Here is a 56,520-nt window from a genome sequence, read left to right as displayed (position 1 = left end):
TTTTTTATTGAAATAACCATCAGCCCTTTTAAATCATCTATGCGACGGAGATTACTATGGTAAATAGTTCACCCAATTGGTTCGATTTTGTAGCATTAGTGTCTATTATATTATGTTTTTATTTTACTTTAACTTTCTTTCAATCTTTAAAAACTGATGATGAGAGAGTGATCAAACAATCAAAATATGCGGCAGTTATTTGTTTAGCAGTTGCTTTAATCATAATTTTCGATTTAGTGAATTAAAAATAAGGCTATATTTGTAAAGATTGTTGTTTTTGAAAAATTAACTTTTTGATATGATAAATATATGGAAAATAAAGGGGGCTGGTATTAAGATGTTTGAGGCTTTAGGCAACTTTTTCGGCGCAATTGCAACCGCTTTATTAGGGAAAAATAAAAAGAAAAAGTAATTGGGGACCTTTTGAGGTTCCTTTTTTATGCATTTTTAACATTTCAATTTAATGTGGAGGGATATTGATTGAAAAAGGGTGTAATCAGACCTATCGTTATTTGTATATTTAAGAAAAATAGTTCCATCCTTGTAGCTGTGGGGTATGACTCCGTAAAAAAGGAATATTATTATCGGCCAATTGGGGGAGGAATTGAATTTGGGGAATCAAGTTCAACAGCTTTAATTAGAGAGATCCAAGAAGAAATAAAGGCAGACATAACTGACATAAAATTGTTAGGAACAGTTGAAAACATATTTACGTACAACGGTGATACTGGGCATGAATTGGTTATCGTATACGATGCTACATTTGTTAATAAATCCTTCTATCAGGCTGATTTCTTTGAAGGCGTAGAGGATGATGGATCAAAATTTATGATATTTTGGAAGCCTTTAAGCGATTTTCAAAATGGAAAGTTACGACTTGTTCCAGAAAGTTTATTAGGACTTATTCAAGAGCGATAACTTAGAGGAGAAACTCCTATTGTCTAATGAAGGCTCTTTTTTACAAGTTTCTGTTATGATTAATGTTATTGTTTCATTCAACAAGAATATATATAATATCGACCCAAAACGAATATGAGGTGGCTATAAAAATGGATAAAAGAGTCCAATTTGACTTTGAAATTGAGTTTACTAATGGCGGTGGATTGCAGGGACAGGATTTTCGTCTTGATATCGATGGAGATAACATTTCTGATGAAGAGTTAGCGAAGTATATTGTAGATGATATGAGGTTACTCATGGTTGGGGAAGTCCGGATATTCAACAAAAAATTAATCAATGAAAAACATAAACGAAAATCTGTTGATAAGTAATAACCTAAAGCCAAATATAACGAAAATCAATTATTAATTAAGCTGCCAAATAAGGGGGCTTTTTCTTATTTAACTTTCGAGGGATTTTGTTAAACAGCAGGTAGGAGTTTATATAACAAATATTGAAATTAGTATGTAATGTAATAGGTCATTATTAATAGTTCGCTGGGGGTAAGCATTGAAAAAAATAATTGGATTTATATTAACTTTTTATCTGTTAGCGAGTGTGTTGTATTTATCAGGTAGGTATTTTTATATCTCAAAAATCTATACTGAACCCTTTGACATAGTAGGAGAACTGGTAAATGAAGCTAAAAATGATAAAAGTAAGAGTGTACACTTAATTGGTGAAGAGGAATGGGAAGGGATTTCGGAAAATTCCACCTTCAGTAAAATTAGACAACCTATTAGCTGGGAATCATTTAAAGAATATGTGCAAAATTGTGAAGCACCAGCATACTCACTTTCAGTAGACGAGGGTAAAGCCAGTTATGATGTGATGAGGAAGTATTACAAAGATAAACATCGAACAATCGATGTTGTTTGCTTTGAGTACAATAAAGAGAACGGTCAGCAAATGGGCTTAAAAGATATTAATCTATTAGTAGAAAACATCCAAGGTTCTTGGAAAGTTGTAGGGAAACCAACCAATAAATAATGTCGAATATCAATATACTTTGTGAAAAGTCTACTTAAACAGTTGCGATCGTTAAACAAAACGATCGGTAATATGGCCATCTAAATATCAAATTTATTTTTCGATTATCATGTCATTGTCAAAGAGGGGGATGTACGATGGAGAATGCAATTCTAAGCTATGATGATTTATTAGAAATGTTGGATGATTTTTTGCGGGAGCCAAAGGGGTTTTGGGAGGGTTTTTATGAGGATAGAACGAAGGATATTCCATTTTTTAAAATAACAGGACCGGATGAAAATTTAGTAGAGTATTTTAATAAAGGACTTGCTCCTAAAAGAGTTTTGGAGTTAGGATGTGGTCCTGGAAGAAATGCTATTTATATGGCTAAGAAGGGCTGCGAAATAGATGCTTTAGATATTGCTGAGAATGCAATTGCGTGGGCAAAGGAAAGAGCGAATTCAGAAGGGGTAGATATTAATTTTCATTGTATTTCTCTATTTGACTTTGCATTCGAGCAACATTCTTATGATTTTATTTATGATTGTGGACTTTTTCATCATTTAGCACCTCATCGAAGGTTAACATACATTGAAATATTAAAAAGGGCTTTAAAGCCAGATGGACAATTTGCTATTGTTTGTTTTAACACAGATGGAGCATTAGCGACATCCGATTGGGATGTTTATAAAGAAAAAAGCCTTAAAAGAGGAATAGGCTACACTGAGGATAGATTAAAAGAGGTATTTGAAAAGGATTTTAAAATCAAGGAATTTAGGAAAATGAAAAAGATTATCCAACCAGATGACGTATTTGGAGAAGATTTTCTATGGACAAGTTTAATGCAGACTAATAATTCAATTTAGCTGGGAAAGGAATCAATCGATGAATATAAGACTTGCTGACGCAAAAGACATTACACAATTAATCAGAATGAGATGGGATTTTACAATTGAGTTTGATGAAAGTAAAAAAAATGCATCATTCGCTGATTTTGAAAAGGAATGCCAACTATTTTTAGAGAAAGCACTTATTAACGATCAATGGTTTATTTGGGTTGCAGAGGAAGATGGAAAAATAACCTCTCATATATACATAGAATTAATACAAAAAGTTCCACGCCCAGGTAGAACAACATATCCATTTGCCTATATGACTAACGTATATACCGTTCCAGAATATAGGAATACGGGAATTGGAAGTAAGGTCCTAAGCACAATCAATGAATGGGTTAAAGAAAACAATTTTGAATTTGTCATCGTTTGGCCAAGTGAGGATTCTATTAATTATTACAAGAAAAATGGATACGTTATTTGTACGGAGCCGATGGAATATTTCCCTACTTAAAAGGACCTGCTTCAAAAATACCAAGATAAATAGGGTATAGTTTTTGTACTTTTATAGAGAGACTTCATAAAACGAATTCGAAGCGCGATGCCTAATCGTTTTGGTAGTATGTTATGGTGAGATTAGGGTATTGAATTCATGCAAAAAAGAAGGTAACTAAATGGAGTTTTTAACTGAAAAACTATTATATATAGCTTTGTTTATTTTTATCATTCATTCGATTGAAACACTAGCTTATGCTGTGAGGTTATCAGGTGCAAGAGTTAAAATGATAGCTTCGGCTTTATCACTCTTTAACATCATGGTCATTGTTTCAAGACTAGCGAATATGATGCAACAACCTTTCACTGGTAGTCTAATAGACACTGCTCCTAAGGAAAACGCCCTGGAGTTTGTAGAAACTCAATTTCGAATTCTCATTGGTGCATCAACAGTTGGAACAGTATTTGGGATTATTCTACTCCCTACATTTATAGCGTTATTTTCAAGAGCGATCATCCATTTATCAGAGGAAAAAGGCTCTGTCCCTTCCTTAATAAAAAGGATCTTTTCTTTACATTACATAAAGCGCGGAATAACACATTTTAGTCTACCTAAGTTTTCTTACCTAAGGGATACAAGAGTTAAGGATATTCCAATAAATCTATTTTGTGTAAATATGATAATTACAGCAATTTATACAATTGGTGTTTTATCTGCATTATATGCAGCTTTATTAGCACCAGAAAGAGCTTCTACGGCTATTATGGCATCAGGATTAATAAACGGGATCGCAACCATCCTTTTGGTTATTTTTATTGATCCAAAAATATCTGTAATAGCAGATGATGTTGTTAATCAAAGAGGGAGTTACAATAAGCTAAAAAGCATGTCATTAATGATGGTAACTTCAAGATTATTAGGTACAATACTTGCCCAATTTTTGTTCATCTGGGGAGCAAAATATATAGCTTGGTTTACAAAATTCATTGTGTAAATTTTAAACAAGGGGTGCGATTCTTCTAGAAGGAAAGATACCCCTTTTTGTTGAAGTTACCTAATATAGACGGAGGGAATAATGTGAATATCTCTAAGAATATGAATTTAATTGAAATAAAACAGAAGAGTTCTATATAAATATATAATTAATGAGAGGAGATGATTTTTTGGTTAGTCTATTGGAAAACCTATTCCAAGTAACGGCAATAATACTACTCCTATGTTCATTCTATTATTATAGACATTTTAAGAAAATCAAAAGAGAAAGAAAGTTAACCATATTTGAACTTTCGATTTATATCATAACTCAAGTTGCCATTTATCTTTGTGCAGGTAGTTATTTACTTTTGTTTTTGGATAGGAATTTTGGATAGAAATTATTAAACAAACGGATAGCGGCTCTTCAAGAGGAGAATCGTTTTTTTCTATTGAAATAGTAACGAAGCAGGAAAATTGAGCAAGAAAGCTGTTTTGCTACTCGACTTTGTTCAACAAACGAATCGGGATACTTAAAGAAGAAATCATTTATAATATGGATCGTATTACAAATAAAGTTCTAAGGAGGGTGCGTTGATCCAGAAGGATTAATGCACTTTTTTATTGAAGTTATTTAATGGTCAATTTGATTATCCGTGGTGGTTGAAATTTCCCAAGGAGGTATTGTAGTGAACCAACAAAAATTTTTTATAGCTCAGTATAATCCTACATTTGCTGAACAGACAGTGGAAATGTGGCGAGATAGTAAGGAACGAGCTATTGGTCAGAAAGAGATTCATAGCTTTGAAAATCATGTTTATTTTTTAAATAATATTCTACCTGAGCAATTTCAAATAGAATTGGCGCTAATTGATGACAAAGTAGTTGGCATGATTGCTTATAATGAAAGGGAGATAAGTCAACTTTATATCCATAAAGATTATCAAGGAATCGGTATAGGACAAACATTACTTGACAAGGTAAAAAAACAATCGAGTGGGAGATTAACATTATTTACATTTGAAGTAAATGAAAACGCACAACGATTTTATGAAAAGAATGGATTTGAAATCATTGGAAGAGGACACGAAAATGAAGAAAATATACCTGATATTCAATATGAATGGATTTCCAAATAAATAATGTAAATGGGGACTATAGGTATACACGAGGTATGAGGATAGCCTTCCAAACTGCAGTTTATTAAAAGAACAAGTCCATCTAATAGTAACTTTACAGGCACAAAGTTTGAATACTGGACTTAAACGTATTAGTGAAATAGATAGTGCAACAAAAAAGTTTCTCATTCGTTCGTTTCCGATGTCACAAATCAGCGTCTTACCTTGTTATATGTATGAAACGTAAACAAGGAGCTGAGGAATGATGAAATACTTGACTTGCATAATAATCGGAGGAGGCCATGCAGGGATTGGGGCGCTCAAAGCAATAAAAGAAATGACTAAACATATGGCGAATGGACAGCGGATTCGGTTTGTTCTGTTAGATAAACAGCCCGGTCATTAGATTTGTTTGGGAATTATTAGCTCTATTCATTTTCGGATTATGGGGGGTTCAATATGGAAAAATACTTGGGGCTATTGGAATACCCTTAGTGGTGGTGGTTATTTGAGCTATGTTGGGTTCACCAGGTGCACCTTATAAACTTCTGGGATTTTATGGTGTTATTTTGGAGTTATTTTTATTTTTAGCAGCAAGCTACACACTGTATAAACTAGGACATACACAACTAGCCTTAACATATTGCGTTGTAGCCCTAGGAACATCTACACTTATTCATTATATGAATATATAGCATAACAATAAAAGATAGTCAAAAAAGTAATTTAATTAACTAAAGAATAAGCGATAAGAATGCTTATCTCTTCTTTAACTATAGGGTTGCTTTACTTTAACAGGTGTAAAGCCTTTTTCTTATTCAAGTAATAAAGCAGGATAGTCTTTAGAATAGGAGGAGAAAGGAAGAAGTTTAATGAATAATGGAAGAAAAGGATCCCATAGAGACCCTATTCTTGAGGGTTTGATATCAATAATAGCTCAATTAAACATCAAAATAGTGTTGGATTATCTGTTATTTCCTTGGTTGTTATCTTTCCTTCTTAATCCTAAAAGACCAGCCAAACCAAGTAACCCAATCCAGCCCCAATCCATATCGTCGTCGTCATTATCGACGTTAGCAACGTCATTACCATTTTGTGCAAAATCAGTGACTTTGCTACCAGCGTGGTTGTTTAATTCTGAGGCATGAACAGTTGACATGCCTAGCAGCATTGCAGTAACCAATAGGGTGCAATATGAAAATAGAATTTTTTTAGACATAGTTTCCCTCCTTTCATAATTATTAACTTTAATGTTTGTAGTTGCATGGATAATTATTCAAGAGGAATTTATAAAGTTAAAAGGTAACAGGGTAATTGATAAAATTTTATTGAGATGAAACAACCCTTCTAGGCCAAGCATGCGGCAATGGTTGAAGGTAAACTAGTTTGTAGGGAATGCAGGAAGAAGGATAAGGGACAAATGACTTAATTTGAAAAAATTGGTTGTCTGCTTATATTTGTTACTATAATTTCGGGTTGTTCTAATAAAAATGTTAACAGCCCACCCTCTAATAATGAGGAACTTATAGAAAAACAAAAAACGGAAATTGCTTGTTGCGGAGATAAGGTAAATTCCTCTGATTTCAAAGAAGTAGAGCGTTTAGAAAAAGAAACCCAAATTCTAAAAGATGAAGCCAAGGAGAAAGAAAAAAGTTAGAAGAAATGCGTGATATTGAAAAACTATACAAGTACCAAGTAACTGAAGCACCATCTATTAACATGGATACCTCTATATTCTTTTATGATTTACAGAATGAGGACTTGAATGAACTTTCCAATAATGATCTTCGATTTGAAAAAAAAAGGTGGGATATATGCTATAACGCCAGGGTATGAGAGGAAAATTACTTACAACAATGACAATCAAACTTTAGAAAGATGGTTTTTCGAATCGGTATCGTTCGAACAAAATGGTAATGGAGCTGAAGTAACAGTTCGTCCACTTTATGTTGATGAGAAAGGTGAATCTGTTAAGGAAGATGATACTTTAAACTGTACTAAGTAAAGATAAAGGAAAATTGATACCTGCAGGATATATCCTTGTAAATATAAATTATATACTAATTTTATTGTCTCCATCTCTAATACACCATCCACTTCTTGAGGTACTAAATAGTAACGAGCAGGTATCAAAAATAAACGTTGGAGATTTAAACATGGACAATTTAGTTATATCCACTGAAGAGCAATACTTCAGTGAACGTTGCTCTTATTCATTCTCGCATCCGTTCCTTTAAGTACAACTATTCACATATCATCATTTATTTCTTAAATTAAAACTTTCGCTTTTGTCATCCCATTCCATTTCAATAACTAACTCATCTTCTGCCTGGGTAGAAAGGCTATTTTCACTTAATAGATTATTTTTAAATATGCCCTCCTCGTTAAATTCAGCATTCCTCTGATTGTAATCTATTACACCATTTCGGGATTTAATATTGTAATGAAAAGTTTCAAATTCTTCTAGGTTATCCCCTTTATAATTAAGCTCAATTTGATAAGTTTCTTTACCTTCATCTTGATTAACGGTAAGTTCTGCTGACCAGTCATTTCCTTCACCTATAAATGTTAATCCATTATCTTTTGCTTGGCACGCAAACAATGATAGGGTAACAAAAAAAAATATCGGTAATAAAAATTTCTTCATAAAATAATACCCCTTATACAAATTTATTACAGCACTTGTTTTTACATTAACCTGCACAAATAAACATAATATTTTTTATTATAAGAAAAATAGATATGAGTTACCATCGATTCTTCTTACAATAAACTTTTCTATCTTACATTTTTGTCACATTAAAGATAAAATGTAGCTTCTCAACCAATATTGTAACGGAGCAAGCTAAATGAGGAAGGAAAATTAATGATGTAGAAAGAAATAATTAATTAATGAATAACTCCAATGAGGTGAAACCATAATGTACATTTAGTTTAATATCTCATCTAGCAGATTAGTGAAATTAACGAGGGGATGACATCATTTTATATTTATTTGGTTTAGTTATTTTTATTATTACTGGTGTGTTGTTTTTGATTTTATGTGTGCAGGTACTGATTACCTTTATTAAAAAGAGATCTTTCCCTAAAAAAATGTTGGTCGCGACTATGTCTGGAGTTATTCTAGTTTCTACAATTTATTTATATCAAATTATTTTTTTGCATTTAATGCTATCGATAGAGAATATACTCAACCAGGACCTGGACCAGTACCATCACCCACAGAAAAGTATACCGCTAATGCTTATTATGAACCATATGGTGGTGCCGCTGGAGGAGTTAATGTCTGGGTTGAAATTACATACAATGATGAGGAAAATAAAGTCAAAACTGTTTATTATAGTGATGCAAAGAGTAATTTTTCTATAGAATGGACGGATGAAGATACACTCTACATCCTAAATGATGAACCTGAGTATCCAAATTCAAATAGAAGTATTGAATTAGCAATTGATAAAGAGATTTATCATGAAAGTGGATTAGCTTGTAAAAGTTGGTTAATGATAGACAAGTATGAGAAATGCTATCAATCAAAATAAAATTATGATTACTACTAATTTTTAAGATACAATATAAAAAATAATCATCGAGATTAATCGTTATTGACAAAGATTTCAATAAACTATATTATGAAAATCCTGCCAATCGAACGGTTGGCGTAAACGGGACTTGAAAAGTTCATTCTTCTTTGAAAGGGATGGATAAAATGAATAAAGAACAATTAGTGGAAAGTGCACGTTTGATGAAGGATAAAGCCTATATACCCTATTCGAAATTTCCAGTAGGAGCAGCAATACTACTAAAAGATGGTACAGTTATTAATGGCGTAAACGTGGAAAATGTTTCATTAGGTGCGACAAATTGTGCTGAGAGAACAGCCGTATTCACTGCAATTGCACAAGGATACAGAAAAGGGGACTTTCAAGCTATAGCTGTAGCGGGTGATACGGTAGATTATCTTCCACCTTGTAGTATCTGCAGACAGGTATTAGCAGAATTTTGTTTACCTGAAATGCCAGTTTATTTAACAAATGAGAAGAAAGAAATACTAGAATTGAAATTAAAGGAATTATTACCCTATGCTTTCACAGATTTAGATATGTAAAGATAACACTAATATAGTTATTAAAAAAGAGGGTAAGTTTTGATGAATAATTTCTCAAAACTTTCCCCTTTGGTTTTCACGAACGTTGTTTAACTTTCTCAGTTTCTTTCATTTTAAGAAATATTGTTGTTATAACCCATGCAATGATCGATATTCCAATAAAGCAAAAAAATCGGTGTACGTGGGTAATACCTGGATAGAGTTTAAACAAATTCATCCTTATAAACAATGGTTCTACTAGGAACGAAAAAATGATTGATGCTAATAATGCCAATATAAAGTAATTTTTATTCTTATTTAAACTCCATTGATAAATAAACATGAAAGTTACTGGAACAAGGCTTGTATCATAAGCTATGCTTGGTGCAGCAGGAATCATTGGAATGGGATAATTCCAAAATGCCCTATTCACCCCGAATAAATTGATCATACTTCCTATAAAATTAATACTATAGCCAAAAAATCCAATCAATAAAATATTACTTCTATCTATTTTAAAATACAAAATTATTAGAGGGACTAGAAATATTGCAACAATTAACCAAAATTCAAAGCTATAAAATACAAAGTACTCCTTCCATGCATCTATAAAAGTTTGTGTGGATTCCTCTCTTAATTTTACTGCTTTCTCAAACTGCTCAAGATGCGATGTATTCATTTATCTCACCCGCTTCTACTATATTTCAACTTTCTCCCACTATGTTTTGTTATTGTTAACTAGTTATTCGAACTTACTATAAAATAGGCATTAAGTACTAAGGTGGGTGTATCAATAAATAGTGCGTTAGTTAAGCGAGGAATGTTGTGGTAATATCAAATTATTAGACACAAAAACTTGTTGAAATCCTGATGATGATAAAAAGGAGTAAATTATGTGTAGAAACATTAGAACGTTATACAATTTCGATCCACCAGCTACCGATGAAGAGATTCATGCAGCATCATTACAGTACGTCAAAAAGATAACAGGTTTTAATAAGCCCTCAAAGATTAACGAAGAGGCATTTAATCAAGCAATCAATGAAATCGCTTTGGTTACTAGAAATTTATTGAACGCATTGGAAACTAGTGCGGAGCCACGTAATCGAGAGGTAGAAGCTGAGCGTGCGCGCATTCAATCAGCTAAAAGATTTGGACCAAAATAATTATAAGATTTTCCCCCATAAGAAAACCCTCCTGCTTTTAAGGAGGGAATACTTTTAAAACATATTCGGAAACTGTCTCACAATGGCTTCAGAAATCATATCTGCCATCTCCCGTGCTTCCTTTTCAATCTTGTCATACACGTCAATATCCTTCTGATACTGCTTATTTATCATGAAGACTGCTTCCTGTTTGGTTAAAGCTAAGTGTTCATAGAACATTTTTCGGAAAGCCTCTTCAGGGAAAGAAGGATTCACACCACTTAAAAACTTCACAATCTCATCCGCGTTTTTATACCACTTCTTTTCAGCAGTCATGGCTGCTTTTTGATCACCTGCTACGGATGCTTTGACAAGTTCTGCAGCAAGCAACAGATGTTGCTTAATTAAGTTGCTAAAAGTGGTCGCGGACGCGTCACCATAAAATCGACGAATTATATTCCCCATTTCGGGTGCGTTTCTAAGAAGCCTTTTAAGGACAAAGTCTGTGTTAGGTAGTTTAAAAACGAGGCTAATAATCGCCATCCTTGTCCACTCCACATGCTCCTCCCAAAGGCTGCGCATATCGTTTCGAAAATCCAACTCAGCGTGACTAATACAACGATCCTTTTTTAATTGGGAATTTGGGATTTTAATAAATTCTCCAACCCGCAGGTAATAGGGGTAAACCTCTGGATTTGCAGCGAAAATTTCTTCAACTGTTGTTTTATATGCTTGCGCCAATCGCCAAAGATTATCCCCAGGTTGAATGGAATGTGTGTAAAAACGATTCAATTTTTGACACTCCTTTTGAATAAAACAGTTATGTTTACTAGGATATTCAAATTGATCCGAGTGGGTGAATGTCCTAAAAAATTAGAAAAATAAAAAAGGTTATTGGATAAATTTGGAGAATTGAGTATACAAAGACTTTTTAGGGAGGAAAAAAAGGCATGAACAGATTAAACATCATTACACTTGGCACAAAGGACATTGTTAAGGCCCACGAGTTTTTCAAAAGGCTAGGATTTGATACTTCCATTAGAGGTTCCGAATCGAATCCCGCCATTATTTTTTTCAGAAATGAGGGTACTAGAATTGCACTTTATCCGCTCGAGGAATTGGCAATAGATATTAATGAGGAAAATCCCCCTAAGATTGGAACAGGTTTTCCTGGGATTACCCTCGCGTATAATGCAAAATCCATGGACGAAGTGGATGAAATTATAAAAAAGGCAGAGCAAGCGGGAGCAAAAATACAAAAAGCACCGAAAAAGACGGATTGGGGTGGCTATGGAGGTTATTTCACGGACCTTGACGGTTACTATTGGGAAGTGGCCTACGGCGAATCATGGGAATTCGATGAATCAAATATGCTAGTGATTGAGGATCAGTAGGTGGAAAATATCTTCTCAACAATGATCGAAATAAATGAAGAGAACATAGATAAAGCAGGTTGTTATTGCCTACGAAGTAAGCCAAATTCAACAGGTTACAAGAACAAAAACAACTGGTTAAAGGGAAGGCTCAACGAAGGTTTGAAGTATATAAAAATAATGGAAAACGACAAGCCAGCGGGTTTCATTGAATATACACCGATTGAGCATTCTTCAAGGGTAGTCTATGGTGAGAATTATCTAGTCATCCACTGCCTCTGGGTGCAGGTAACCGGAAAGGGCTTTGCTACAAAGTTAATTCAAAAATGTATTGAGTATGCGAGGGAACAGAACAAATCTGGTGTCATTGTGGTTACAAACCCAGGCACCTCATGGACACCTAGTAAGGACATTTTTATAAAAAATAAGTTCATTAAGGTTGATCAAGCCCCATATGGGTTCGAATTACTAATTCATAAGTTGGGGAATTCACCAGAACCCTATTTTCCGAATGATTGGGATGAACGATTACAAAGGTTTCACGAATTAACCATTCTCCGGACTCAACAGTGCCCATTTGTGGAGATTGCAACTGATAATGTAATCGAGGCAGCTGACAAATTGGGGATTAAAGCTGAGATAATTGACATCGAAACCAGAGATGAATTGCTGAAACTGTCACCAACCCCTTATGGAATCTATGGAGTAATCTACAAAAATAAATTAATTGCATTCCATAGATTGACCGTTCACTCCGCACTAAAAAGATTACGTATTTTACAAGAAAAGGAATGAAGAGATGAGACAGATCATTGCGATGGGTGGCGGGGGCTTTTCGATGGAACCCGATAATCTTTTATTGGATCAATACATTTTGTCTCAAGCTAACAAAGATTCGCCAAAAGTGTGTTTTGTTCCAACTGCCAGTGGGGACCAAACGAACTATATCGAGCGATTTTATAAGGCGTTTACAACACTTTCCTGTCATCCAACTCACTTATCCTTATTTGAACCCAATTTTAAGGATTTAGAAACATATATTTTGGAGCAGGATGTTATTTATGTAGGTGGTGGAAACACCAGAAATATGCTTCTTTTATGGAAAGAATGGGGATTAGATGCCGTCCTGAAAAAAGCGTATAAAAAAGGGATTATCCTTGCGGGTCTAAGTGCTGGATCGATATGTTGGTTCGAAGAGGGATTAACGGATCCGTTAAATGCACCATTATATAAACTGGAATGTTTAGGCTTGTTAAAGGGGAGTAATTGCCCTCATTATGATGGCGAGAATAAAAGAAGACCTTCCTATCACCAATTAATCCTGGAAGGAAAAATAACAGAAGGATACGCTGTTGATGATGGTGCGGCCCTTCACTTTGTAAATGAATCACTATCTAAATCGGTTAGCTCCAGACCAAATGCGAAATCATATTTTGTTAAAAAGGTGCATAATAAAATTGCGGAAGAGGAAATGAAGACCGATTACTTAGCCATACACCATGAGGAAAAAGAGGGAAGGCTTAATGGCTAATTGGGAAACTTGCTCATCTGAAATCAAGGATTTTGTTTTTCATCTTTTAATAGAATTTAAAGAAATTTTTAAAAAAGATTTCATCGGTTGTTATCTTCATGGTTCGTTAGCAATGGGTGGATTTAACCCGAACAGAAGTGATATTGATATTCTAATTGTGACGAGTAAATCAATGGATCTTGGAACGAAAAGGAGATTAGCACAATTATGCTTAACACACTCAAGTAAACCTTTTCCAATTGAAATCAGTTGTTTGAATGAGAATCAATTAAAAAATTGGAGCCATCCTTCTCCATTCGATTTTCATTATAGTGAATTTTGGAGAAAACATTATGAAAATGATCTGGCAAACGGGACATATCACTATTTAAACGAAAAGGTCAAAACTGATGCTGATTTAGCTGCCCACATAACCATAACTACTAATCGAGGAATTTGCATTGAAGGAAAACCAATTGGTGAAGTTTTTCCTTTGGTTCCAAGTTCGCATTATATATCTTCGATAATGGGAGATTTTGAGGATTGCTTAGTAAATATTGAGGAAGATCCTGTTTATTGTACCTTAAATATAATCAGAGTTTTTTGGTATTTAAATGAAGGTGTTATCTCTTCAAAGCTAGAGGCAGGTAACTGGGGATTAGCAGCATTGCCAAAAGAAATGGGTATTACGGTTAAAAAAGCAGTTGAGTGTTATGAGAAGGATAAAGAAACAGATATTTTTAACAAAGATGAACTCTTGTTGTATAAAAACTATATTTTGGATAAAGTTCAAAGGTTAATCAACCAATAGTATGATTTTTATTTTTATTGTTTGCACTTGATGTGTATACTTAAAAATAAGGTAATTTAATTGCTAGATAACAAAATTCGGAAAGGGAGTAGAAAGCGTATGTTTAGTCAAGTAGGTCAAATTATGTTGTATGTCAATAATCAAGATGAGGCTTTGAGTTTTTGGACAGAAAAATTTGGTTTTACGGTTGTTGCTGAAGAAGATAATGGTCAAATGAGATGGATTGAAATTGCTCCGAAAAATGGTGCAGAAACAAGCATCATTCTGCACAACAAGGAATTCGTTGAAAAAATGTCGCCTGGTTTAAATCTTGGCACACCTTCTTTAATGTTTTTCACGGAGAATCTCGATCAATTATACAGTGACTTAAAAGACAAAAACGTAACCGTTGGGGAAATTGTAAATATGCCTTCAGGTAAAGTATTTAACTTTGCTGATAATGAAGAAAATTACTTTGCAGTTACCGAGAAAAAATAAATTACATTTAAACGACTATCTTTTATGTAACGGGTTCGGTTTAAGAGTACAAAGCATAAGATAACAAACCTTAGAGCAGTCCAATTAGCATATAAATTGGATTGCTTATTTTTGTTGGTTTAAACACAATGATTAATTAAATAAAATGACTAATGAGGATTTAAAGAAAGGATTGCAAACATGAATGTTGAAGGGATGTGAAAAATTGAAAACGAGAAAAGAAGCGATTGAATACTGTTTGAAACTGGAAAAAACATATGAAGATTATCCATTTAATGATAAAAACTGGACATTAATGCGACATAAAGAAAACAAGAAAGTCTTTGCATGGATATTTAATAAAGAGGACCATATTTGGATTAACCTGAAGTGTGAACCCGATTGGTTGGATTTCTATCGCCAGAATTATCCTTCAATAGTTCCTGCTTTTCACCTAAATAAAGCTCATTGGAATTCCATTATTCTTGATGGTACTATTCCAGAGGGAATTATATTTGATCTGATCGGACGTAGCTATCATCTAACGAAGCAAAAATATAAGTCAGGGTAAATTCCATCTTCTATTAATAAATTAGTGAGAAAAAAAGGCCAAATCTAAACAGATAGCCCAAATAAGTGAGATTTTTTCTTGTTCAGTTTTTATCATGAAATTTGCTTATAGCAGCAGTTGCAACAGCTGCTGCGAAATCGCCAATTACACGTAAAACTCCAATAATAAATTCCATTGAATCAACTCCTTTAACTATAAGTTAAATCAGAAAGGATTAACGTTTTTTTGGTTGAAGTTATTAAGGTAACAAAGCAGTATTCTTGTAGGACTATTAAATAAATTTTCGGATAAAAAGGAAAATAACAAAGGATACAACGGCCAAAATAAATCTTACTATTCTACCATTCTTGTTTATCGCTGTTTCAATAAATAATACTGCCGCCAATATAAGCCATATCTTCTCAAGAAAAAACATCCCAATTAATGTGAAAACTGAAAATCCAAATATCGGAAGTATCATAATTAATGATAATATAAAAAGTGCACCTAAAAAGGATAGTCTTGTCTTAAGCGAATATCGTTTGTAATATGAGAATGCCAAGAAACAAATAACAATTAATAAGGAAATCCAATGAATAATCATCTATAATCCTCCACTTCAAATATAATTGATAGTAAAATTATATTTTTGTAATAACCAATAATTCAATAAAGTAGTCAATTTCAACATGATTCCTTAACAGAGCCATAAATTATACATATGTAAGCAGTTATTCAATTAATAAGTGGGGAGATCTAAGAGGATTAACCCATTGAGATATTGTTTAGGAATAACACAAAAGGAATATATTCCATTTGGACTATAAAGGTAGTTTTTCAAATATGCTAGTATTCACTTTTCATCAACTGCTAATACCCAGTCATTACATCGTATGAAATTACCAATGGGATATTCAAAATCACATTTACCAATAAGCGAGAAACCGAGCTTGTGACAAATTGCATTTGAAGCGGGGTTGGTGATTTTAGGGAAATCATGAATGAAACTATGCTTCTTTTCAGAATTAATAGTAGCTATGGCTTTGGCTGTTGCATTTGTCGCTATCCCTCTGCCTTGATACGCAGCTAAAACACTCCAACCAATCTCATAAACAGGTTCTCCTTGCCAAATCGTATCCCAATAGCCGACACTACCAACGGTTTCAAGATTTGGGAGCAAGAGAATCTTAAACATACGTCCAGTTCCTTTTTCCGAGATCTCACAGTACCTTTTATGACGAGCTAGGATTTTCTCCTCTGACTCTGGACCTCCAAAGTGTACAGTCATCTCAGGAGCATTTAGAAGATGAAGCAAATTAAGATCACCTTCACCCCAAGGTTCAATCCTTACTTCTGGCATATTTTTTTGTTCCAAAATGTCACTCACCCCTTGTTTTTACAAATATAGAAATTTATTTTTCCACTTCACTTATAAACGCATGTGTATTCCCTTCCGTATCTTTAAAGAAAGTCATCCAAGTTTCAGTTCTTTCCGTTTTTGCTACAATATGTGGTTCATCAATAAAGGATATTCCATCATCCGAAAATTTTTCATAGGTTTCATTTATATTTTCAACTTGAAAATATATAACAGAACTTGCCTGAGAGTACTCTTCTTTCTCAGGCAAACTTAGAAGAACTCTTGTTCCATTACAATCAAAAAATGCCATTGAATCTGTTGAAAAAAGTAGAGGTAGACCAAGCCCCATATAAAATGTCACTGCCCTGTTTACGTCTTTTACAGGCACCCCGATTTGATTTATCTTTTGGATGAAATTCGTTTTCATATATTCGCACTCCTTATATGTAATTTCTAAATAATGTTGATTACCACTATTACTTAATTATAAAATGAAAATATTAAAATAGTTAGTTTAATTGTGAAAATTCACTAATTTATGATTACATGAAGTAATTCACGTAAGCTAACGTGTTCTTTATATTTAAAAAATTGGAGGGATCATGATGGAATGTAACAAGGTTAAGAAACTTTTTAGGGTTGTCGGTATCAAAGGCAGTGGAGCTTTTGCTGATTTTGGAACTGAAGTCCCCAAACTTGCTCAACAAATGATGAATCGTATAGGCGAAATTGAACATTGTTCTGGTACTGAAATCGCTCTTTTCGATCCTAAAAGGGATGCAAACCATTTGGAAGGTTACTATTATGTAGGATTAATTGTTAATGAGCCTTTAACAGAAGTTCCATCAGGGATGGAGTATATCGAAGACCACCAGAATTATGTCATGGCTAGGGGAAACATTAATGATATTGGTAACCTACATAACCATTTATTACAGTGGTCAGTTGAACAAGGCTATACAAGAAATCTAGAATCTTACATTGTGGAAACCTATCATCCGATGGAGGGTGGCGGGGAAGAAGTGGAGATTTTTTTACCAATTCTAACTTAGCAATCTATTGATAAAAAACAATCTGTCAGGGGTGTTTGGACGTTGGGGTATGACAGGTAAAGGGGGATTTGGTTTGGATAATTTAGAAAATGTGAGGAAGTTTTATGATGAAACAGTAAATGATGAGTGGGATCGACTCGAACGTCATAAAGTAGAGTTTGAAATTAGTAAGCGTTTTATAAACCGTTATATTAAGCCTAATGATAAGGTATTGGACCTCGGCGGTGGTCCAGGTAAATATTCACTTTATCTTGCTGAACGTGGCTGCGATGTGACATTAGCTGACCTCTCACAACAGAATATAGACTTTGCATTGAATAAAGCAAAAGAATTTGGACTCTCTCTTAAAGGTATGCAGGTTGATAGTCGTGATTTATCAACTGTTGAGGATGGCGAATATGACTATGTGCTATGTATGGGTCCAATGTATCATCTTCAAAGTGAGAACGATAGGGCAAAAACTGTTAGAGAATGTTTAAAAAAGCTAAAGCCAAACGGAATCATTTTTGTGGCATTCGTTTCTTCTTATGCGTTTGTTTGGGACTATCTAATAAATAACCCTGAATTTATTTTAGATAATGAAAGGAAAACACATCTAAATAAAATAGTCGAAGATGGAGATTTTGCTGGACAAGGGTTTTCAGATAACTTTTTTATATCTCCTAAAAATGTACTTCCTTTTTTTAATCAATTTAACCTTAAAAAACTACATCTACTGAACAGTGAAAGTTTTTTATATCTTCGTGAACCGGAACTACTTGAACAGCAACCTGAAGTAATAAATGCTTGGTTAGATTTAGCAGAAAAGGTATGTGAGAGAGAGGATTTACTCAGTTTAGCTGAACATATAATGTATATCGGTAAAAAAACTGAATAAATCTTAATCATTTAAAAGGCGGACATAATAGTATCCGTCTTTTTTCTATCTTAGTTGGTAAGACATCGTACTCAAATCGGGTGCGTTTCTGTAGAAAGCGGGAACGCATTTTCACTATAAAACAGTATATGTCGGTTTAACAAAAAATAGGGAAATTATGTTAATATGGGAGTATTGAAAATAATAAGTGAAAAAATGTTAATATCACTATAAAATTATCAAAAAAGCATTAATCCATTACATATAATATTTATTACTATTCCTTAAAATTGAGAGGGCTTGATCAAATGTTACACAAGAAGAATCGATTAAATAATACAACAGGTATAAAACTAACTTTCTTTGTAACTAGCATTCTCTGGTTAAAGACAGTAATCGTTTGTTTTGTCGGCTTTAATCTTAACATCCAATCATTTTTTGATATTGTCTTAATCCTGACAAGTTCAATTGGATCCCTATTATTCGTGATGGGTTTGAGTTTTTATTTTGGTGAAAAAGTTAATAGATTAGTATTGTTTGTCCTTTTATTTGTTGGGACAGGGGTTCTTTATGGAGATCTTCTCTATTATCGTTTCTATAATGATTTTGTGACGATACCGATTCTTTTTCAATTCGATAATGTTGGCGGCTTGAGTGCCAGTACGATTGAATTGATGAGTCCGTGGGACCTATTTTTGTTTCTTGATTTATTTATTGTAGGATGGTTACTTATAAAAACAAAGTCTGCTTTTACAGTTCAAAAACAAACGAAGAGGAAGTATGTTGCAGCTGCTTCGTCGCTTGTCGTTCTGACCATTTGTTTAGGGTTGATAAAATCTACTCATCTTTTTTCGGAAGTCTACGACAGGGAGCAAATGGTGAAAGCATTGGGGCCATTAAATTATCATGTATATGATATTGGTTTAGGTCTCATAGCCCCACTTGAACGATTACTTGTTACAGAGGCGGATGCCGTTGCATTGGAGGAGCATTTACAACGTAAGGATTCCGAGCGAACGGAGTTATTCGGGATTGCAGAAGGTAAGAATATTGTCTTAATTACATTGGAATCTACCCAGAATTTTGTCATCAATCAAAAAGTAAATGGAGAAGAAGTGACACCATTTTTAAATGATTTAATTAAAGAAAGCTTTTATTTTAATCAAATCTATGATCAAACAGCACAGGGAAAAACATCCGATGCCGAATTTATGATCGATTCAAGTCTTTACCCATTAGCAAGTGGCTCTGTTTTTGTAAGAAGACCAGAAAACATTTATTATAGCTTACCTCATATTTTAAAGGAAAATGACGATTATTATGCTGCAACCTTTCACGGCAATGTAAATACGTTTTGGAATCGAGATGTCATGTACGAAGCGCTAGGATATGATCAGTATTTTTCAAAGGAATATTACTCGGTAACGGAAGAGAACTCTGTTAACTATGGATTAAAGGATATCCCATTTTTTACACAGTCAGTCGAGTATTTAAAGGACTTACCTGAGCCGTATTATGCGAAATTTCTTACATTGACGAATCATTTTCCTTTCTTATTAGATGAGGAAGATATGTTCATTGACCCAGCAGACACAGAGGACGATGTTGTGAATCGTTATGTTACGACCGTTCGTTATTTAGACAAAGCGATTGAAACCTTTTTTGAAAGGTTAAAAGAAGAAGGAATGTACGAGGACACAGTGTTTGTGCTAGTTGGAGACCACTATGGACTTTCAGAAAAATATCATGAGGGTCTGAATGAGTTATTAGATGAAGAGGATACTCTAGTCAATCAGGTAAAACATTCACAAATACCGCTGATAATCCATGTTCCTGGCCAAGAGGGTGAAACCATCTCAGCACAAGGCGGAGAAATAGATATACGTCCAACACTCCTCCATCTCCTTGGGATTAAGATAGATAATCGATATTCGTTCGGCTATAATCTTTTCACAAGAAATAACGACCATCCCATTATTTTTCGAGATGGTAGTTTTATTTCAGAGGATTACATTTATAAAAATAATAGTTGTTATCGTAAGCAAGATGGTCAACCTGTAGACCCTCAAGGATGTGAACCTTATTTGGAAGTGGTAAGACAAGAGCTCACTCTGTCGGACAATATCATTTTCGGGGATGTCTTAAGGTTTAAGGATGAAGAATACGTAAGGTGAGGTGGGAAACGGGGACAGGTTTTCATGTCCCTATGTCTCCGAAAAAAACGAGAAAAAGGTGAGGTATGTTAGGACTAGTAAGTATCGTCATTGGGTATATATTCGGTTGCATCCATGGTTCAACCATTGTTGGCAAATTTAAGAAGGTTAATATTAAGGAAAGTGGAGTTAAAAATGCGGGTGCTTCTAACACCACGATTGTTTTAGGGTGGAAGTACGGAATCATCGTAGCCTTAATTGACATTGGAAAAGGCATTGTACCGGTTTTACTTATGAAAAACTTGTTAAGCAGCTATTCTCTTGATGAGCGTACATTTTATCTTCTCATTTTTTTAACTGGAGCTTTTGTCATTATAGGCCACATTTTTCCTGTTACGATGAAATTTAATGGAGGAAAAGGGACGGCTTCCATGATTGGAGTTGCATTCGCAATCGATTGGAAGGTAGGATTAATTGGGTTAGCCATTCTAGTTATTATTTCACTTATCAGCGATTACCTTCCGATCGGTGTCCTTGTCATGTATCTAACCTGGGTATTTCTAACTTATTTATTTGATTACCCTATATTTTCAATACTAATTACATTTGCCTTAACAATCCTATGTATCTATAAACATTTAGAGAATTGGGAACGAATCCAAAACAAAACAGAAAAAAGGATTTCAAGTATGCTTAAAATTAGGACATAAAGAGTTGAGAAATAGAACGTAATTAATAGATAAGCAGCTATCCTTACAAAGGAGTTTTTCTTTGAATATAACATATATGAGCGTTCTTTTTTTATCAATTCTTTTGATCACGTCATCTTGCGAGAAGAGTTATGATGGAGAATATATACAATGGGGAGATTCTGAGAAAACAGTTGATACAAATAGATTAGAAGAAAATAGTATCCCTTATAAAATTGAAAATGGTAGAGTATATATCCCAGAAGATGCTTTTGATAAGGCTATATATTGCTGCTCTTAAAAACACGTTAGTAAAAAGAATATGAAGCGAAGGAGATAGGGAATCCTATCTCTTATTTAAATTTTTTTATAAAAATTTGTAACGTTTTAATTTTATTAGACACCTATAAACGAAAGGAGGTAAATAATTGGATGAGTTTAACCAGTTATATACTAAATACGAAAAACAGATTTATACATATTTGTTTTACTTATCAGGAGATAAGTATGTTGCTGAGGAATTGACGCAAGAAACATTTTTTAATGCCTTTAAATCCATTTATGGTTTCAAAGGACAAAGTAAAGTATCTACTTGGCTATTTCAAATTGCTAAATATACGTTTTACAGTTATTTGAGGAGAAATAAGAATATTGAACAGTCTTCCGATATCTCTACATATGAAAATGACATTTCAAATAAGGAAACACCAGAGGATATTTATTTAAAAAAAGAAAAATCGACGGATTTGTTAACGGCTATCAAGGAACTAAAGCAACCGCAGCAAGAGATCGTGATCCTGCGTTTATACAATGAATTGAGTTTTAAAGAAATTGGAGAAATATTTAACCAGTCTGATAAATGGGCAAGGGTAAATTTTTATAGGGCCAAAAATAGACTTGCTTCAATTATGAATGGTGGTGAAGAAGAATGAGAAAAAATTGTGGCATCATAAAGGATTTAATCCCTATGTATGTAGAAAATCTTACAAGCGAAGAGAGTAATCAATTTATTAAGGAGCATCTTCATTCTTGCAAAAATTGCACAGATTTTCTCAAAAACGCTAATAGTGATTTGCCTAATGATGATTTACTTGTTATCGATATGGATATAGATGACAAAAGGATAATGAAGGGCATTAAGCGAAGAATGAAGAACATCGTGTTTATTGCGATATTAATGGGTGTTCTCCTTGGGCTAGGCATTTCATTACTGTTCTTTAATCTTGCATTAGTTGGGTTCGTGTCATTCCTTTTACTAATTGTTTCTCTGATATACCTACTGAATAATAATAAAGAACGGAAAATTCAAAGGGGGAATAAAGATGATTAGTTTACTGAATCTTGGAAGTCTAATCCTTGGACTGATTGCATGGATTCTTCCTATTATTAATCTTAGTTTATACAAGAACCAAGACCATAAGAATTGGTTTGCTTTTTCTGTTATAAGCCTTAGCGCCTGTGCTATTTCACTATGTTTTCAAATTATTTACAACCGACATTTGGTAAAGATTGAGGATTGGGCTGCTCTTGATGACATTACAGGTGCTGTCGCGTTTGTCTCTGTAGTTCTTCTCATCGTTACCATCTTATTAAATGGAATGACTCTGGTTTTATATCGTGGTAGAACTGCAAAGTAAATGCCTAATAGTATATTATAAGATTGGAATATATGAATGGATGTACTTAAAGTATCGGAGCAATTAGTGAAAAAAAGGTATTAAACACTTATTACTAGAATTATTAAGTAAAACGATACAATAGGAGAAATGCACAATGACACTTCATATTAGTAAAGAATTAAATAACAAGGATAAGCAGCATATTCACGATGAACTTTACAGGTTTAATTTAAAGCACTTTCCAAAGGATTTGGGAGATAGATTTGAAGAAATCTGTCTGTTTCTTAAGGATGATAACGGAACTGTTCGCGGTGGAATCCTTAGTGAAATCTGTTGGAATTGGTTAGAGATTCACACCTTTATGATTGATGAGGATATAAGAAAATCAGGGTATGGAACGAAATTATTATCAGAGATCGAGAAAATAGCTTTGGAAAAAGAATGTGACTTCATTAAAGTAGATACTTTGAGTTTTCAAGCATTGGATTTTTATAAAAGGAATGGTTATCAAGTGTACGGGAGCTTAGATAATGTAGGTAGAGACTTTACACATTATTACTTGAAAAAAGATTTAAAGTAAAATTAAGCTTTTTACATAAGTTTCTTTTTTACAACGGGGGCGTTAATCAAAGAAGGATTGATTGAGGTTATAAAACATAATTGGATACTAAAAACGCCATTTTGATCAGTTATTTTTCAGAATGGCGTTTTTATCTTATAGAAAAGTGATTTTTTGCTCAATCTTTAGCTCCACGTATAATGTGGAAACCACACAAAAATCAATTCTAAGTTTGAAAATCTATAAAAATTTTTATCACTTAATATCTAAATAACATTGTAATGAATTCGTGACCGCCACCGATTGTCCAAAATAAAAGTAAGTCTCCACGCTTAATCTTACCAGATTCAATTCCTTCATGAAGGGCAACAAAGGGGCTACTTGTACCCGTATAACCATACTTGTCCCCTACATAAATCATTTTTTCTTCAGGTATATTAAAGTGTGTTTGAATTCTGTCGATATTCACCTTAGCAAATTGAGATAAGCATAATGCGTTCACGTCTTCAATTGTAAGATGATTTCTTTCTAAAATAGCTTCGAACATTTCATACGTATAAGGGAGAGACATGGTTCCGTCGAATGGAAGCCAAAGCATAGATTCTGGACTTTCACCAGCTTGAAGTGTTTGGGATAATCCCTTGTGTGGGAATAAGATATTGTTTCTATTGCTTGAGTCTACTTCAAACATTGCATCGATAAATCCAGAATCATTCTCGGTCTTTTCTAAAATAACAGCACAAGCAGCATCTCCAAAGTTAGCATAAGTCATGGCATCTTTTGGATCAGCAACTAATGAAAGATGATCAGAACCTACCACAAGAGCGGTGTTAATATGAGGATTGGATTTCATATATCGTGACGCCTGTTCTACTGCTATCGTCATACCTGCGCAATTTGCATTCATATCAAAAATGGCGGTTCCTTTTTTTGCTTGAATAGCATTATGAACGAACATTGCGTTAGTTGGAACCGTCACTTCAGGTACTTGAGTAGAAAAAATAATCATATCGATATCCGTACCTTCTAATTCCGCTTTTTTCAACACCCGATTTGTTGCTTCAATAGCCATCGAAATCGTATTTTCTTCAGGATTATCAATGACATAACGATCATTTCTTCCCATAATATGTAAGAAATTTGAAATATTTTTTCCTTGTTCTTTAAAGTGCTCAAGATAATAGTCATTGTTTATTTGTTTTTTTGCATGGTAAACATCCACTGCTTTAATTCTGATGTTAGTCATAGTCGTTATAAACCTCTCGAATGAAATAGTAGTATGATATAAAATAATATATCTCGTTTTTTAAGTTGAAAATATTTTGTGCATTAAGGACTCAAATTAAAAGGCAAGGCCCTGTAATAGCTCCTTGCCTTTGTGTGGAATTAATATTTCTGAACGACCTCAAATGAAGTTAGCCCAACATTACGCGCCAAGCGTTTTAATTGCATGGAGATGATCGGCTTATTTCTAATCCCAACTTCTACTTTCTTAAATCCAGAAGATTTATAAAGTGTTAAGCAATTTTCAAGATTTGGTATCATTTCTTGGGTTACTACATCTAAATCCCTGCAATCAAATTCTAAAATGAATTCACTTGCATTTATTGATGATATTTTACTTTGATAATCATTGATAAACTGCTGAGCTTTTTCAGGAGTGAACGTTCCGCTCACTGTCATATCAACGGTTTTTTTATCATGATTGACGTTCATTGTGTAAGTTCCTTCTGCCATAATTTAAACACTTCCTTATAATAATCTTTGGAAAAGTTCCATTTCGTCATTGTTTTAAATAAAAATATGTATTTCCGCCTTTAGATATAGATGACGATAAACCTCTCTAATTAATTATCGTCATATAATAATTTATTGTTAGTATCTATTCTGTGTTTTTTTAGAAATCCTTTGAATAGACAAATGAATAACTTTTGATGATTTGGCAATATAATAGCAATATTAATAATATTGATGGCGCTATACTCAACAGTGCTTTATCAATGGAATAGGTATTAAGAACAAAGCAGATTAGTGAAAATCATTAAACCCTATTTACTAGAATTATTAAATAAAACCATACAATGGGAGAAAGTTGCAATGATGTTTCATACATTATTACTTGAAAAAGATTTAAAGAAAAGTTAATTAAGCTATTTAATAAGTTTTTTTCTATGGGGCGTTAATCCAAGGAGGATTGATGCTCTTTTTTGTTGAAGTTATTAAACTAGCGTAAGAAGATTGGCTTAATAGGGGAATACTTGAATCAAAAGGGGAATTTGAACATATAATAGAATGCCATTCAAAAAATAAATCTTCTAAAAACAAGTCTCCTTTAAAATCTCATTAATGAGCAATGTAAAAGCAGGAACAGTAGGAAATTTTTCAAACCTCAAATGTGAAGGAGAACCCAGTATGAAAGCGATGGTATACAATAAATACGGAACGACTAACGTTCTTCATCTAAAAGAAATAGAAATACCTGCTCTAAAACCTAATGAAGTATTGGTAAAGATTTATGCTGTTTCTGTGAATTCCTGGGACTGGGACCTTCTTAGAGGTAAACCATTCCTAGCTCGTCTTGGGGGTCTTCTAAAACCAAAATACAAAATCCTAGGTGCTGATATAGCAGGAAGGGTTGAAGCAATTGGTAGAGAAGTAGAACATATCTCTGTTGGAGATGAGGTATTCGGAGACATATCTTGGTGTGGATGGGGTGGGTTTGCGGAATATGTAAGTGTTAATGCAGAGGCAATGACGTTGAAGCCAAACAGTATGACATTTGAGGAGGCTGCTGCGATACCCCAAGCAGGAGTTTTGGCTCTACAGGGGCTTCGTGATGTAGGACAGATTCATGAAGCTAAAAAGGTCTTAATTAATGGTGCTGGTGGAGGGGTTGGTACCTATGCATTGCAAATTGCTAAATTACATGGGGCTGAGGTAACTTGTGTGGACAGTAAGAAAAAATTAGATACACTTAAGTCCATTGGTGCAGACCATGTTATTGATTACAATGAAGAAGATTTTACACAAAAAGGACAGTTGTATGATTTAATTCTGGATGTTGTAGGATCTCGGTCTATCTTCGACTACAAGCGTGTACTAAATCCTAAAGGAACTTATGTTATGGTAGGAGGCTCCATGTCACTAATCCTCCAACTATTATTGCTGGGACCCATGATTTATAAAACTGAAAATAAGAAAATGGCTATCCTTGTACATAGACCAAACAAAAACGACCAAAATTTTTTAAAAGAACTCTTCATTTCTGGTAAACTTGTACCTGTTATAGATAAACGATACCCGTTAAGTCAGGTATCAGAGGCTATTCTTTATCTTGGTGAAGGACACGCCAAAGGGAAGGTAGTCGTCTGCATGGAAAAAAGTCAAACTTAACCAAAGATACTATGGAATAATAAGAAGCCTAAAAATGAGGTGATAGGGTGGCAGTAAAAGGTCTTAATCATTTTTTGTTTTCTGTATCAAATTTAGAAGATTCCATTGAGTTTTATAAAAATGTGTTTGATGCAAAGTTGTTAGTTAAGGGTAGAAGCACTGCCTATTTTGATTTAAATGGTATGTGGCTCGCCCTTAATGTGGAAAAAGATATTCCTCGTAACGAAATTAGCCAATCATACACACATATAGCATTTTCAATAGAAGAAAAAGATTTTGATAATATGGACCATAAACTAAAGGAATTGAATGTAAACATTCTCCCAGGTCGAACAAGGGACGAAAGAGATAAAAAATCAATTTACTTTACTGATCCTGACGGACATAAGTTTGAATTTCATACGGGTACTTTACAAGACAGGCTGGATTATTACAAAACGGAAAAACCACATATGGAGTTTAATAATTAATGTTTTTCTTGTGCAAGTATGGTTATTTGGAGTGGGTGTGATAGGTGCACTTCAACTGATGAAAGAGTAAAAAATGAGATTATAGAATTGAAGGTCTTTGTTTGTGTGAAAGCGGAGGTGTTTTTGTGGAAAAAAAGATAGATTATACGATAAATCCCCCAGAAGATTTCGAGCAATTGTTGAGATTATATGAGTCATTAGGCTGGAATTCATTAGGATTAAGCGTTAGTGATTTAGAAAGAATGTGTAGACAGAGTTGGTATGCAGCATATGCTTTTGATGATCAACAATTAGTAGGTATGGGGCGCGTCATCTCTGATGGTGTTATGACGGCAATTATCTGTGGAGTTGGTGTTCTGCAGAGTTATCAATCCAAAGGAATTGGGAAAGAAATAGTTAACCGAATCATAAAACATTGTGAGCAAAATAAAGTGATTCCTCAACTTATGTGTGTAGAAAGTTTGGAACCCTATTATAATGGCTTAGGGTTTAAGAAATTTTCCATTGGAATGACAAAAAATAATAAGCTGTAATATTCATTCCTTTCCATAGTTGTTTGTACCTAGATTTTAGAAGCAAGTACACCTCCATAAATCAAAGTGTAACGGCTGGAAAAAATAGTATCTTTTTCTAATTTTTTGAAACTAATTGGATACTAAAACGTATTAAAGAAAAGGATAAGCCATGCGAAAAAAGTGGTATAAGAAAAGGAGGTGTTGTGGATATGGAAAATAAAGAATGTCCTAAATGTGGAGGTACTGAATTTGCAGAAGGTACAGATTATATACCCATCAGACCGAGTAAAATGTCTTTGAATGGTTCAAATAAAATATACACATTTTGCTTGAAATGTGGAGAAGTTAATTCAATTCGTATTGAAAACACTACGATATTTACAAAATAAATGAGGATAAATTTAATAAACATGTTAGAAAAGGATAAGGGAAACCTTTATAGATGGGTTTTCCCAAATTTATTATACACTTATTGACTTAAAGCAGAGATAAGCATTCTAATAGCTTATTCAATTAGATGATATTTTGAATAGCTTTTTTTGGATGTTATATATTCATATAATGAATGAGTAAAGATGTTCCTAGGGCTACAATGGAATATATTAAGGCTAATTGTGTATATACTAGTTTATACAGTATGTAGCTTGCTGCTAAAAATAAAAACAACTCCAAAATAATACCATAAAATCCTTGAAGTTTATAAGGAGCCCCTGGTGAACCCAACATAGCCCAAATAACCACCACCACTAAGGGTATTCCAATAGCCCCAAGAAATTTCCCATGATGAAAGCCCCATAAACCGAAAATGATAAGAGCTAAAATTTCCCAAACAAACCTAATTGCCATTATTAAGAGTGTCATCAAATCCCTCTTTTCTCTTTCCTTCTAACACTGCCTTTATTCTAACCAACAAATCTTAACGAATTGTATGAATTTTTTTAAAATAATTTTAAGATTCTACAGAAAATAAATTTGTGGTTCTTCCTTCTTTAACTAAATTGCACATATAGTTAAAAAATTCTAAAAACAAAGTTAACCCTTGGTCATCGCACCCGATAGTTGAAGAAGAAAAGCGAAGTTTATAAAGTATTTTTAAGACGATGAAATGATTTTGTTTGAGCAAATGGTTCAAACCCAATAGACTTGTAAAATTTATGTGTTATAGGGGAAGTACTAACAACAATGGCAGTGTTCGCCCCCTTATCACGCAAAGCATTGAGAGCAAGCTTACAAACGGAACTGCCTAACCCCATTCTCCAAAATCTCGGATCTGTTCCCACAGGCTCTAGTAAACCCACCATATTAATTGCATCAAACCAAATTAAACAAAATGCTGCGAGCTCACCATTAGGGGATTCTATTACCCAATCAAGAGAAGAATCGTAAGGATAGGTATTCATAACATTCCGGTAGCTTTCTTCAGTGACTCTTGAATGCGAGAATGCAGCCCTCTGTACTCCCACTCTATTTGTTAAATCTCCATCCCCATTAAGATGTCGTGCTTTAAATTCATCTGGAAAATTTACAGGGAAAGGACAACTATCTAATGAAATTTTTGAGAGGACTTCAGGAGTTTCTTCTAATGGGTTGAATAAAGAATCTTCTAAGGCTGAAATAAGATGAAACTCAGTTTCAAGAACGGTTACCCTTTGTTCATTGGTTTCAGTTATTTTATCAAACCACTCAATGACATCCTTGGATAATTCAGGGAAATCAGGGTCAACTTGAAACAATAAACTGCCAGGTAGTTTTATCCATCCCCAAGCCACTGGTTTATCATCCATTTCCCAAATTGCAGTAATCCATTCATCCTCACGCCCAGCGTGTCGATAGCGTTGCCAAGCTAAATCGCCAATGTGGTAATTAGATTCCAGAGACCATATAGCTTGTGTAAGTTGCTGCATTCGTTTTAAATCATTTGAATCTTTATAAGTTCGAATTACAGGATTACTCATTTATTTAATCTCCTCGATTCTTCATGGTATTTGTATATATCTTTTTGATACTCTTCCTATGGCAACCCCTTTATTAAAGTAATTCACTCGATTGTTGAGGATTACTATAGCTTCTATTAACTGTTCTAGTATAGTAAGTAGGTAAGACTTATAAATTAATAACTTTTTGTTCTAGTTCACACTTCTGACGTAGGTGATGGCGAAAATGCATACCAACAAGATCGAACCATTCCCTCGCGTTCAGCCAGCCAAAACCTTCATGTTTAACTTTATAATTGGGATTTATAGCATCTACTCTAGATTCCCATTGCCTCAACCTCTGCATTACCTGATCTAACCTACTCATAAGGTCTTCTTTACTATCCGAATTGTTTGGTGGAGTATTTAGTTCGTCCGGTAACTTGATTTTAATTGGTGGGAACCCTCCAATTTTATATAAATGCTCACCAAAATCCGTTTTTCCAAGCTTTTGCTCTTCCTTTGATATCGCACAAGCTTCCACATTGTCAAGGTACTCAATGGCAACTAGAATCACATGGTCGTACATTTGACCAATGGACCAAACCCCTTTAGCCGATATATATCTAAGTTGCTCAAGTGAATAGTTTTGCAGATCGCTTTTAAATGTTTCAATCAGTTTTAAAGCACTCATCAAATCACTCCTTTACCATTGTCTTACATCTTAATGTTGGATTATAAAACAATATTTTCACTCTATAACTTGTTTCATCTTTATTCACTAAACTGCTCTGTTTATTCAATAAGGAATTCAACTAAAAAGGTGGTTAATCCTTCTTAGATCAACGGCACCCGTTACTTTTATTTTTCTATATAATTCTATGTTCTTATTGAACTATCCTGCTTGCGTTAGTGGAATAAGAAAAAGGAGCTGCAACTACAACTCCTTGTTTCGCTCAAGCTACCCGTTTGCCGAAATAAGTTATTCATTGTTTATAACAGTTTCAATTGGTGGCGTTAGTTCCCCATCATCGAACCTATAATCTAAAATATATATTTTGAAGAGAAAATTACCGATCATAAACATAATGATCAAGACTATGGCAATAAAGCCCCAAAAGGCTCCTTTTATAATAATCCTAAAGGCTTTAGATTCAACTCCCAAACTCATTATTAAATTCCCTCCTAACAACACACCTGTTAGTGAAAAATCAATGTACAGTCCCTAAAAAAGAAACAAATACATTTTTAAACTCGTGATTTTCCTTAATGTCTTCTGATATTAGTCCACAAGCATATTCAATTCGGACATTATAACCAAACAATACATTATCGGATGTTACTACACCACACCCATGACAATTAAATCCACATCCATCTACAATGCCTTTTTGTTGGTTTTGAAATACCGTTTTTGCTCTTTTTTCAGCAATATCTTTTGTAATCCAGGGGGAGAAAGCAAATAAGATAATTGCTGCAACTATAAAAATAATAATTAAGGTTAGCTTCCTATGCACAGATATCACCCCTTACAATTTTAAAAGTTATTGTTGCTTGTGATTGTTAAATCAATCTGCACCGTTAATAACTTCAACAAAAATATGCGATAATCCTTAGATCATCGCACCCGATAGCTTGATAGCAAATGAATGACAACTCGCTATTTCTCCCAAAGCTCTATCAGACGACCTTCAGGATCTTCAATCCAAACAAACTTTCCATATTCACTAATCTCTTGTTTCTTTACAAGAGGTACACCGATATGTTCAAGATGCTGTATAGTCTCATCTAAACTATGTACTTGGAAATTTAACATCACTTGTTGTTCTGTTGGAAAATAACTGTCATTTTCAGTGAAGAAAGAAAAGATAGTTTCATTTCCTGAATGGGGTTTAATAATAGTCCCATTCCAATTATCTATTTCAATCTTCAACACTTCACTGTACCACTTTTTTACAACCTCAAGATTCTTAGTTCTCCAAAATATCCCTCCGAAACCTTTAATCATCATATCTAACTCCTATCTTTCTTTATATTTTTGTTTTACTATTTACATTACATTTCAATTAAAGCAATTGCCTGAGTTCTTCTGACATTTGTTCAACCAATTCTGGTCTTCCATGAAATTAAGCTGGAGTGTTCTGGAACAGCTTTATTTTCCAATTACCTTCATTTTCTTGAACTACGAGCGTGTGAAGTGTATTTACACTCGGATTGATGTCTGATTGTCCCGGAGGCACCATACCTGCAATAGCCCGTAGAATAGCAATTTTATCAGATAGCAATTTGACACTTTTGACTTTACTTACAAATCGTGCCGTGCGATGGTGTTTAAATATAGGCTCTAAGTGTGCGAATATCTCAGCACTTCCAATTGATTGACTGCCATCGAAACCAATTTGTTCCCCATCTTCAGCAAATAGGTCAGCCATTCCACGAGCGTTTTGAGTGTTCCAAGCATCCAATAAGTTTTGGTAGATAGAAATTATTTTGTTTTCATTTGTCATGTTGGTTCCAAGCTCCTTTGTTGTTAATCTATTTTTATTTTAACTTTTTTGTTTACTAAAACAAACCAGCTTCGTTTAGCTTTATAACTTCAACAAAATAAGCGATAATCCTTCTTGGATTATGGCACTCAATCCATTTCGAATTCTTTTTTTGTTACATAAAACCTTACAACATTGTAAGGGAAATGAAAGAATCATCGTTTTTTTTGTTAGGCAATTGGTGATATACTAAACCACAGACAAAAAAATTATGAAAATGTGGAGGGCAAAATGGGAGAATCGGAATTTATATATATCGTTAAAATGATTATTATCGGGATAGTTCAAGGTTTTACAGAACCTATTCCTGTGTCGTCTAGTGGTCATGTCATGATTGCCAGTGAAATTTTGGGACTAGGTGAACAAGGATTTACCTTTGCAATATTAACAAACACAGCTTCACTTCTTGCGATCGTTTATATTTACAGACAAGATATTGCAAGGCTTATCATCAATACATTTTATTATTTAAAAACCAGAGAGCAACGCTATAAAAGTGACTTTCTCTTTGCTTGCTATATCGTGATTGGCACAATACCGGCTGCGGTCCTTGGTATTTTATTAAGTGACTATATTGCTGAAAATGTTAGTATGACAACAATTGCTTTGATGTTATTCGTAACAGGTATTGCCCTATGGTTAATTCGTAATATAAAGGGTTATAAAGACGATCGTAATCTCACATACAAAGATGCGTTCATTGTAGGTTTAGGTCAGGCTGTCGCATTAACCCCTGGCATTAGTCGCTCAGGTGCAACCATTATTTCAGCGGTTGCTGTTGGGATGAAACAAGATACTGCACTTCGATTTTCATTCATGTTGTATATTCCAGTAAGCCTCGGCGGTGTTATACTTGGCTTTTCTGACTTTATGAATGAACCGAATAAAGCAGACTTAGCAGTTCCTTATTTAACGGCATTTATTGCAACTCTTTTCATGACTTATTTTGCGATGAGATGGTTTATGGGAATTATGAAAAATGGAAAACTAGTGTATTTTACCTATTATTGTTTCATAGTTGGGGTATTGCTTTTAATTTTCTTCTAAAAAGCTGTTACGTAAAATTAGGAAAAATTCCCCCTGTATCTCTAAGATTACTTATGTTAGAATGCAAGTATACAAACTTAATATGAAACAAAACTTGGAGGAGTCTGTCACCAAGGGATATCTATGTCCTTTGGTAACAGGCTCTTTTTGCATTTTAGGAAGTTAATAATATATGAAAGGTGGAAATGTATGTTTATTCTTCAATTAGCTCTAATTATCCTTGCTGCGAAACTTGCAGGTGCACTGAGTGTAAGGCTTGGTCAACCTTCTGTTCTGGGAGAAATCATTGTAGGAGTTTTACTAGGACCATCTGTTTTTGGATTAATCGAAGCAACTGATACCTTAGCGACGTTTAGTACTATAGGTGTTATTTTGTTGATGTTTATCGCGGGTCTAGAAACGGACTTGGGTGAATTTAAACGATCAGGTAAATCGTCGACCTTTGTAGGTTTTGGCGGCATTATTGTTCCGTTATTTTTAGGATATTTTTTAGGGATTATGATGGATTTATCAAACCTGCAAGCCTGGTTTTTAGGCGTCATGTTTTCTGCGACAAGTGTAAGTATCTCTGTTCAAGCACTAAAAGAAATGAATCAATTAAAGACACCTGAGGGAACGACGATCCTTGGTGCCGCTGTTTTGGATGATGTTGTGGTAATGATTATTTTAGCATTCTTAATGAGCTTTGCTGGGGGAGATGTATCATTAACTACACTGGTTATTAAGAAAGCATTATTCTTTGTCTTCGCTATTTTAGTTGCTTGGAAAGTGGTTCCATGGTTAATGAATAAACTTACAAAATTACCAGTAAGCGAGGCGGTCATTTCAGCTGCGTTAATTATTTGTTTTGTTTATGCATATGTAGCTGATTATACGGGTGTAGCAAACATTATTGGTGCATACATCGCGGGAATTGCCATAGGGACAACCAATTTCAAACAGGTCGTTTTTGAAAAGGTTGAATCGATCAGCTACTCCATCTTTGTTCCGGTATTCTTTGCCTATATTGGTATTTCAGCTGTTTTTACTGGAATTCTGGATAACTTAGGTTTGATTATTGCGCTTAGTATCTTCGCTGTTTTAACCAAATTTATTGGAGCAGGAGCGGGTGCTAAACTTTCTGGATTTAATTGGAATAGCTCTGCAGGAATCGGCTCAGCCATGGTTTCTCGTGGTGAAGTTGCATTAATTGTTGCATCGATGGGAATCGCATCAAATTTAATAACTCCAGATTTGTATGCAACCATGATTGTCGTTGTGATTGTAACAACGGTGGTTACCCCTCCGATGATGAAGATCTTTTTAAAATCAAATATGAAAATTGAATCAAAAGTTAGTCGATCAATAAGTTAGGTAGCTTAGGACGCAGTCAAAAAATAAGGATCATCAATTTGATGGTCTTTATTTTTTGGAAAACATTTGAAATATTGTGTTAGAATAAGGCTATAAAGATGTTGTACTAGAGAATTGGAAAAGAATCCAAACCAAAACAACTATGATGGAGTGTAATGAAAATAAAACGATTTTTATCTATAGCAGTCAGTTATTTAATGGCAGGATTTGGTTGTTATTACATTTTTTCAGGCAATATTAACTTTTTTAGCATAATGATATTAGTAGCTGGTGTAATTGGTGTTCTATTTGATGTTTTTAATAAAAAGTTGAGAACAGAATAAATTTTTATTGTTGCTTATTCAAAGAATGGGCACTTTAGAAAGGAGAAGCGCCCGGTTTTGAAATAGGAGGTGCAAATGTGGAAAAAATCGATTATACGATTCAGCCCCCAGATAGAGCGCTTTTTAATAAAAAATATACTATTAACTCATTTCCATATATTAAGTGCATTTCCGTCGTTAAAATGAGTGAGCTTTTCTGGATTCATAACGATATAGACGTTCGAAATCTGATGACCTTGAAATTGAAAGGTAACAACAGTGAATGTGGTTTCTTCAATTTTAACGATGATTCCAGATTGGCCGTTAATCTCGTGGACTGTACAAGTAAACCCTTGTGGAACTTTTGGAAATATTGCGTTGAAGTACTTACTAATTTTATCGGAACCATGTATTGGACGTACAGCAGCCTGCACTTTCCCTCCACCATCCGTGTACAACACACTCTCCGTTGTCAACAGATCTAACAGCAGATTCATGTTCCCAGTCATTAAGGCATTTGCAAATTCTTTTGCCATATTACTCATTTCCGCTTTTTTCGAGATTCTTTCCTTTGGAATACCACCTATAACTTTTTTTGTACGATGGTAGATTTGCCGGCAATTAACACTGCTTTTATCAATGATTTCCGCAATGTCGGTATACTGGTATTGAAAGACCTCTCGCAATATAAAAACTACCCGCTCTGTCGCAGATAAATGTTGAAGCAATAGCAAATAAGCTGTGGAAAGAGATTCTTTCAGAACATAATTCTCCAAGGGATCATCAAGATTACTATCAAGACCGGAGTCTGTCATGACTGGCTCCGGCAGCCAGGGTCCGACATATGTTTCACGTAGTTTTCCAGCTGATCTAAGTAAATCAATGGAACGGTGTGTTACGATTTTACACATATAAGACTTAACATGACGTACATTTTCCTTTGGTGTTTTTTCCAATGAGAGGAACGCTTCGTGAACCATATCCTCTGCATCATTTACACTGCCTAAAATATGATAAGACAAAGAAAAAAGTAATGGTTTCAATTCTTTATAAAGCTTCCCTGTGTCCATGCATGTCTCCTTCCGCTTTTAGTTCTTCAATAATAGCTATTGCAGCTCGTCTAGCACTGCCTAGTGAGGCGTCAACCAACAATTCGCCACGCCCCGTCCAATCTCCTGCAACATACAACCCCGGAATTTCAGGAACGGACGGTCCGGGAGAAAGGTCATAGCGATCAAGTGAGTTGAAATCGTGACTTGCGGTTATGTGAGGCAGAAATTGCCGAGTGATTTCTTCTTCTTTCCACCCTGGTTGAACGACATCCATCGCCTCTTCCAATTGGCGCAAATCCAGCTTTGCGTTCCCTGTGCCCGTACCGAGATACTTAACAAGATGTATCACAATGGTACCGTCTTCACTCATTTTCGTGGTGGAGGTCGGATTATTATAGAAAATCGGCTGATCTATCCAAAAGCCTGCGATAAAATTGGCATCTGGTTTCGGAAGCTTTCGTAATACGAGATCCAAACAAGCTACGTTGACTGAACGTGCTTGATTTTTCCATAGTTTCAGTCTAGTGTGTTCCGAGTTATGGACAAGATCGTACGTTTCTTTAAGTCCTGCGGTTACGAGAACGTAGGGTACCTCTAAAGTATCACCATTTGTAAAAAGAACTGTCTGGACTGACTTGTTATACTTGATTTCAGTTACGTTATGACGATTCATGATCGTGACCCCTACTAAAGCAGCCTGAATTTTAAGGTTTTCAACGAGGGTTCCCCAGCCCTCAGAAATATAAAAAGCTTTTCCGCTGAAAGTACGTTGTAATTGCCGTATGGCAGGTCCTGCTAGGTGAAGATCTGGGTAAGGGACGAACGAGTTGGAACGGCAAATGGAAAACATTAGAAGACGAACCATAGGATCCTGAATTTCCTTCTCCGCCCATTCCTTTAGGCTAATATTATCTATTTTTTCAGTATCAATATTATTCAGCTTTATCATTAAACGGGCGAGACCTATTTTTCCTTTTAATGAAAATAGGTTGTCAGAGAGCAATTTTAGTGGTCCAGTTGGAATGGTATAAACCTTGTCTTTCCATATCCCTACTGCTGAAGCAGAAGGGTTTGCTCCGCTCAAAGGAATGCCTAATTCTTTTAAGACAGATTCACCTGCCCCATTCTGGTAAAAGGCGTGCACTCCTAAATTCAGCATTGCCTTCTTCTTTTTAATTGTCTGCCCGCGGCCTCCTAATTGGTTGCTTTTTTCCAAAAGAATCACTGAATAACCGGCTTTTGCCAGATAATTAGACGCTGCTAATCCTGAAATTCCTCCACCAACAATTGCAACATCGTATTGTTTCATAAAATTCACTCCATTCTTGTTTACTAATAAGGCGGATTGGAGGAGGGGTTTGTGACAAAATCGGTTAAAAATATGTGAAATAAAACGGATGGTCTTAATATTTTGATGTTAAATTGGAATATTATGTTAATATCAAATGGAGAGGTCTTTTGCTAAAAGCTTATTTTATATACATTTTATGAAAAAGTGAAAATGGATTCATTAAAAAGGGGGGAGCAATTGTATGAATGAAAAGGAGAGAGCTTTAGAAAGTAAAGAGGAAATAAAGATTTCAATCATCATACCGGCCCATAATGAAGAAAAGTACATTGGAAAATGCTTAGAATCTATTTCAAAAGCCTCAAAATTAATTAAAGATCAAGTTGAAATCATTGTTGTATTAAATCGGTGTACGGATAGAACGGAAGAAATTGCGAAATCGTATAAATGTATCACACTAAAGAATAGTGATAAAAATCTTTCTAAGATTAGGAACGCAGGTGTTGAATTAGCTAGAGGTGACATCATCGTTACAATTGATGCAGATACACAAATGAACGAACATATGTTGAATAAGGTAGAGGAGTACTTGGCTACTGGAGAGTACATTGGTGGTGGAGTTACAGGGAGGTTTGAAAGAATGTCTTTAGGTATTTTTGTTTCAACCTTATTATTAATTGGCCCCCTATTAATTAAATATGGAGCAATTTCTGTAGGAATCTTCTGGTGCTACAAAAAGGATTTTCAATCAATTAAGGGATTTAATGAAGATATGCTTATGGCAGAAGATGCTGATTTCGCAAAACGATTAAAAGAGTGGGGAAAAAAGCATGGAAAAAAATACGGGACGATTCAAAATGGGATGATTACTTCAAGCAGAAAGTTTGATAAACATGGAGACTGGGCTTTGCTTAAACATCCGAAAATAATCTTTGCATATCTTAAAGGAACAGACCAGAAATATGCGGATGAAGCATATTATGAAGATCAAGATAGATAGATATAACAATGGACATAGAGTGCAAGATATTCTTCAACTAACGGTGCAGGATAATTTAATATAAGTATTTTCACAGTAGATAATAAAGTTGAAAAATCGTAAAACACTAAGGAATAATAATGCTTTATTAAACTCGGGTGCGATTGCTGAACAAGGCAATCGCTTTTTGTATTAAATTCGCAGAAAGGTTTTATATAGAATAATAATATTAAGGTTAGTAGAGGCTTCATAATTACGCAGAAAATTAACCTTCCTTTATTGGTATTCCGACCCGATTCCTATTGTTTTTGCTTTTTTAGATTTTTAAAGAAAAAAGTAGTTGACACTTAAAATGGATTTATGATATTATTAAAAATTTGATAAAAAATAATCTATGTGTTAAGGTTAAGAAGGTTACCATAAATGGAGGTGGATTATTTGTTTCAAGTTGGCGATAACATTGTTTATCCAATGCACGGAGCAGGTATAATTAAAGCCATAGAAGAAAAGGAAGTTTCTGGGGAAAAACAACAGTATTATGTCATAAAAATGTTAATCGGTAATATGCAGGTCATGATTCCTAAGGATAAAATATTGAGTTCAAATATACGCCCTGTTACTGACTTTAATGCATTAAAACAAATCATACACATTTTTCAGCATGGAGAATCAGATAGATTACTGCCGTGGAAACAAAGGTATAAAGTGAACACAGACAAAATAAAAACAGGTAAAATGCAAGAATGTGCTGAAGTTGTACGTGATTTAATGCGTATGAAGAATGAAAAAGCACTTAATACAAGCGAAAAAAAAATGTTAGATAACGCACAAGAATTTTTGATTGGTGAACTGGAATTAATTAAAGGGATTACTGAAAATCAAATAAAAAGTTTCCGTTAAGGTTAATTTAAGTTAATGAATCACATCTCCCAAAAATATCCTGAATTTTTTGGGAATATGTTTATTATTAAAAGTAAATCTTTTCAAGACATTCAACTTCTTCAACTCACCTTTAGAGCATTAACCTCTTTTGTATTTCTACAATCTAATCCATTTTTATTATTTAAATTTCTTTTACGAACGATTGAGGTTTCATCAAATAACTCGATAAAATAGTCACTTGATTTTTGCAAGCCTGATTCACACTGGCACGGACAAGGAGCCGTAAGGATGAAAGAGAGGTAGGGCTTTCATTGTTTTAGGTATACAATATATGATTTAAGTCATTATTTCTAGAAGAAAAAACAATTAATCACACCTCGATCTTTAAGAATTTTTAACATCTACTAAAGACAGTGAATAGTAATTGTTTATCTTCTTTACGTAAAAGAGAAAAACGAATTGGTACGCCATATGGTCAACTACAAAAATGGTTTCCAGACCAGGAGACCATTTTTTATTTTATTTACATAACAATAGTAAAGATTGCTGGTGATGTTTTTAAATCCTTAGATGAAGGGAAACGAGTAAAATTTATATTCTAAAAGGACAACGTGGCTCTCAACAGAAAACGTTTCTATCTCCTCTCCCTTTGTAAATATGAAACTTTGATCATAGGGGGATAGACAAGGGGTTCTTTGTATCTATGGGGACCACTCAATTTTTCAACGTCATGAGTTATTGTTTATTGAGACTTCTGATTATAAAATACGAGTTTTCACACCAATTGTGAAAAATTGTACTTAGGCGAACGGGTGATTTAGTTAAACAAGAATAAATACACAAAAAACACCGTACTAATTTCGGTGTTTTTTGTATGAGATTTAACTTGCTATTTTCTCATCTATTTTTAGTTTTGTACTTCAAAACAGAACCCGTTACCTAAAAGAGGCTTTGTTTACTATTCTTGATAAAAAACAAATGATTCTTTAAATTTACGTGCAGGGACCTTTTTTTCGTTATTTAATCGTTCATACGGTTTTTCTCTCCAAGTAACGATGACTTCAATTTGCTCTGCATTTATCGAAACTGGTTGGTTTGTATGATGATAGTAGTCCTGGTCTAATGATGTTACTTCACTTAGTGCAAACATAGTCTTAGTATATGGCTCATCTCGATATACTTCGAATGTCAGATCGTATACCTTTTCACCGATGTTTTTAATATCAATACTATAAAGGTTGAAAAGATCCTTTTCCTCGGTTAATTTTTCGGACTCAGCTTTTCCAAGAGTTACTTTCCAGTGGTTAGATGTTTGGGTTACTGGTAGGTCCTTTATTGAGGCAGCACTTGCTGAAAGGGAGCTACTTATAATGGTAAGAACACTAATTATAGCGACAAAAATATGTTTCATTTACATTCCTCCCAATATATAAATCAAAAGTAGTATTACCTTATAATTACAATTAAATGTGCAGATTTTGAAGACTGTCTTTGCTGTCCTCGGTAAGAATAGACCATCAAAATAGGTATGGGCTATAATAGGAAGGGAATCACCTTAAGAATATAAACTAGTGGTTATAATAAGGTACCGTTTAAGGTAAGGAGTGCAAAATGATGGATTTTGAAACAGTAATGCAGGAGCTTGAGGCCCTAGGTAAGGAACGAATGAAAAAAATGTACATATCCAATGGTGCGAAAGAGCCGGTTTTTGGCGTTGCTACAGGTGCTATGAAACCAATCTCAAAGAAAATAAAAATAAATCAATCTTTAGCGGAAGAGCTATATGCCACAGGTAACTACGATGCGATGTACTTTGCGGGAATTATTGCAGACCCAAAAGCCATGACTGAGTCAGATTTTGATCGTTGGATGGATGACGCGTATTTTTATATGCTATCCGATTACGTGGTGGCAGTAACTTTGTCAGAGTCAGATATTGCACAAGACGTTGCTGATAAATGGATTGCAAGTGGTGAGGAGCTCAGAATGTCAGCGGGTTGGAGCTGTTACTGCTGGCTGTTAGGGAATCGCAAAGACCATGAATTCTCTGAAAGCAAGCTTTCTAATATGCTTGATTTGGTAAAGAATACAATTCATGATTCACCTGAAAGAACGAAGTCTGCTATGAATAATTTTCTATATACCGTAGGAATTTCATATGTACCACTACATGAAAAGGCAGTTGAAACAGCAACGGAAGTAGGTATCGTTGAAGTCAAACGGGAGAAGAAAAAAAGCAGCTTCCTAAATGCTTACGAAAATATTCAAAAAGAACTGGATAGAGGCAAGCTTGGCTTCAAACGTAAATATGTTAGGTGTTAAAATTAGCTTAGTTTCGGGGTGTTGATCCAAAAAAGGATTGACCCCTTTTTTGGTGAAGTTAGTATAGCTGCTTTTATCACAATAAAAAAGCAGGTGTTAAAACAACACCTGATAAAATACTTGTTAATTAAACTATTATTCTCTGTATTCAATGAAATTACTTATATATTCAACACTTTTACCTATTTTTTAATCTGTACATATAACTCATCGTATTTTTGGGCTAATGTAAAATCCAAATCTGTTAATCCCCTCGCATGCCAAGATGTTATTTTAACAGAGATAAGCTTATAGTCAATGGAGATAAAGGGATGATGGTTCATTCTTTCAGACAAGTGGGCAACATTTTGAACAAATTCGATACCGTTTAGATATTCCTTAAACCGATACTTCCGTTCAATCCACTTTCCATCGGTCAATTTCCAGTTTGGATTTTCTGTGAGTTTATTTTGGATGGCTTCGCTACTTAGTTTTTCCATGTTCATTCTCTCCTTTGTTAATTTCATAAGAATCATGGAACAATTTCAAATATAGTACCTTGGTTTAAATCAGTTACTTTCATAGAGCCATAAGTCCCTAAATATAATCTTGTTTGGTCAAGGTTCGTACCCAGACTCATATAATAAGCTGGTTGATTCCCAAAATTATAGTCGGTTTCAATCACACTGAAATCACTTAGTTTACAATCTGGCCTAACCCTTGTATAGGCCAAAGCCCCTCTAACCGGAGTTTGAGTTTCATCCTTCCGGGCAAGGTCAATAAACACCACACTTCCCGTTAAAGCAGGGATTTCTTTCCCCATATATGGCTGGACACCTGTAAGTGCAGTTCCTGAAAATTTGTCGGGGCGGGGATCCTTGTGGAAATAACTAGTTAACGGCGGAATCCGCTTCACTGAGGTTTGAATCGCTTCATTGTAATAAGCATTCACAATTTCAGCCAAATTCGGATTTTCAGAGCAGCTATTTAAAGTCGAAGTAGGAAACGCTCCTTCCCACCCTCGCCAACCAAAGTTAACAAAACCTTCTTGGTTGGTTTCCCTGTGTCCCACAAGCTGAGAAACTGGTATTGGTTTATAGTGAATGAATGAAAAAATCGACTCTACTAAATCCTGTCCGACAAATCCTACATATTTAATATACTGATTATAATACTTTTGAAATGAAATCCCCGGTATATTGCGAACCCCTTTGGCAATTACCGTAAGTGTTTCCTGAATAGGTACGGGAAGTTCATTAAAACGTGTGACTACGGGTGGGTTTGAGATTGATGTATTTTTACTTACATCTATTTCAATGATTTTACCCGCGATTTCCATCTCGTCCTGGCTCAAATTAAATGGATCATAGCCTGATCCACCATCTCCGGTTGTTAAAACAAGTTTTCCAGTTTCAGGTGAAAAGTTTAAGCTATTAACACCATTATGATTAAAAAATGGTCTTCTTAAGTTTAATAATGTCCGTCGTTTTTGAGGTTGACCATTTGATTGTAAAATCCATTCTTCAACTGTATCAATATGATCATATTGGGTATCTCTATTTGTCCACCTTAGGTTTAAAGTATTGGGATCACAGGGGTTAGGCTTAAAAAATTCAGGAAGAGCCTCTCGACCTTGTTTTGCAGCTTCTGAAACAGGAAGAGCACCTGGACCTTGTGTACCAGCTACTGAATAATGAAGATAAAACAAACCGTTATAATAAAATTGGGGATGAAATGCTAGTCCTAGCAATCCCCTCTCATCATATCCTCCACCATTAGCACCTTGTTTTATGATCCGTGGGCGAATATCTAAAAAAGTCCTAACATCACCGTTTCCTATGTAAAAGATTTCTCCGACCTGGGTTGCAATAAATAATCTTTCAATGGATTCACCTGGAAGAATAGTTGTTTTTAAAACAGTGGGTAAATTGATTCGATTTAAAATGGGACGTAAACTAACCTTAATTTTTCTCAACAATCTTTACACCCCTTCTCATTGTTTTCTCTTATCAGAATATGAGTAGTAGGGCTCTAATAGTACCAAGAGTGGATGCGGATTCAATATTAGGAAAGTGTCTAGAAAAAAGGCAGCTGATCTTGAACAATTTCTAACATAAACTTCATTCTCATTGCATTTACCTATAATGGGGGTGTCTAATGAGGACATTATTCAAAAAAGTAACTTCTTGTGTTCGGGGGGATGAGGTAATCCCACCGATTGATAGTTATTCAAAGACAATGCGAATTGTAGTTGGTGCTTTATTAGGATCAATAGCGGTTATTTTTCAATCTGCTGGGGTATTTACTGGTATTGGTTATATCCTAAGTATGATGAGCACGGGTCCTCTTGTGCTTGCTAGCCTAATGTCACTCAGAATAGGTGTGATGACTTATTTCGTAACCGGATTTCTATTAGCAATACTCCAGCCAAGTGAGCTGTTGGTATTCATCTTTACTACAGGATTATTAGGACTCAGCTTAGGTATTGGTCTTAAATATTTAAAGAAAAGCCTATTTATTATTCTATTTGCAGCTTTATCTTTGACGCTAGGTATTAGTTTATTATTATACGTATTAAAATTTCCAATACTGGGACCATCGGTAACATCTCATTTTAATAGTATGGTTATTTTAGGAACATTTGCTTTCTCGATATTGTATAGCTGGATTTGGAAGATTGTTAGTATCTCAGCATTTAAAGGGCTCAATAAAATTATTTCTCGACGATAGTGGGACGATGTACCTGTCCACTCACCCCATAATTTGGTAAAATGATTAATGGTTGAGGAGGGAGTTGAAATGAAGAGAATGCCATTTGAACCACCGACTGATTATTACAATGAACAGTTAATCGATATTGATGAGCAAATATGCTCTTTGTTAAAAAAACGTAAGGAGATTTCGAACAATAACCCAGGTTTTCCACCTGATCATGTTATTTCTGAATGGGCTTTAAAGTACGATCTGTATGAGGATTACTTAAAATCTTTATTTGGATCAATGAGAATTGACGACCTGTTTAAACCTAGGATTGAACCGACTGGATTTAGAAAATACCTATCGGTTTTAAAAACGATTGAAAAAGGTGAACGTATATATACTGTAACTGTTATTCGACAGTATGAGAATGCTAGTGTAATAAAACTTTATATCGATTGGGATGGAACAAAGGACTTACCACCGGACCTAAATCATCATCACCATAATACGTTTGAATTGTTTGTAGGGGAAGATTATGATTGTAGGTTGGAAGGTGCAGGTGGGTCAACAGGTCATTATACATACAACTTCATTGTTTCTCCGCCGTTACCTGACGATATTTCAAAGCTGGAATTAATATTTAGAGAGTACAGTGACCCCTTTAGGGAAAAGCCAACAGGTCTTGAAATTGTTATGGATATAGAATAATAAACCAAAGAGTACTTTAATAGACATTCTAGCTGCAATTGAAGGCAGCTTTTTCTATTTGTACAAAGGATCAGGATTATACACTGAAAAGACGAGACAATTTTTTAAGTGACTAGGAGGAAAATGTATGGAAGAGCAAGAAAAAATAAAGATATTTGATGATAATAAGAATCTAATAGGTATAGCTTCTCGGAGCGATGTACATCGGATTGGATACTGGCATGAAGTGTTTTATTGTTGGTTTATCAGTAATGAACAGGGAATAGATTATATCTATTTACAGCTTCGTAGTAATAATAAAAAAGACTATCCTAATCTATTAGATATTACTGCGGCTGGACATTTATTAGCTGCTGAAACAGTTGAGGATGGAGTAAGAGAAATTAATGAAGAAATTGGGATAGATGTAGCTTTTGAGGAGTTAATAAAGTTAGGTGTGCTTGATTATTCTGTGGTGCAAGAAGATTTTGTTGATAAAGAACAAGCGAACGTTTTTTTATATAAGAGCGAAAATATCTTGGATGACTTCACTCTTCAAGTGGAAGAGGTTTCAGGGATAGTGAAAGCTAAATTTATTGATTTTTCTCAACTTTGGTTTGGTGAAAAAGATGAAATCGAAATCAGTGGATTTGAAATAAATGATGATGGAAAAAAGCAAATAATTAAAGAAAATGTAAGCAGGGATAAATTCGTTCCACACCCAGTTTCTTTTTATAAAGAAGTTATTCAAAAAATACACGAACACGTAGGATAATACTATCTATGTTTAATAAACGAGAGCGATATTTACCAATGGCTATTGCTTCTTCAACTATTGAACCATGGTTAGTGAAAGAAGGGATATGAATAAATGACATTTAAGGAGGAAGATTTGATTTTAAATAAAAAACACTCTAATTCTTTCCAAAACGGTCAAATACTATAAAAAGGGAGGGCAATACAGAATGGAATTCAAGTTTGGGGACAGTGCTATTGTTCTACCACCCTTACATATTACGATTATCGCAATAATAATTATCATTATTTTAGTAAGGTGGAGCAAGCAATTAGAAACACGACGTTTTACGGTTTTCTTTTACTTTCTGATAAGCACTTACATTGCTCCAATTTATTCTCACAGCACAAAAGAAGGTGTCTTTGAACTATGGATTCCCTTGGGATTTATAGTAGTTTTCCTTTACTTGATTCGTAGCAAGAGAAACCATCCATCCAAAATGAAAGCGAGTATTTTAGGGCTTAGCATAGCATTATATCAGTTAATTTTTCAATATGTTGGGGGTTTTTGATATTTCAATAACAGGTGCAATAGTACAATAATGAAGATCAATTTTTGGAGTTCTTATCAATTTTTCTGTTCTCAGTAATCGGGCTATATTGTTGAAATATGTGAATTGGAGGACTTTTTATGGAGAAAAAAACGGAACTAAAAAGAGCAATTGATTTTTTTATTCAAGGTGAGTTTTACTGTAGTCGCCAACCTAGGACCCAATTATATGATTACGATTCTATAAAACATCTTGCTCTTGGTACAAATGTTGATGGCAGAACTGATGAGTTCTTCGTTTATAATTCCAATCCTACTCACGTTATCGAAATCATAAATAAACAAGACATGAAAGAAGACTATTGGCTAACAGTGTTTTCTGATGAAAAACCGAATAGTTATGATGCGGAGGGATATATCATCAAAAATACAGAGTTTCTTATGATGTTAAATCTGGATAGCTGGTCTATTGAAATAGATAACAAGATCATCAAACGGGTCAAAACAGAGGAGGAGGCTCGACGTATCAATCATTTTTTCGAAAGGGATGTTATCGAGCTAAGAATATTAGAAGATCCAAATCTGCATTTTTATGTTGGTGAGGTGAACGGGCATCCTACAACATATGGACGTTATTTACTGTTAGATGAAACGGTATGTTTTTTGAGCGATGTATTTACTTCGAAAATTCATAGAGGAAAAGGAATGGCCAAAGCACTTTGCCGAAAAATGCTTATTGATGCCCAAAATGAAGGCGCCACCAAGAGTGTGCTCGCTTCTAGTCAAATGGGGCATCCTCTATATCTAAAATTGGGTTATCAAGATGTAACAAAAATGTGGGTGCTTACGAAGCAATCCTAAATAAGAGGGCGCGATAGTTTAATAAACTTTACTTTTCTTCTTCAACGATCCTGCGCATTACTGGAAGAACGGTACTGTTCTTACTTATTTAAGTAACGGTGTAATTAAGTTCAACAAGAAACCTACTTTTAAGGAATTTCGTCAAATTTAGTGGGGAGTATTATATTCCAATATTGGTATTATTGGTTTATCTATTTAGAAAGGAGCTTTCAGAAATGTTGGTTCTAGCCCTAGTTTTAGGTGGTTTAATGATTTACTTTTTAACACCATTAACAAGAGAAATGGATAGAAACTTTAAGAAATATTCAAATAAGAGCTTATCTGTCGCCTTAAAGAATAGTTTTATTTTTACCACGGTACATAAAAAGGCTATCTTTGCTTTGTTATTGGTAACTGTATCTTTGGTAGCAATCTGGTGGTCACACTTAGATATTGAATCCTATAATATCGCTCATGGAGGAGAAACGTTAATTGATCCAACCAAACAGGCAATTACTTATATGATAGGTGCTGCAAGCTATGCATTGGGAATCTACCTATTCTTAATAATCAAAAGAACCATAAAAATAATAAAGTCCAAATAAGGAAAGTGTTTTATTAACGGGAACGGGTTTTCTACGATAATTCAGGAAGGATTGTCGCTTATTTTTGTTGAAATTATTAAGCTCAGACGGGCAGGATAGTACAACTTTTACAATATTTGGAGGGATTTGTTCCTAATGAACTACAAAGATTTAATGAATTGTGATGGGGAGATTTTTTTAAAGGAAATTGTTGAACATGTTTGAACAACAGCTCTATAAACTAGTAGGGAAATCACCTAATATTTTTTTGATATTCGCTGTTATCATTATTCTATTTTACTCTGGAATTTCATTTGCATTCGTGATTCCTGGATTGAAGGGGTTCAATCTGTTTTTTATGATTTTTACATTATTGATGTATTTTGTGGCATCAAATGTATTTGTAGGTCTATTTAAAGATAGGAAATGGTTCGTTTTTATAATTTCTATGCTATTAAGTAGCCTTGGAATGGGGTGGCGTTTATGGCTCGAATGGGGAGAGTTTAGTCTAGTCGAACATATGAATCTAGCAGTTTACGTTGGTTATCCAAGTATAAATGCTCTCATCATTACAGTATTTTATAACATTAGCAGTTCCTATATGGAAAGAAATTTATCTAAATTTTAAATGGTATGATTAAGTAGGGAAATAATTTACTAAAACTAATAGGTAGTGCTAGAGAAATTAGACGACCAGTAATATGGTCGTCTTTTCTCTTAACAAAATATTAATATTACGTTTGGAATATTATGTTAGTATTGAATTATTGATCTAATAATACTAGAATACCGGAAGAAGTTGAAACAGACCTATGACAGAACAAAAAAATGATTCATTTCGTGATATGAATATTAAAGAAAGAATAGGAACAGTTGTCGGAATAGGACTTCTCATTATTGGGGTGGTCGGCTTTCTATTTGGGTTTTACTTTTTTGGAATGGCAGGGGTTTTTGAACTGCTTGGCGTTCAATATACATCTAGTTGGTCACTGGTTATTTTTGTTGTCAGTTTTTTTATTCTTGGCGTCATTGTAGAATTGTTCTTCAATGCAATCTTCAATCTGTCAGTCCGAAATATAACAGGAAAAGTAAAGTTGTTTTTGATTCGAATTAGTTTTGAAGGCATGTCGAAATTTCTAGTCCTTTTTATAGTGGATGAATTTATGAAAAGTATAACACTTTCCTTAGTGACGGAGATTTTGATTGCGTTAGTGTTTGCCGTACTAGAATCTGTTTTTGATGATAAGGATAAAGCTGCAAATATTGATAAATAAGGAACTTTATTCTACTTGGGGTTAATACAAAAAAATTATACAGGGGCGACTATCGTGAAAATCAATTATTCCATTGTGGATGTATTTTCAGAAGGAAAATATACAGGGAATCCACTTGCAGTTTTTAAAAATGCTAGACATCTTTCTGATTGCGAAATGCAGCAAATAGCCAAAGAAATTAATTATTCGGAAACTACTTTTATCACGTCTGATTTAAAAAATGACGGTGGTTTTGATGTGCGTATTTTTACACCGAATGAAGAGGTTCCTTTTGCCGGCCATCCTACTTTAGGAACTGCCTTTATCATTCAAAACGAAGTATTAGAGGAACCCTCTCAACAACTTATTCTAAATTATAAAGCAGGGCAGATACCAGTTTCATTTGATAATCAGGAAGAAGTTCTATGGATGAAACAAAATGTACCTACCTTTGGTCAAATTTTTGATAAGGAAATAGTTTCTGATGTTTTAAACATAGATAGCAAATACGTAGACGATAGGTTTCCTATCCAGGAGGTTTCGACTGGACTTCCAGTCATTGTTGTCCCCATAAAATCGTTAGAGGCTGTCAAGAAAGTAAACATTAATAGAGAAAAATATTTTAAGTTAATTGAAAAAACGGATGCAAAAGCTATTCTGGTTTTTTCTCAAGAAGTATATAAATCGGAAAATGATCTAAATGTTCGAGACTTTGCAGATTACTATGGTATTCCCGAAGATGCAGCTACAGGTAGTTCGAATGGGTGTTTAGCCGCTTACCTAGTTAAATACCAATATCTCAATAGAAGTGAAATTAACATTAGAGTAGAACAGGGATATGAAATTAAAAGACCTTCATTATTATTTTTAAAAGCAAATGAGAATAACGGGAAAATTAACGTTAATGTAGGCGGCAAAGTAGTAAAAATTGCTCAAGGTGAATGGTTTCTATAATACCCTTCCGTATTAATAACGGGTAGCAATAGCTGAATGGTGTTGTCTATACAGTATCTCCGATTGTCCAATAAGGATAGTCGCTTCTTGTAATAAAGTGCCTTAATTAGAGTGTGTTCTCTAATTATCCTAACCTGCAAAGTTCAAGCATTTTGGAATAACATCTTCTTCAATGGTAGAAAAAGCAGGGATTTAGATTAGTTAAATATAGAGAAACCTCTATCTTATATTGATATTATTTCAAAGTGAAATAATACAAGAACCCCTTACTATTCAGGAGGACTTGTATTAGTTCAGAAAATCTCTACTTGATTATTTAGTTAATTGATTCCTATCCTGCATTTGTGGAGGCTCTTCAAGCCAACCATTTTTAGCCATGAGTTTTCCACCCTCCGACCCATAAGTTAATATGTCTTTTGCTTCACTAATCATTTTTAATGGGAGGTCACTTCGTAAACTAAATGCTGTCCCTAATGCACTGCTTCCTAAACCAAAGCTACAAAAAAGGCTGGTACAGTACATCATTAGTTTATCTGAAAAAGGAGCTACCTTGGAGTCTGTTGCATTTGCCCCCCATGTTGAAGGTGGTTGAATATCACTTTGAAGAAATAATTGCGTATTATCAGTTACAATTTTTTTCGCCAATTCTTTTCCTTTTATGAAGTATTTTTTTACTTCAGGTTCATTGGCCACTTGTGCGAACCCGGTTATTAATTGCATACCAATAATATTTGATTCAATTGAGTGATATAAATGTGATACTTCTACTGTATTTAATGCTCGTTTTTCTGAAAATAAGTTAAAACCACTCATATAATTGGTTCCCTCTACAAACTCCACAGACTTTGGCATAGTTACTGCAGGAGGACGTGTTAAAACATCTTTTTCTTGTAAATAGTCCACGCATTCATCGTAAACACTTTGAGTAAATGCAGTTAATTCCTTATAGAGAAGTACGATATCTTTACGATATGCCATATTTATATGGAGAGTATGTAATCCCATGCTTATTTCTTGGAGCAGTCGAAGAAACATAATATCAAACATGTTGTCATACAGCTTAGGCACGCCAATATTCACATCTTGTTCCGTGTATCCAACAGGAATGACAGCACCTTCATTTTTGAAGATGCTTTTTATATCTTCTAGATAGTTAATAATTTTCATATGAGTATCTTGCATAATCTCTTTAGCTCGTTTGTCATCTGCTTGTTCTATAAAATATTCAAGCATTCTTTGTATCATTGTTTTTTCCTGATAGGTCATCCACAACGTTCCTAATTCACTTGAACTTAAAGCCTGTTTTTGAGTCATAATATTTGCCTCCATTTTTTATTTCCTCAAATAATAACCACTTTCATTGAACCTTAATTCGGACTAATATACACTTTATAAAATTTCCAACCAATAAGCCTGGTATTAAAGATAAAATTGGAAGAAACACAGGGCCAAATAATATTTGTCCTAATTTTAGTGAAGGAGAGTACATAAGCCCAATTGTTACAAAAAAAGCCCAAAATACAAAAGGAAGATAGGAATAAGGAGAAGTTTCTCCTTCAAGCATCCTTAAATGCATCCCACAAAGCAAACATATATAGACAGGGATAGAACATTAGCCATTGGTAATTTGTTACTTCGATTGCTTCTTTAATATTTCCTTGAAAGCTATACAAAATCACCATATTAAAATGACTATTAACATTAACGAGGAACTCCAAAAAAATTAAAACTATACCTTTTACCATTTTTCTGTTTAATAATTGAGCAAAGTCTGGTAGAGCTATTCTCCACAGAATAGCTTCTAACTTATCATTCATATAATTTTCCTTATCATTGGTGATAAATTTAATATTTACTACAAGACAAATAATATGTATTATGGATTTAATCTTCAATCATTCTTCAACTAAAAGGTGCTATACTTTAAGATCAGGCTGCCATAATGGTGGCTTTTTATTTAGGTCAAATGATAAATATTTAACATAAGGATTTCTTATCTGAGGTTGAATAAAAGTATTCATAAGGAAAGGAGCCAACTGGCTCCCCTAACTATGAAATGATTTCGAATCATCAAACTGAATAGTCTTCTCTTCCATAAGGTTGATTCAAAATGTAGGGTGTAAAGACCAGTAAAGTTGAACCAATTGCATTTCATACTTTAAATGTTTTTTATAAAAATAAATGTGTTTTTCTGGATCAATATGTTCATAAAACTTTGCCAAAGTTCCGTACAGACTGGTCTTTTGAAGAAGTTGTGCCAAACGTGGATCCACTAAAATATCTACTTTCGTTATGTGATCATGACTAACATATGCCTAGTAGGTTTTTGTGTATAGACAATTGTCACGAATTTTTAAGAAAAAAGCCCTGTTCTATTATTAATTGAGGTACTTTTACACGGAGGTTCTAGTGCTGAATCAAAACGATGACACATAAAAGAGCGATATTTTTTTGCTTTTATGTATCAATTGGGTTTCTCAATCAGAGCTGTCATAAATAAGTTTTTCTTCTTCAACTAAATAGCAGTTGTGCAGTTGAAGATCGATGTTTAACTTGTGTTCAACAATCGGGCCATAAAATTGAGCAACACCTTTTAATAAATCTGGATATTTAATAAAAAAAAGCTGCCAATAGATGCAGCTTTTTATTTACTCGCCCATTCATTCATTTTTTGTTTTTTATGAAATGTATGCTTTGTTCCCCATTCATGCATTGCGTGTAAGATTGGTTCCAAGCTCCTGCCGTATTCAGTAATCGAATATTCCACTTTAGGAGGAACCTGTGGATAGACAACACGCTGAATAATATCCTCGTTTTCTAACTCACGTAATTGATTAGTCAACATTTTTTGCGTGATTCCTGGCATTCTTCGTTTCAATTCACTAAACCTTTGAGTACCGTTCTTCAATAAATGCAATAAGATAATTGGTTTCCATTTCCCGACTAATATGCCTAAAGCATCTTCAACACGACAAAATTTTGGTTCTATATTCATTCTAATTACCCCTTTAGTATCTTTTTGTATACTATACCACTTTTAAGTGCGTACTTCTTTATTATTTCTTTACTGATTATAATAGCATTGTTAATAGATATTTGGAAGGGCGTTTCTATGGGAGAGTTAAAAAAATAAAAGTACGGGTATGGAACTTGGACGATATACATTAGGAGATTATTTGTTAACAAAAGAAAATGAAAAACCAATTACTGAATATCAGCGAACTAAAAATATGGTCGAAATAGCGAAAGTTGCTGAGGATGCAAGGTTGGATATTTTTGGAATAGGCGAAAGCCATCAACAACTTTTTGTCTCTTCTTCTCCACAAAATATAATGGCAACGCTAGTTGGAGTAACCAATTAAACTAAACTAATTAGTGCTGCTGCGGTATTAAGTAAACTTGAGCCAGTAAAAGTGTATGAAGACGCTAAAAGCAAGGAGGAATAAAAAATGAAAATTGTAGGATTATCCGGTTCAAAGGTAGGATCAAAAACGAGAACCGCTATGGAATATACGGTAAAAGAACTTACAGAGCAATATGCTGATATTGAAGTGACATTAATTGATTTAGCTGATTATGTTGTTCAGTTTAGTGACGGTCGTGACTACCGAGAATATGAAGGCGATACAAAATATGTGGCAGAAACGATTATGGATGCAGATGCAATTATTATTGGAACACCTATTTTTCAAGCATCCATACCGGCTACATTAAAGAATATATTTGACTTACTTCCTGAAAAAGCATTTCGTGATAAGGTTGTCAGTATGCTTGTAACAGCAGGATCATCAAAGCATTATTTGGTAGTAGAACAACAACTAAAACCAATATTGTCCTATTTGAAGGCACAAGTTGTTCAGACGTATGTTTTTATAGAAGAGAAAGATTTTTATCGAAAGGAAATCGTTAATGATGATACTATTTTCCGAATTCAACGGTTAGTAGAAGATACGGTTGTTTTAACTGAAACCTATACCAATATCTGGAAAGTAAAAGAAGAAGAATACGGTTTTTAATGAAAATTAATTCACAATATACCAGAATAATATCTAATAAAGAAATTCTACAGTGTACTTCAATTTTGCATTAAGAAAGTTTAATTATATGACTGAAAGGGGATTGCCTTATGAGCAAGACAAATCAAGAGAAGTTTGAATTTGGTATCTATACTTTTGGAGAAATAATTCCAGATCCTATTACTGGAAAAATGATTTCAGCGGAAGAACGCATTCAAAATATAATCGAGACAGCGAAGCTAGCCGATGAAGCAGGAGTGGATATCTTTGGCTTAGGGGAACATCATCGTTTGGATTTTGCGGTTTCAGCAACTCCTGTTGTATTAGCAGCGATTGCACAAGCAACGAAAAATATTCGACTAGCCAGCGCTACAACCGTATTAGGTACAGCAGACCCTGTAAGAGTGTTTGAAGACTTTTCGACGGTAGATTTAATCTCAGGAGGGCGTGCTGAAATCATAGCTGGTAGAGGAGCATTTATTGAATCGTTCCCTCTTTTTGGCTATGACTTGGATGATTATCATGAACTTTTTGAAGAGAAATTACAATTGTTACAAGAATTAAATAATCATGAACGTGTTACATGGCAAGGGAAGTATCGTTCGCCATTAAATAATAGCGAGATTGCACCTAGACCAAAACAAGATAAGATTCCTGTTTGGAGAGGAGTAGGAGGTACCCCTGCAAGTGCAGTTCGGGCTGGGCAGGCTGGGTTTGGAATGGCACTCGCTATTTTAGGAGGTAATCCTTTTTATGTAAAACCTTTAGTAGAAGCCTATCGTCAAGCTGGGATTTCGGCAGGACACGCAGAAGAGGATTTAAAAATTGCAATCACAAGCCATGGCTATATTGGCAAGACTGCAGAACAAGCTGTTAATGAATTTTACCCATATTATTCTAATTATATTAGAACGATGATGAGAAGAAATATTCCTAAAGATCAAGTGGCAGCAGCTGTTTCTAAAAACGATGCACTTGCTGTTGGAGGTCCTGAAGAAATCGTTGAAAAAATTCTTTATCAGCGCGAATTATTTGGTCATGATCGCTTTATTATGCAGCTTGATATTTGTCAGCCAATCTCCCAAATTGCTAGTGCAATTGAATTATTAGCTACTAAAGTAATGCCACTAGTAAGACAAGAAATAAAAAACAAATAAATTAAAAAGTTAATATTCTAGAATAGTGCGCTTTAATGAAGTAATGAAATAGCCCAATTTCTTATTAATTTACGGTGAAGTTGGGCTTTTTAGTATTGGTTTGAAATTTATAATAAGATCCTAAGATCCTGAAGGAGAGTTTGAAATTTTTATGAAAAAAAAATATATTCTAATGATAATAGCATTATTTATTGCCTCATTGAACTTGCGTCCGGCAATTAACTCAATCGCACCATTGCTCGAAACGATTAGAACGAGCTTAGGAATGAACGCCTCCGTTGCGAGTTTACTGACCTCGATTCCTGTTCTTTGTATGGGGCTCTTCGCTCCTGTAGCCGTAAAGTTCAGCGGAAAATGGGGTATTGAGCGGGTATTGGGATGGTCGCTGTTTGTTATCGGAGTCGGTACTGTTCTTAGGTTTTTCACGAATTCGGGCTCATTTTTGCTTATTACCGCTTTTATCGCGGGTATAGGAATTGCATTTGTAGGACCGCTACTTCCCGGATTTATTAAGCGCCACTTTCCGAAGCATGTGCCTTCGATGATTGCGATATACACGGTTGCGCTTACTCTGGGAGCAGCACTAAGCTCGAGCTTGATTGTGCCGATGCAGAATAGTATGAACTCTTGGCAGAGCGCGCTCGGGATATGGGCGGTAATCGCATTCGTCGCAGTGCTGTTATGGTGGTTGTTCGTTATGCGGCAAATTAGACCGCAAGATCATCCCGCTTCAACCGGCACGAAGACGAGTATGCCATGGACAAATAAGAAAGCCTGGCTACTTACACTGACGTTCGGTTTGATGGCTATGCTATTCTATTCAATCACAGCTTGGTTGCCACAGATTATTCAAGGGATGGGCTATAGTAAGTCCTACGCTGCAAGTGCTCTTACGATTTTCGTCGTTGTTCAGATTCCGATAAGCCTTGTTTTGCCGATCTTGCTTCGTAAATTCCCTTCCCGTCGCTTTTGGCTAATGGTTGCAGCGCTATTGGAACTCGTCGGGCTTGTTATGCTTGCGTACTCCATTGAACCGTGGGTTGCCACGATCTTTATTGGTGTGGGCGCCGGCGGATTGTTTTCTCTCAATCTACTACTGCCTTTGGACGCTACCGACAATCCGCAGGAGGCGGCTGCTTGGTCGGCCATGACTCAATCAGCGGGCTATGTGATAGGGGCAACTGGCCCCCTTATTCTTGGCTGGATTCACGATGCGACGAATAGCTTCTCAACAGCAATAGTCGGGCTAATTGTAATTAATGTAATGATGATGGTCGTGCAGACTGCCGCCACTACCATAAAAAGAAAACAACAATCGGAAGAAATTAATCGCAATTATAAAATATCATAATTTTAACAGACTTAAAGCTAAAAAAGGAGCATAAAAACAATATCTAAAGGTAAACTTGTTTTTGGACTTTGTGAAATATTGTACTTAAGCTAAACCAGCTAATAGTTT

Annotated in this window: 71 protein-coding genes and 1 pseudogene; 48 read left to right on the top strand and 24 right to left on the bottom strand. The window is 34.5% G+C overall.

Features of this window, described 5'->3' with window-relative positions:
• Positions 1-480 precede the first annotated feature (480 nt).
• The 8 genes from V7097_RS17695 (at position 481) to V7097_RS17655 (ending at position 5,733) form a co-directional block, all read left to right on the top strand.
• Entirely contained in the window at positions 481-918 is a 438-nt protein-coding gene (locus V7097_RS17695) for an NUDIX hydrolase (protein ID WP_335704957.1), read from the top strand.
• 131 nt (positions 919-1,049) lie between these two features.
• The gene (locus tag V7097_RS17690) at positions 1,050-1,271 is read left to right on the top strand and encodes a cyclase (protein WP_335704956.1); all 222 of its coding nucleotides are present in this window, start codon (positions 1,050-1,052) and stop codon (positions 1,269-1,271) included.
• A gap of 178 nt (positions 1,272-1,449) precedes the next feature.
• Positions 1,450-1,929 (top strand): hypothetical protein, encoded by a 480-nt coding sequence (locus V7097_RS17685; protein WP_335704955.1) that lies wholly within the window; start codon positions 1,450-1,452, stop codon positions 1,927-1,929.
• A 137-nt stretch (positions 1,930-2,066) separates the two neighbouring features.
• Positions 2,067-2,774: a class I SAM-dependent methyltransferase gene (locus tag V7097_RS17680; RefSeq protein ID WP_335704954.1), complete on the top strand. Its 708-nt coding sequence runs from the start codon at positions 2,067-2,069 to the stop codon at positions 2,772-2,774.
• A 19-nt stretch (positions 2,775-2,793) separates the two neighbouring features.
• Positions 2,794-3,255, top strand: coding sequence for a GNAT family N-acetyltransferase (locus tag V7097_RS17675; protein WP_335704953.1), 462 nt, complete (start codon positions 2,794-2,796; stop codon positions 3,253-3,255).
• 160 nt (positions 3,256-3,415) lie between these two features.
• Entirely contained in the window at positions 3,416-4,231 is an 816-nt protein-coding gene (locus V7097_RS17670) for a lipid II flippase Amj family protein (RefSeq protein WP_335704952.1), read from the top strand.
• 730 nt (positions 4,232-4,961) lie between these two features.
• Entirely contained in the window at positions 4,962-5,348 is a 387-nt protein-coding gene (locus V7097_RS17660) for a GNAT family N-acetyltransferase (protein WP_438824250.1), read from the top strand.
• Between the two features lie 241 nt (positions 5,349-5,589).
• Complete coding sequence (locus V7097_RS17655; protein ID WP_335704949.1) at positions 5,590-5,733, top strand: hypothetical protein; 144 nt, start codon at positions 5,590-5,592, stop codon at positions 5,731-5,733.
• Positions 5,734-6,291: 558 nt separating this feature from the next.
• Here V7097_RS17655 and V7097_RS17650 read toward each other — a convergent pair.
• Positions 6,292-6,546, bottom strand: a complete 255-nt coding sequence (locus tag V7097_RS17650; protein WP_335704948.1) for a WGxxGxxG family protein — start codon at positions 6,544-6,546, stop codon at positions 6,292-6,294.
• A gap of 546 nt (positions 6,547-7,092) precedes the next feature.
• Here V7097_RS17650 and V7097_RS17645 point away from each other — a divergent pair.
• Entirely contained in the window at positions 7,093-7,332 is a 240-nt protein-coding gene (locus V7097_RS17645; protein WP_335704947.1) for a hypothetical protein, read from the top strand.
• A 252-nt stretch (positions 7,333-7,584) separates the two neighbouring features.
• On the opposite strand, the gene V7097_RS17640 is transcribed toward V7097_RS17645, so the two are convergent.
• Entirely contained in the window at positions 7,585-7,974 is a 390-nt protein-coding gene (locus tag V7097_RS17640; protein ID WP_335704946.1) for a hypothetical protein, read from the bottom strand.
• Between the two features lie 496 nt (positions 7,975-8,470).
• On the opposite strand from V7097_RS17640, the gene V7097_RS17635 reads away from it, so the two are divergent.
• A complete protein-coding gene (locus V7097_RS17635) occupies positions 8,471-8,866 on the top strand; it encodes a DUF5412 family protein (RefSeq protein ID WP_335705023.1) in 396 nt (131 codons plus the stop codon).
• 167 nt (positions 8,867-9,033) lie between these two features.
• Positions 9,034-9,432 (top strand): cytidine deaminase, encoded by a 399-nt coding sequence (locus V7097_RS17630; protein ID WP_335704945.1) that lies wholly within the window; start codon positions 9,034-9,036, stop codon positions 9,430-9,432.
• A 76-nt stretch (positions 9,433-9,508) separates the two neighbouring features.
• Here V7097_RS17630 and V7097_RS17625 read toward each other — a convergent pair whose 3' ends face one another.
• Positions 9,509-10,090, bottom strand: a complete 582-nt coding sequence (locus tag V7097_RS17625) for a CBO0543 family protein (protein ID WP_335704944.1) — start codon at positions 10,088-10,090, stop codon at positions 9,509-9,511.
• 214 nt (positions 10,091-10,304) lie between these two features.
• On the opposite strand from V7097_RS17625, the gene V7097_RS17620 reads away from it, so the two are divergent.
• Positions 10,305-10,577 (top strand): DUF2277 domain-containing protein, encoded by a 273-nt coding sequence (locus tag V7097_RS17620; protein ID WP_335704943.1) that lies wholly within the window; start codon positions 10,305-10,307, stop codon positions 10,575-10,577.
• Between the two features lie 54 nt (positions 10,578-10,631).
• Here the strand turns inward: V7097_RS17620 and V7097_RS17615 are convergent, their stop codons facing one another.
• Positions 10,632-11,228 (bottom strand): hypothetical protein, encoded by a 597-nt coding sequence (locus tag V7097_RS17615; RefSeq protein WP_438824249.1) that lies wholly within the window; start codon positions 11,226-11,228, stop codon positions 10,632-10,634.
• A 278-nt stretch (positions 11,229-11,506) separates the two neighbouring features.
• On the opposite strand from V7097_RS17615, the gene V7097_RS17610 reads away from it, so the two are divergent.
• The 6 genes from V7097_RS17610 (at position 11,507) to V7097_RS17585 (ending at position 15,277) form a co-directional block, all read left to right on the top strand.
• A complete protein-coding gene (locus V7097_RS17610) occupies positions 11,507-11,950 on the top strand; it encodes a VOC family protein (RefSeq protein WP_335704941.1) in 444 nt (147 codons plus the stop codon).
• Between the two features lie 21 nt (positions 11,951-11,971).
• Positions 11,972-12,724, top strand: a complete 753-nt coding sequence (locus tag V7097_RS17605) for a GNAT family N-acetyltransferase (RefSeq protein WP_335705022.1) — start codon at positions 11,972-11,974, stop codon at positions 12,722-12,724.
• A gap of 4 nt (positions 12,725-12,728) precedes the next feature.
• Positions 12,729-13,460 carry a peptidase E gene (locus V7097_RS17600; RefSeq protein ID WP_335704940.1) on the top strand — a complete coding sequence of 244 codons (732 nt, stop codon included), beginning with the start codon at positions 12,729-12,731 and terminating at the stop codon, positions 13,458-13,460.
• Positions 13,453-14,250, top strand: a complete 798-nt coding sequence (locus tag V7097_RS17595) for an aminoglycoside adenylyltransferase domain-containing protein (RefSeq protein ID WP_335704939.1) — start codon at positions 13,453-13,455, stop codon at positions 14,248-14,250. The genes V7097_RS17600 and V7097_RS17595 overlap by 8 nt, the downstream gene beginning before the upstream one ends.
• A 99-nt stretch (positions 14,251-14,349) precedes the next feature.
• Entirely contained in the window at positions 14,350-14,727 is a 378-nt protein-coding gene (locus tag V7097_RS17590; protein WP_335704938.1) for a VOC family protein, read from the top strand.
• Between the two features lie 205 nt (positions 14,728-14,932).
• On the top strand, positions 14,933-15,277 hold the full coding sequence (locus V7097_RS17585; RefSeq protein WP_335704937.1) for an MmcQ/YjbR family DNA-binding protein: 345 nt from the start codon (positions 14,933-14,935) through the stop codon (positions 15,275-15,277).
• Between the two features lie 271 nt (positions 15,278-15,548).
• Here the strand turns inward: V7097_RS17585 and V7097_RS17580 are convergent, their stop codons facing one another.
• The 3 genes from V7097_RS17580 to V7097_RS17570 all read right to left on the bottom strand — a co-directional run bounded on the left by V7097_RS17580 (position 15,549) and on the right by V7097_RS17570 (position 17,043).
• Positions 15,549-15,860, bottom strand: coding sequence for a hypothetical protein (locus tag V7097_RS17580; protein ID WP_335704936.1), 312 nt, complete (start codon positions 15,858-15,860; stop codon positions 15,549-15,551).
• A gap of 249 nt (positions 15,861-16,109) precedes the next feature.
• Complete coding sequence (locus V7097_RS17575; protein ID WP_438824248.1) at positions 16,110-16,616, bottom strand: GNAT family N-acetyltransferase; 507 nt, start codon at positions 16,614-16,616, stop codon at positions 16,110-16,112.
• 52 nt (positions 16,617-16,668) lie between these two features.
• Positions 16,669-17,043 carry a VOC family protein gene (locus tag V7097_RS17570; protein WP_335704935.1) on the bottom strand — a complete coding sequence of 125 codons (375 nt, stop codon included), beginning with the start codon at positions 17,041-17,043 and terminating at the stop codon, positions 16,669-16,671.
• A gap of 178 nt (positions 17,044-17,221) precedes the next feature.
• Here V7097_RS17570 and V7097_RS17565 point away from each other — a divergent pair, with 178 nt between their 5' ends.
• The 9 genes from V7097_RS17565 to V7097_RS17525 all read left to right on the top strand — a co-directional run bounded on the left by V7097_RS17565 (position 17,222) and on the right by V7097_RS17525 (position 23,565).
• On the top strand, positions 17,222-17,668 hold the full coding sequence (locus tag V7097_RS17565; RefSeq protein WP_335704934.1) for a GyrI-like domain-containing protein: 447 nt from the start codon (positions 17,222-17,224) through the stop codon (positions 17,666-17,668).
• A gap of 73 nt (positions 17,669-17,741) precedes the next feature.
• Positions 17,742-18,545 carry a methyltransferase domain-containing protein gene (locus V7097_RS17560; protein ID WP_335704933.1) on the top strand — a complete coding sequence of 268 codons (804 nt, stop codon included), beginning with the start codon at positions 17,742-17,744 and terminating at the stop codon, positions 18,543-18,545.
• Between the two features lie 287 nt (positions 18,546-18,832).
• A complete protein-coding gene (locus V7097_RS17555) occupies positions 18,833-20,698 on the top strand; it encodes an LTA synthase family protein (RefSeq protein WP_335704932.1) in 1,866 nt (621 codons plus the stop codon).
• A gap of 65 nt (positions 20,699-20,763) precedes the next feature.
• Entirely contained in the window at positions 20,764-21,387 is a 624-nt protein-coding gene (locus V7097_RS17550; protein WP_335704931.1) for a glycerol-3-phosphate acyltransferase, read from the top strand.
• Positions 21,388-21,463: 76 nt separating this feature from the next.
• The gene (locus V7097_RS17545; protein WP_335705020.1) at positions 21,464-21,667 is read left to right on the top strand and encodes a hypothetical protein; all 204 of its coding nucleotides are present in this window, start codon (positions 21,464-21,466) and stop codon (positions 21,665-21,667) included.
• A 127-nt stretch (positions 21,668-21,794) separates the two neighbouring features.
• Positions 21,795-22,298, top strand: a complete 504-nt coding sequence (locus tag V7097_RS17540) for an RNA polymerase sigma factor (protein WP_335704930.1) — start codon at positions 21,795-21,797, stop codon at positions 22,296-22,298.
• A complete protein-coding gene (locus V7097_RS17535; RefSeq protein WP_335704929.1) occupies positions 22,295-22,696 on the top strand; it encodes a zf-HC2 domain-containing protein in 402 nt (133 codons plus the stop codon). The genes V7097_RS17540 and V7097_RS17535 overlap by 4 nt, the downstream gene beginning before the upstream one ends.
• Positions 22,689-23,003, top strand: coding sequence for a hypothetical protein (locus tag V7097_RS17530; RefSeq protein ID WP_335704928.1), 315 nt, complete (start codon positions 22,689-22,691; stop codon positions 23,001-23,003). Before V7097_RS17535 ends, V7097_RS17530 begins: the two co-directional genes overlap by 8 nt.
• Positions 23,004-23,139: 136 nt before the next feature.
• On the top strand, positions 23,140-23,565 hold the full coding sequence (locus tag V7097_RS17525; RefSeq protein WP_335704927.1) for a GNAT family N-acetyltransferase: 426 nt from the start codon (positions 23,140-23,142) through the stop codon (positions 23,563-23,565).
• A 238-nt stretch (positions 23,566-23,803) separates the two neighbouring features.
• Here the strand turns inward: V7097_RS17525 and V7097_RS17520 are convergent, their stop codons facing one another.
• Complete coding sequence (locus V7097_RS17520) at positions 23,804-24,790, bottom strand: ketoacyl-ACP synthase III (RefSeq protein ID WP_335704926.1); 987 nt, start codon at positions 24,788-24,790, stop codon at positions 23,804-23,806.
• A 140-nt stretch (positions 24,791-24,930) separates the two neighbouring features.
• Positions 24,931-25,281, bottom strand: coding sequence for a hypothetical protein (locus V7097_RS17515; protein WP_335704925.1), 351 nt, complete (start codon positions 25,279-25,281; stop codon positions 24,931-24,933).
• A gap of 675 nt (positions 25,282-25,956) precedes the next feature.
• On the opposite strand from V7097_RS17515, the gene V7097_RS17510 reads away from it, so the two are divergent.
• The 4 genes from V7097_RS17510 to V7097_RS17495 all read left to right on the top strand — a co-directional run bounded on the left by V7097_RS17510 (position 25,957) and on the right by V7097_RS17495 (position 28,311).
• Entirely contained in the window at positions 25,957-26,937 is a 981-nt protein-coding gene (locus V7097_RS17510) for an NAD(P)-dependent alcohol dehydrogenase (protein WP_335704924.1), read from the top strand.
• A gap of 47 nt (positions 26,938-26,984) precedes the next feature.
• The gene (fosM, locus tag V7097_RS17505) at positions 26,985-27,407 is read left to right on the top strand and encodes a FosM family fosfomycin resistance protein (protein ID WP_335704923.1); all 423 of its coding nucleotides are present in this window, start codon (positions 26,985-26,987) and stop codon (positions 27,405-27,407) included.
• 125 nt (positions 27,408-27,532) lie between these two features.
• Entirely contained in the window at positions 27,533-27,940 is a 408-nt protein-coding gene (locus V7097_RS17500; RefSeq protein ID WP_335704922.1) for a GNAT family N-acetyltransferase, read from the top strand.
• 191 nt (positions 27,941-28,131) lie between these two features.
• A complete protein-coding gene (locus tag V7097_RS17495) occupies positions 28,132-28,311 on the top strand; it encodes a hypothetical protein (protein WP_335704921.1) in 180 nt (59 codons plus the stop codon).
• A 157-nt stretch (positions 28,312-28,468) separates the two neighbouring features.
• On the opposite strand, the gene V7097_RS17490 is transcribed toward V7097_RS17495, so the two are convergent.
• The 7 genes from V7097_RS17490 to V7097_RS17460 all read right to left on the bottom strand — a co-directional run bounded on the left by V7097_RS17490 (position 28,469) and on the right by V7097_RS17460 (position 32,342).
• On the bottom strand, positions 28,469-28,783 hold the full coding sequence (locus V7097_RS17490) for a YrdB family protein (protein WP_335704920.1): 315 nt from the start codon (positions 28,781-28,783) through the stop codon (positions 28,469-28,471).
• 218 nt (positions 28,784-29,001) lie between these two features.
• Complete coding sequence (locus V7097_RS17485) at positions 29,002-29,877, bottom strand: GNAT family N-acetyltransferase (protein ID WP_335704919.1); 876 nt, start codon at positions 29,875-29,877, stop codon at positions 29,002-29,004.
• 148 nt (positions 29,878-30,025) lie between these two features.
• Positions 30,026-30,529 (bottom strand): DinB family protein, encoded by a 504-nt coding sequence (locus tag V7097_RS17480; RefSeq protein WP_335704918.1) that lies wholly within the window; start codon positions 30,527-30,529, stop codon positions 30,026-30,028.
• Between the two features lie 288 nt (positions 30,530-30,817).
• Positions 30,818-31,006 (bottom strand): hypothetical protein, encoded by a 189-nt coding sequence (locus V7097_RS17475; RefSeq protein ID WP_335704917.1) that lies wholly within the window; start codon positions 31,004-31,006, stop codon positions 30,818-30,820.
• A gap of 40 nt (positions 31,007-31,046) precedes the next feature.
• Positions 31,047-31,352 carry a hypothetical protein gene (locus tag V7097_RS17470; RefSeq protein ID WP_335704916.1) on the bottom strand — a complete coding sequence of 102 codons (306 nt, stop codon included), beginning with the start codon at positions 31,350-31,352 and terminating at the stop codon, positions 31,047-31,049.
• Positions 31,353-31,495: 143 nt separating this feature from the next.
• On the bottom strand, positions 31,496-31,843 hold the full coding sequence (locus V7097_RS17465) for a VOC family protein (protein WP_335704915.1): 348 nt from the start codon (positions 31,841-31,843) through the stop codon (positions 31,496-31,498).
• A gap of 118 nt (positions 31,844-31,961) precedes the next feature.
• Complete coding sequence (locus V7097_RS17460) at positions 31,962-32,342, bottom strand: SgcJ/EcaC family oxidoreductase (RefSeq protein WP_335704914.1); 381 nt, start codon at positions 32,340-32,342, stop codon at positions 31,962-31,964.
• Between the two features lie 270 nt (positions 32,343-32,612).
• On the opposite strand from V7097_RS17460, the gene V7097_RS17455 reads away from it, so the two are divergent.
• Both V7097_RS17455 and V7097_RS17450 read left to right on the top strand, forming a co-directional pair.
• A complete protein-coding gene (locus V7097_RS17455; RefSeq protein ID WP_335704913.1) occupies positions 32,613-33,428 on the top strand; it encodes an undecaprenyl-diphosphate phosphatase in 816 nt (271 codons plus the stop codon).
• A gap of 189 nt (positions 33,429-33,617) precedes the next feature.
• Positions 33,618-34,781, top strand: coding sequence for a cation:proton antiporter (locus tag V7097_RS17450; protein ID WP_335704912.1), 1,164 nt, complete (start codon positions 33,618-33,620; stop codon positions 34,779-34,781).
• A gap of 469 nt (positions 34,782-35,250) precedes the next feature.
• Here V7097_RS17450 and V7097_RS17445 read toward each other — a convergent pair whose 3' ends face one another.
• The gene (locus tag V7097_RS17445; protein WP_335704911.1) at positions 35,251-36,153 is read right to left on the bottom strand and encodes an RNA polymerase sigma-70 factor; all 903 of its coding nucleotides are present in this window, start codon (positions 36,151-36,153) and stop codon (positions 35,251-35,253) included.
• Entirely contained in the window at positions 36,131-37,444 is a 1,314-nt protein-coding gene (locus V7097_RS17440) for a phytoene desaturase family protein (RefSeq protein ID WP_335704910.1), read from the bottom strand. The genes V7097_RS17445 and V7097_RS17440 overlap by 23 nt, the downstream gene beginning before the upstream one ends.
• A gap of 223 nt (positions 37,445-37,667) precedes the next feature.
• Here V7097_RS17440 and V7097_RS17435 point away from each other — a divergent pair, with 223 nt between their 5' ends.
• On the top strand, positions 37,668-38,423 hold the full coding sequence (locus V7097_RS17435; RefSeq protein WP_335704909.1) for a glycosyltransferase: 756 nt from the start codon (positions 37,668-37,670) through the stop codon (positions 38,421-38,423).
• 417 nt (positions 38,424-38,840) lie between these two features.
• Positions 38,841-39,302: a CarD family transcriptional regulator gene (locus V7097_RS17430; RefSeq protein WP_335705019.1), complete on the top strand. Its 462-nt coding sequence runs from the start codon at positions 38,841-38,843 to the stop codon at positions 39,300-39,302.
• A gap of 940 nt (positions 39,303-40,242) precedes the next feature.
• Here the strand turns inward: V7097_RS17430 and V7097_RS17425 are convergent.
• Positions 40,243-40,695: a hypothetical protein gene (locus V7097_RS17425; RefSeq protein ID WP_335704908.1), complete on the bottom strand. Its 453-nt coding sequence runs from the start codon at positions 40,693-40,695 to the stop codon at positions 40,243-40,245.
• 203 nt (positions 40,696-40,898) lie between these two features.
• On the opposite strand from V7097_RS17425, the gene V7097_RS17420 reads away from it, so the two are divergent.
• On the top strand, positions 40,899-41,606 hold the full coding sequence (locus V7097_RS17420) for a DNA alkylation repair protein (protein ID WP_335704907.1): 708 nt from the start codon (positions 40,899-40,901) through the stop codon (positions 41,604-41,606).
• A 182-nt stretch (positions 41,607-41,788) separates the two neighbouring features.
• Here the strand turns inward: V7097_RS17420 and V7097_RS17415 are convergent, their stop codons facing one another.
• Together V7097_RS17415 and V7097_RS17410 are read right to left on the bottom strand one after the other, a co-directional pair.
• Entirely contained in the window at positions 41,789-42,085 is a 297-nt protein-coding gene (locus tag V7097_RS17415) for a 4a-hydroxytetrahydrobiopterin dehydratase (RefSeq protein WP_335704906.1), read from the bottom strand.
• A gap of 32 nt (positions 42,086-42,117) precedes the next feature.
• Positions 42,118-43,560, bottom strand: coding sequence for a PQQ-dependent sugar dehydrogenase (locus V7097_RS17410; protein WP_335705018.1), 1,443 nt, complete (start codon positions 43,558-43,560; stop codon positions 42,118-42,120).
• A gap of 182 nt (positions 43,561-43,742) precedes the next feature.
• Between V7097_RS17410 and V7097_RS17405 the strand changes: the two genes are divergently transcribed.
• The 8 genes from V7097_RS17405 to V7097_RS17370 all read left to right on the top strand — a co-directional run bounded on the left by V7097_RS17405 (position 43,743) and on the right by V7097_RS17370 (position 49,888).
• The gene (locus tag V7097_RS17405; RefSeq protein WP_335704905.1) at positions 43,743-44,315 is read left to right on the top strand and encodes a hypothetical protein; all 573 of its coding nucleotides are present in this window, start codon (positions 43,743-43,745) and stop codon (positions 44,313-44,315) included.
• 69 nt (positions 44,316-44,384) lie between these two features.
• Positions 44,385-44,993, top strand: coding sequence for a hypothetical protein (locus V7097_RS17400; RefSeq protein WP_335704904.1), 609 nt, complete (start codon positions 44,385-44,387; stop codon positions 44,991-44,993).
• 127 nt (positions 44,994-45,120) lie between these two features.
• Positions 45,121-45,747: an NUDIX hydrolase gene (locus V7097_RS17395; protein WP_335704903.1), complete on the top strand. Its 627-nt coding sequence runs from the start codon at positions 45,121-45,123 to the stop codon at positions 45,745-45,747.
• A 651-nt stretch (positions 45,748-46,398) separates the two neighbouring features.
• Positions 46,399-47,118 carry a GNAT family N-acetyltransferase gene (locus tag V7097_RS17390; RefSeq protein ID WP_335704902.1) on the top strand — a complete coding sequence of 240 codons (720 nt, stop codon included), beginning with the start codon at positions 46,399-46,401 and terminating at the stop codon, positions 47,116-47,118.
• A gap of 215 nt (positions 47,119-47,333) precedes the next feature.
• A complete protein-coding gene (locus tag V7097_RS17385) occupies positions 47,334-47,702 on the top strand; it encodes a hypothetical protein (RefSeq protein WP_335704901.1) in 369 nt (122 codons plus the stop codon).
• 196 nt (positions 47,703-47,898) lie between these two features.
• A complete protein-coding gene (locus V7097_RS17380) occupies positions 47,899-48,309 on the top strand; it encodes an ABC transporter permease (protein WP_335704900.1) in 411 nt (136 codons plus the stop codon).
• 184 nt (positions 48,310-48,493) lie between these two features.
• Positions 48,494-48,955: a YrvL family regulatory protein gene (locus V7097_RS17375; RefSeq protein ID WP_335704899.1), complete on the top strand. Its 462-nt coding sequence runs from the start codon at positions 48,494-48,496 to the stop codon at positions 48,953-48,955.
• Between the two features lie 51 nt (positions 48,956-49,006).
• The gene (locus V7097_RS17370; protein WP_335705017.1) at positions 49,007-49,888 is read left to right on the top strand and encodes a PhzF family phenazine biosynthesis protein; all 882 of its coding nucleotides are present in this window, start codon (positions 49,007-49,009) and stop codon (positions 49,886-49,888) included.
• A 312-nt stretch (positions 49,889-50,200) separates the two neighbouring features.
• Here the strand turns inward: V7097_RS17370 and V7097_RS17365 are convergent, their stop codons facing one another.
• The 3 genes and pseudogenes from V7097_RS17365 to V7097_RS17355 form a co-directional block, all read right to left on the bottom strand.
• Positions 50,201-51,202 (bottom strand): DUF3231 family protein, encoded by a 1,002-nt coding sequence (locus tag V7097_RS17365; protein ID WP_335704898.1) that lies wholly within the window; start codon positions 51,200-51,202, stop codon positions 50,201-50,203.
• A gap of 43 nt (positions 51,203-51,245) precedes the next feature.
• Positions 51,246-51,705, bottom strand: a pseudogene (locus V7097_RS17360) (hypothetical protein).
• An 827-nt stretch (positions 51,706-52,532) separates the two neighbouring features.
• The gene (locus V7097_RS17355; RefSeq protein ID WP_335704897.1) at positions 52,533-52,883 is read right to left on the bottom strand and encodes a winged helix-turn-helix transcriptional regulator; all 351 of its coding nucleotides are present in this window, start codon (positions 52,881-52,883) and stop codon (positions 52,533-52,535) included.
• Between the two features lie 181 nt (positions 52,884-53,064).
• Between V7097_RS17355 and V7097_RS17350 the strand changes: the two genes are divergently transcribed.
• From V7097_RS17350 to V7097_RS17335, 4 genes are all read left to right on the top strand, one after another.
• Positions 53,065-53,250: a hypothetical protein gene (locus V7097_RS17350; protein ID WP_335704896.1), complete on the top strand. Its 186-nt coding sequence runs from the start codon at positions 53,065-53,067 to the stop codon at positions 53,248-53,250.
• Positions 53,251-53,337: 87 nt separating this feature from the next.
• Positions 53,338-53,904: an NADPH-dependent FMN reductase gene (locus V7097_RS17345; protein WP_335704895.1), complete on the top strand. Its 567-nt coding sequence runs from the start codon at positions 53,338-53,340 to the stop codon at positions 53,902-53,904.
• 110 nt (positions 53,905-54,014) lie between these two features.
• Positions 54,015-55,061 carry an LLM class flavin-dependent oxidoreductase gene (locus tag V7097_RS17340; RefSeq protein WP_335704894.1) on the top strand — a complete coding sequence of 349 codons (1,047 nt, stop codon included), beginning with the start codon at positions 54,015-54,017 and terminating at the stop codon, positions 55,059-55,061.
• A gap of 151 nt (positions 55,062-55,212) precedes the next feature.
• Positions 55,213-56,412 carry an MFS transporter gene (locus V7097_RS17335; protein ID WP_335704893.1) on the top strand — a complete coding sequence of 400 codons (1,200 nt, stop codon included), beginning with the start codon at positions 55,213-55,215 and terminating at the stop codon, positions 56,410-56,412.
• The last annotated feature ends 108 nt before the right edge of the window (positions 56,413-56,520 follow it).

Origin of the sequence: Bacillus sp. JJ1562 (genome assembly GCF_036962705.1) — a bacterium.
Classification (GTDB): Bacteria; Bacillota; Bacilli; order Bacillales; family Bacillaceae_L; genus Ferdinandcohnia.
Note: the sequence above shows the minus strand (reverse complement) of the source record. Positions and strands in the feature narration are given on the sequence as shown.

Bases quoted from the DNA above. Each gene is read 5' to 3' on its own strand.
- V7097_RS17690 (WP_335704956.1), top strand. From the start codon at position 1,050: ATGGATAAAAGAGTCCAATTTGACTTTGAAATTGAGTTTACTAATGGC.
- V7097_RS17680 (WP_335704954.1), top strand. From the start codon at position 2,067: ATGGAGAATGCAATTCTAAGCTATGATGATTTATTAGAAATGTTGGAT.
- V7097_RS17675 (WP_335704953.1), top strand. From the start codon at position 2,794: ATGAATATAAGACTTGCTGACGCAAAAGACATTACACAATTAATCAGA.
- V7097_RS17670 (WP_335704952.1), top strand. From the start codon at position 3,416: ATGGAGTTTTTAACTGAAAAACTATTATATATAGCTTTGTTTATTTTT.
- V7097_RS17660 (WP_438824250.1), top strand. From the start codon at position 4,962: ATGTGGCGAGATAGTAAGGAACGAGCTATTGGTCAGAAAGAGATTCAT.
- V7097_RS17655 (WP_335704949.1), top strand. From the start codon at position 5,590: ATGATGAAATACTTGACTTGCATAATAATCGGAGGAGGCCATGCAGGG.
- V7097_RS17650 (WP_335704948.1), bottom strand. From the start codon at position 6,546: ATGTCTAAAAAAATTCTATTTTCATATTGCACCCTATTGGTTACTGCA.
- V7097_RS17645 (WP_335704947.1), top strand. From the start codon at position 7,093: ATGAACTTTCCAATAATGATCTTCGATTTGAAAAAAAAAGGTGGGATA.
- V7097_RS17640 (WP_335704946.1), bottom strand. From the start codon at position 7,974: ATGAAGAAATTTTTATTACCGATATTTTTTTTTGTTACCCTATCATTG.
- V7097_RS17630 (WP_335704945.1), top strand. From the start codon at position 9,034: ATGAATAAAGAACAATTAGTGGAAAGTGCACGTTTGATGAAGGATAAA.
- V7097_RS17625 (WP_335704944.1), bottom strand. From the start codon at position 10,090: ATGAATACATCGCATCTTGAGCAGTTTGAGAAAGCAGTAAAATTAAGA.
- V7097_RS17620 (WP_335704943.1), top strand. From the start codon at position 10,305: ATGTGTAGAAACATTAGAACGTTATACAATTTCGATCCACCAGCTACC.
- V7097_RS17610 (WP_335704941.1), top strand. From the start codon at position 11,507: ATGAACAGATTAAACATCATTACACTTGGCACAAAGGACATTGTTAAG.
- V7097_RS17605 (WP_335705022.1), top strand. From the start codon at position 11,972: ATGATCGAAATAAATGAAGAGAACATAGATAAAGCAGGTTGTTATTGC.
- V7097_RS17600 (WP_335704940.1), top strand. From the start codon at position 12,729: ATGAGACAGATCATTGCGATGGGTGGCGGGGGCTTTTCGATGGAACCC.
- V7097_RS17595 (WP_335704939.1), top strand. From the start codon at position 13,453: ATGGCTAATTGGGAAACTTGCTCATCTGAAATCAAGGATTTTGTTTTT.
- V7097_RS17590 (WP_335704938.1), top strand. From the start codon at position 14,350: ATGTTTAGTCAAGTAGGTCAAATTATGTTGTATGTCAATAATCAAGAT.
- V7097_RS17580 (WP_335704936.1), bottom strand. From the start codon at position 15,860: ATGATTATTCATTGGATTTCCTTATTAATTGTTATTTGTTTCTTGGCA.
- V7097_RS17575 (WP_438824248.1), bottom strand. From the start codon at position 16,616: ATGCCAGAAGTAAGGATTGAACCTTGGGGTGAAGGTGATCTTAATTTG.
- V7097_RS17570 (WP_335704935.1), bottom strand. From the start codon at position 17,043: ATGAAAACGAATTTCATCCAAAAGATAAATCAAATCGGGGTGCCTGTA.
- V7097_RS17565 (WP_335704934.1), top strand. From the start codon at position 17,222: ATGGAATGTAACAAGGTTAAGAAACTTTTTAGGGTTGTCGGTATCAAA.
- V7097_RS17555 (WP_335704932.1), top strand. From the start codon at position 18,833: ATGTTACACAAGAAGAATCGATTAAATAATACAACAGGTATAAAACTA.
- V7097_RS17550 (WP_335704931.1), top strand. From the start codon at position 20,764: ATGTTAGGACTAGTAAGTATCGTCATTGGGTATATATTCGGTTGCATC.
- V7097_RS17545 (WP_335705020.1), top strand. From the start codon at position 21,464: ATGAGCGTTCTTTTTTTATCAATTCTTTTGATCACGTCATCTTGCGAG.
- V7097_RS17535 (WP_335704929.1), top strand. From the start codon at position 22,295: ATGAGAAAAAATTGTGGCATCATAAAGGATTTAATCCCTATGTATGTA.
- V7097_RS17530 (WP_335704928.1), top strand. From the start codon at position 22,689: ATGATTAGTTTACTGAATCTTGGAAGTCTAATCCTTGGACTGATTGCA.
- V7097_RS17525 (WP_335704927.1), top strand. From the start codon at position 23,140: ATGACACTTCATATTAGTAAAGAATTAAATAACAAGGATAAGCAGCAT.
- V7097_RS17520 (WP_335704926.1), bottom strand. From the start codon at position 24,790: ATGACTAACATCAGAATTAAAGCAGTGGATGTTTACCATGCAAAAAAA.
- V7097_RS17515 (WP_335704925.1), bottom strand. From the start codon at position 25,281: ATGGCAGAAGGAACTTACACAATGAACGTCAATCATGATAAAAAAACC.
- V7097_RS17510 (WP_335704924.1), top strand. From the start codon at position 25,957: ATGAAAGCGATGGTATACAATAAATACGGAACGACTAACGTTCTTCAT.
- V7097_RS17495 (WP_335704921.1), top strand. From the start codon at position 28,132: ATGGAAAATAAAGAATGTCCTAAATGTGGAGGTACTGAATTTGCAGAA.
- V7097_RS17490 (WP_335704920.1), bottom strand. From the start codon at position 28,783: ATGACACTCTTAATAATGGCAATTAGGTTTGTTTGGGAAATTTTAGCT.
- V7097_RS17485 (WP_335704919.1), bottom strand. From the start codon at position 29,877: ATGAGTAATCCTGTAATTCGAACTTATAAAGATTCAAATGATTTAAAA.
- V7097_RS17480 (WP_335704918.1), bottom strand. From the start codon at position 30,529: ATGAGTGCTTTAAAACTGATTGAAACATTTAAAAGCGATCTGCAAAAC.
- V7097_RS17475 (WP_335704917.1), bottom strand. From the start codon at position 31,006: ATGAGTTTGGGAGTTGAATCTAAAGCCTTTAGGATTATTATAAAAGGA.
- V7097_RS17465 (WP_335704915.1), bottom strand. From the start codon at position 31,843: ATGATTAAAGGTTTCGGAGGGATATTTTGGAGAACTAAGAATCTTGAG.
- V7097_RS17460 (WP_335704914.1), bottom strand. From the start codon at position 32,342: ATGACAAATGAAAACAAAATAATTTCTATCTACCAAAACTTATTGGAT.
- V7097_RS17455 (WP_335704913.1), top strand. From the start codon at position 32,613: ATGGGAGAATCGGAATTTATATATATCGTTAAAATGATTATTATCGGG.
- V7097_RS17450 (WP_335704912.1), top strand. From the start codon at position 33,618: ATGTTTATTCTTCAATTAGCTCTAATTATCCTTGCTGCGAAACTTGCA.
- V7097_RS17445 (WP_335704911.1), bottom strand. From the start codon at position 36,153: ATGGACACAGGGAAGCTTTATAAAGAATTGAAACCATTACTTTTTTCT.
- V7097_RS17440 (WP_335704910.1), bottom strand. From the start codon at position 37,444: ATGAAACAATACGATGTTGCAATTGTTGGTGGAGGAATTTCAGGATTA.
- V7097_RS17435 (WP_335704909.1), top strand. From the start codon at position 37,668: ATGAATGAAAAGGAGAGAGCTTTAGAAAGTAAAGAGGAAATAAAGATT.
- V7097_RS17425 (WP_335704908.1), bottom strand. From the start codon at position 40,695: ATGAAACATATTTTTGTCGCTATAATTAGTGTTCTTACCATTATAAGT.
- V7097_RS17420 (WP_335704907.1), top strand. From the start codon at position 40,899: ATGGATTTTGAAACAGTAATGCAGGAGCTTGAGGCCCTAGGTAAGGAA.
- V7097_RS17415 (WP_335704906.1), bottom strand. From the start codon at position 42,085: ATGGAAAAACTAAGTAGCGAAGCCATCCAAAATAAACTCACAGAAAAT.
- V7097_RS17405 (WP_335704905.1), top strand. From the start codon at position 43,743: ATGAGGACATTATTCAAAAAAGTAACTTCTTGTGTTCGGGGGGATGAG.
- V7097_RS17400 (WP_335704904.1), top strand. From the start codon at position 44,385: ATGAAGAGAATGCCATTTGAACCACCGACTGATTATTACAATGAACAG.
- V7097_RS17395 (WP_335704903.1), top strand. From the start codon at position 45,121: ATGGAAGAGCAAGAAAAAATAAAGATATTTGATGATAATAAGAATCTA.
- V7097_RS17390 (WP_335704902.1), top strand. From the start codon at position 46,399: ATGGAGAAAAAAACGGAACTAAAAAGAGCAATTGATTTTTTTATTCAA.
- V7097_RS17385 (WP_335704901.1), top strand. From the start codon at position 47,334: ATGTTGGTTCTAGCCCTAGTTTTAGGTGGTTTAATGATTTACTTTTTA.
- V7097_RS17380 (WP_335704900.1), top strand. From the start codon at position 47,899: ATGTTTGAACAACAGCTCTATAAACTAGTAGGGAAATCACCTAATATT.
- V7097_RS17375 (WP_335704899.1), top strand. From the start codon at position 48,494: ATGACAGAACAAAAAAATGATTCATTTCGTGATATGAATATTAAAGAA.
- V7097_RS17365 (WP_335704898.1), bottom strand. From the start codon at position 51,202: ATGACTCAAAAACAGGCTTTAAGTTCAAGTGAATTAGGAACGTTGTGG.
- V7097_RS17355 (WP_335704897.1), bottom strand. From the start codon at position 52,883: ATGAATATAGAACCAAAATTTTGTCGTGTTGAAGATGCTTTAGGCATA.
- V7097_RS17345 (WP_335704895.1), top strand. From the start codon at position 53,338: ATGAAAATTGTAGGATTATCCGGTTCAAAGGTAGGATCAAAAACGAGA.
- V7097_RS17340 (WP_335704894.1), top strand. From the start codon at position 54,015: ATGAGCAAGACAAATCAAGAGAAGTTTGAATTTGGTATCTATACTTTT.
- V7097_RS17335 (WP_335704893.1), top strand. From the start codon at position 55,213: ATGAAAAAAAAATATATTCTAATGATAATAGCATTATTTATTGCCTCA.